51 protein-coding genes and 1 tRNA gene (2 of these 52 running past the window's edge) are annotated in these 57,671 nt (G+C 42.8%); 16 read left to right on the top strand and 36 right to left on the bottom strand.

Going from position 1 to position 57,671, the window contains the following annotated elements; translation table 11 throughout:
* From D2V05_RS11815 to D2V05_RS11890, 16 genes are all read right to left on the bottom strand, one after another.
* Positions 1 to 403 carry the 5' portion of a hypothetical protein gene (locus tag D2V05_RS11815; protein ID WP_220473550.1) on the bottom strand. Its footprint begins 53 nt before the window's first position, so the window shows 403 of its 456 coding nt (coding positions 1-403); the start codon lies at positions 401 to 403; its stop codon lies beyond the left edge, outside the window.
* Between the two features lie 230 nt (positions 404 to 633).
* Entirely contained in the window at positions 634 to 1,920 is a 1,287-nt protein-coding gene (argH, locus tag D2V05_RS11820) for an argininosuccinate lyase (protein WP_119647860.1), read from the bottom strand.
* Between the two features lie 76 nt (positions 1,921 to 1,996).
* Positions 1,997 to 3,067, bottom strand: coding sequence for a M20 family metallo-hydrolase (locus tag D2V05_RS11825; RefSeq protein WP_119647861.1), 1,071 nt, complete (start codon positions 3,065 to 3,067; stop codon positions 1,997 to 1,999).
* Positions 3,064 to 3,843: an acetylglutamate kinase gene (argB, locus tag D2V05_RS11830; protein ID WP_119647862.1), complete on the bottom strand. Its 780-nt coding sequence runs from the start codon at positions 3,841 to 3,843 to the stop codon at positions 3,064 to 3,066. The genes D2V05_RS11825 and argB overlap by 4 nt, the downstream gene beginning before the upstream one ends.
* A gap of 1 nt (position 3,844) precedes the next feature.
* Positions 3,845 to 4,591 (bottom strand): SDR family NAD(P)-dependent oxidoreductase, encoded by a 747-nt coding sequence (locus D2V05_RS11835; protein ID WP_119647863.1) that lies wholly within the window; start codon positions 4,589 to 4,591, stop codon positions 3,845 to 3,847.
* On the bottom strand, positions 4,588 to 5,529 hold the full coding sequence (locus tag D2V05_RS11840) for a Rossmann-fold NAD(P)-binding domain-containing protein (protein WP_119647864.1): 942 nt from the start codon (positions 5,527 to 5,529) through the stop codon (positions 4,588 to 4,590). Before D2V05_RS11840 ends, D2V05_RS11835 begins: the two co-directional genes overlap by 4 nt.
* The gene (locus D2V05_RS11845) at positions 5,526 to 6,653 is read right to left on the bottom strand and encodes an aspartate aminotransferase family protein (RefSeq protein WP_119647999.1); all 1,128 of its coding nucleotides are present in this window, start codon (positions 6,651 to 6,653) and stop codon (positions 5,526 to 5,528) included. Before D2V05_RS11845 ends, D2V05_RS11840 begins: the two co-directional genes overlap by 4 nt.
* Before the next feature lie 2 nt (positions 6,654 to 6,655).
* Positions 6,656 to 7,450, bottom strand: a complete 795-nt coding sequence (gene proC, locus D2V05_RS11850) for a pyrroline-5-carboxylate reductase (protein WP_119648000.1) — start codon at positions 7,448 to 7,450, stop codon at positions 6,656 to 6,658.
* A 106-nt stretch (positions 7,451 to 7,556) separates the two neighbouring features.
* Positions 7,557 to 8,531 carry an N-acetyl-gamma-glutamyl-phosphate reductase gene (gene argC / locus D2V05_RS11855; protein WP_119647865.1) on the bottom strand — a complete coding sequence of 325 codons (975 nt, stop codon included), beginning with the start codon at positions 8,529 to 8,531 and terminating at the stop codon, positions 7,557 to 7,559.
* Entirely contained in the window at positions 8,524 to 9,714 is a 1,191-nt protein-coding gene (locus D2V05_RS11860; protein WP_119647866.1) for an argininosuccinate synthase, read from the bottom strand. Before D2V05_RS11860 ends, argC begins: the two co-directional genes overlap by 8 nt.
* A 52-nt stretch (positions 9,715 to 9,766) precedes the next feature.
* On the bottom strand, positions 9,767 to 10,381 hold the full coding sequence (locus D2V05_RS11865) for a GNAT family N-acetyltransferase (RefSeq protein ID WP_119647867.1): 615 nt from the start codon (positions 10,379 to 10,381) through the stop codon (positions 9,767 to 9,769).
* Between the two features lie 219 nt (positions 10,382 to 10,600).
* Positions 10,601 to 11,953: a polyprenol phosphomannose-dependent alpha 1,6 mannosyltransferase MptB gene (mptB, locus tag D2V05_RS11870; protein WP_119647868.1), complete on the bottom strand. Its 1,353-nt coding sequence runs from the start codon at positions 11,951 to 11,953 to the stop codon at positions 10,601 to 10,603.
* Positions 11,954 to 11,956: 3 nt separating this feature from the next.
* Complete coding sequence (locus tag D2V05_RS11875) at positions 11,957 to 13,441, bottom strand: cellulose synthase family protein (RefSeq protein ID WP_119647869.1); 1,485 nt, start codon at positions 13,439 to 13,441, stop codon at positions 11,957 to 11,959.
* Entirely contained in the window at positions 13,441 to 14,130 is a 690-nt protein-coding gene (locus D2V05_RS11880) for a glycosyltransferase family 2 protein (RefSeq protein WP_119647870.1), read from the bottom strand. The genes D2V05_RS11875 and D2V05_RS11880 overlap by 1 nt, the downstream gene beginning before the upstream one ends.
* A gap of 114 nt (positions 14,131 to 14,244) precedes the next feature.
* Complete coding sequence (locus tag D2V05_RS11885; RefSeq protein ID WP_119647871.1) at positions 14,245 to 15,849, bottom strand: 4Fe-4S binding protein; 1,605 nt, start codon at positions 15,847 to 15,849, stop codon at positions 14,245 to 14,247.
* Between the two features lie 12 nt (positions 15,850 to 15,861).
* Positions 15,862 to 17,211: an NAD(P)/FAD-dependent oxidoreductase gene (locus tag D2V05_RS11890; RefSeq protein WP_119647872.1), complete on the bottom strand. Its 1,350-nt coding sequence runs from the start codon at positions 17,209 to 17,211 to the stop codon at positions 15,862 to 15,864.
* A 130-nt stretch (positions 17,212 to 17,341) separates the two neighbouring features.
* Here D2V05_RS11890 and D2V05_RS11895 point away from each other — a divergent pair, with 130 nt between their 5' ends.
* The 3 genes from D2V05_RS11895 to D2V05_RS11905 all read left to right on the top strand — a co-directional run bounded on the left by D2V05_RS11895 (position 17,342) and on the right by D2V05_RS11905 (position 20,422).
* Positions 17,342 to 18,355, top strand: a complete 1,014-nt coding sequence (locus D2V05_RS11895) for a glycoside hydrolase family 113 (protein WP_119647873.1) — start codon at positions 17,342 to 17,344, stop codon at positions 18,353 to 18,355.
* Between the two features lie 99 nt (positions 18,356 to 18,454).
* A complete protein-coding gene (locus tag D2V05_RS11900; RefSeq protein WP_119647874.1) occupies positions 18,455 to 19,393 on the top strand; it encodes an N-acetylmuramoyl-L-alanine amidase in 939 nt (312 codons plus the stop codon).
* On the top strand, positions 19,394 to 20,422 hold the full coding sequence (locus D2V05_RS11905) for an N-acetylmuramoyl-L-alanine amidase family protein (protein ID WP_119647875.1): 1,029 nt from the start codon (positions 19,394 to 19,396) through the stop codon (positions 20,420 to 20,422). It abuts the gene before it with no gap.
* On the opposite strand, the gene arsM is transcribed toward D2V05_RS11905, so the two are convergent.
* The 4 genes from arsM to D2V05_RS11925 form a co-directional block, all read right to left on the bottom strand.
* Entirely contained in the window at positions 20,423 to 21,388 is a 966-nt protein-coding gene (gene arsM / locus D2V05_RS11910; protein ID WP_119647876.1) for an arsenosugar biosynthesis arsenite methyltransferase ArsM, read from the bottom strand.
* Entirely contained in the window at positions 21,385 to 22,200 is an 816-nt protein-coding gene (locus D2V05_RS11915) for a purine-nucleoside phosphorylase (RefSeq protein WP_119647877.1), read from the bottom strand. The genes arsM and D2V05_RS11915 overlap by 4 nt, the downstream gene beginning before the upstream one ends.
* Complete coding sequence (locus D2V05_RS11920) at positions 22,197 to 22,811, bottom strand: TIGR04282 family arsenosugar biosynthesis glycosyltransferase (RefSeq protein ID WP_119648001.1); 615 nt, start codon at positions 22,809 to 22,811, stop codon at positions 22,197 to 22,199. Before D2V05_RS11920 ends, D2V05_RS11915 begins: the two co-directional genes overlap by 4 nt.
* A gap of 211 nt (positions 22,812 to 23,022) precedes the next feature.
* Positions 23,023 to 25,062 carry a response regulator gene (locus tag D2V05_RS11925; protein WP_183114825.1) on the bottom strand — a complete coding sequence of 680 codons (2,040 nt, stop codon included), beginning with the start codon at positions 25,060 to 25,062 and terminating at the stop codon, positions 23,023 to 23,025.
* Positions 25,063 to 25,383: 321 nt separating this feature from the next.
* Between D2V05_RS11925 and D2V05_RS11930 the strand changes: the two genes are divergently transcribed.
* Together D2V05_RS11930 and D2V05_RS11935 are read left to right on the top strand one after the other, a co-directional pair.
* The gene (locus tag D2V05_RS11930; protein WP_119647879.1) at positions 25,384 to 26,934 is read left to right on the top strand and encodes a glycoside hydrolase family 32 protein; all 1,551 of its coding nucleotides are present in this window, start codon (positions 25,384 to 25,386) and stop codon (positions 26,932 to 26,934) included.
* Positions 26,935 to 27,006: 72 nt separating this feature from the next.
* On the top strand, positions 27,007 to 28,824 hold the full coding sequence (locus tag D2V05_RS11935) for a pyruvate kinase (protein WP_119647880.1): 1,818 nt from the start codon (positions 27,007 to 27,009) through the stop codon (positions 28,822 to 28,824).
* Between the two features lie 455 nt (positions 28,825 to 29,279).
* Here the strand turns inward: D2V05_RS11935 and D2V05_RS11940 are convergent, their stop codons facing one another.
* Positions 29,280 to 29,507: a hypothetical protein gene (locus D2V05_RS11940; protein WP_119647881.1), complete on the bottom strand. Its 228-nt coding sequence runs from the start codon at positions 29,505 to 29,507 to the stop codon at positions 29,280 to 29,282.
* A gap of 278 nt (positions 29,508 to 29,785) precedes the next feature.
* Here D2V05_RS11940 and D2V05_RS11945 point away from each other — a divergent pair, with 278 nt between their 5' ends.
* Positions 29,786 to 31,315 (top strand): GH3 family acyl-acid amido synthetase, encoded by a 1,530-nt coding sequence (locus D2V05_RS11945; RefSeq protein ID WP_119648002.1) that lies wholly within the window; start codon positions 29,786 to 29,788, stop codon positions 31,313 to 31,315.
* On the opposite strand, the gene D2V05_RS11950 is transcribed toward D2V05_RS11945, so the two are convergent.
* The 6 genes from D2V05_RS11950 to D2V05_RS11975 all read right to left on the bottom strand — a co-directional run bounded on the left by D2V05_RS11950 (position 31,312) and on the right by D2V05_RS11975 (position 35,334).
* The gene (locus D2V05_RS11950) at positions 31,312 to 31,878 is read right to left on the bottom strand and encodes a hypothetical protein (RefSeq protein WP_183114832.1); all 567 of its coding nucleotides are present in this window, start codon (positions 31,876 to 31,878) and stop codon (positions 31,312 to 31,314) included. The two genes, D2V05_RS11945 and D2V05_RS11950, sit on opposite strands and share 4 nt — an antisense overlap.
* A 122-nt stretch (positions 31,879 to 32,000) precedes the next feature.
* Positions 32,001 to 32,465, bottom strand: a complete 465-nt coding sequence (locus tag D2V05_RS11955) for a hypothetical protein (RefSeq protein ID WP_119640184.1) — start codon at positions 32,463 to 32,465, stop codon at positions 32,001 to 32,003.
* 93 nt (positions 32,466 to 32,558) lie between these two features.
* Positions 32,559 to 33,980: a cardiolipin synthase gene (gene cls, locus D2V05_RS11960; RefSeq protein ID WP_119647882.1), complete on the bottom strand. Its 1,422-nt coding sequence runs from the start codon at positions 33,978 to 33,980 to the stop codon at positions 32,559 to 32,561.
* A 135-nt stretch (positions 33,981 to 34,115) separates the two neighbouring features.
* Positions 34,116 to 34,325 carry a YtxH domain-containing protein gene (locus D2V05_RS11965; RefSeq protein ID WP_119647883.1) on the bottom strand — a complete coding sequence of 70 codons (210 nt, stop codon included), beginning with the start codon at positions 34,323 to 34,325 and terminating at the stop codon, positions 34,116 to 34,118.
* A 46-nt stretch (positions 34,326 to 34,371) separates the two neighbouring features.
* The gene (locus D2V05_RS11970) at positions 34,372 to 34,533 is read right to left on the bottom strand and encodes a DUF1328 family protein (RefSeq protein WP_119640177.1); all 162 of its coding nucleotides are present in this window, start codon (positions 34,531 to 34,533) and stop codon (positions 34,372 to 34,374) included.
* A gap of 138 nt (positions 34,534 to 34,671) precedes the next feature.
* Entirely contained in the window at positions 34,672 to 35,334 is a 663-nt protein-coding gene (locus D2V05_RS11975) for an SOS response-associated peptidase family protein (protein ID WP_119647884.1), read from the bottom strand.
* A 195-nt stretch (positions 35,335 to 35,529) separates the two neighbouring features.
* On the opposite strand from D2V05_RS11975, the gene D2V05_RS11980 reads away from it, so the two are divergent.
* Both D2V05_RS11980 and D2V05_RS11985 read left to right on the top strand, forming a co-directional pair.
* Complete coding sequence (locus D2V05_RS11980) at positions 35,530 to 36,570, top strand: helix-turn-helix domain-containing protein (protein WP_119647885.1); 1,041 nt, start codon at positions 35,530 to 35,532, stop codon at positions 36,568 to 36,570.
* 117 nt (positions 36,571 to 36,687) lie between these two features.
* Complete coding sequence (locus D2V05_RS11985; protein WP_119647886.1) at positions 36,688 to 36,999, top strand: hypothetical protein; 312 nt, start codon at positions 36,688 to 36,690, stop codon at positions 36,997 to 36,999.
* Positions 37,000 to 37,113: 114 nt separating this feature from the next.
* On the opposite strand, the gene D2V05_RS11990 is transcribed toward D2V05_RS11985, so the two are convergent.
* Positions 37,114 to 37,189 (bottom strand) — tRNA-Phe (locus D2V05_RS11990).
* Between the two features lie 100 nt (positions 37,190 to 37,289).
* Here D2V05_RS11990 and D2V05_RS11995 point away from each other — a divergent pair.
* The 7 genes from D2V05_RS11995 (at position 37,290) to D2V05_RS12025 (ending at position 45,074) form a co-directional block, all read left to right on the top strand.
* The gene (locus D2V05_RS11995) at positions 37,290 to 38,018 is read left to right on the top strand and encodes a type III pantothenate kinase (protein WP_119647887.1); all 729 of its coding nucleotides are present in this window, start codon (positions 37,290 to 37,292) and stop codon (positions 38,016 to 38,018) included.
* Positions 38,019 to 39,284 carry a BamG family beta-barrel-assembly machinery protein gene (locus D2V05_RS12000; protein WP_119647888.1) on the top strand — a complete coding sequence of 422 codons (1,266 nt, stop codon included), beginning with the start codon at positions 38,019 to 38,021 and terminating at the stop codon, positions 39,282 to 39,284.
* 103 nt (positions 39,285 to 39,387) lie between these two features.
* A complete protein-coding gene (locus tag D2V05_RS12005) occupies positions 39,388 to 40,761 on the top strand; it encodes a hypothetical protein (protein ID WP_119647889.1) in 1,374 nt (457 codons plus the stop codon).
* Between the two features lie 2 nt (positions 40,762 to 40,763).
* Positions 40,764 to 41,378 carry an LPS export ABC transporter periplasmic protein LptC gene (gene lptC / locus D2V05_RS12010; RefSeq protein ID WP_119647890.1) on the top strand — a complete coding sequence of 205 codons (615 nt, stop codon included), beginning with the start codon at positions 40,764 to 40,766 and terminating at the stop codon, positions 41,376 to 41,378.
* A complete protein-coding gene (locus tag D2V05_RS12015; protein ID WP_119647891.1) occupies positions 41,375 to 41,575 on the top strand; it encodes a hypothetical protein in 201 nt (66 codons plus the stop codon). The genes lptC and D2V05_RS12015 overlap by 4 nt, the downstream gene beginning before the upstream one ends.
* A 5-nt stretch (positions 41,576 to 41,580) precedes the next feature.
* Entirely contained in the window at positions 41,581 to 42,870 is a 1,290-nt protein-coding gene (locus D2V05_RS12020) for a hemolysin family protein (RefSeq protein WP_119647892.1), read from the top strand.
* Between the two features lie 83 nt (positions 42,871 to 42,953).
* Positions 42,954 to 45,074, top strand: coding sequence for a peptidylprolyl isomerase (locus tag D2V05_RS12025; RefSeq protein WP_119647893.1), 2,121 nt, complete (start codon positions 42,954 to 42,956; stop codon positions 45,072 to 45,074).
* 93 nt (positions 45,075 to 45,167) lie between these two features.
* Here the strand turns inward: D2V05_RS12025 and D2V05_RS12030 are convergent, their stop codons facing one another.
* The 8 genes from D2V05_RS12030 to D2V05_RS12065 all read right to left on the bottom strand — a co-directional run bounded on the left by D2V05_RS12030 (position 45,168) and on the right by D2V05_RS12065 (position 55,458).
* A complete protein-coding gene (locus D2V05_RS12030; RefSeq protein ID WP_119647894.1) occupies positions 45,168 to 45,749 on the bottom strand; it encodes a hypothetical protein in 582 nt (193 codons plus the stop codon).
* A gap of 169 nt (positions 45,750 to 45,918) precedes the next feature.
* Positions 45,919 to 46,695, bottom strand: coding sequence for a hypothetical protein (locus tag D2V05_RS12035; protein ID WP_119647895.1), 777 nt, complete (start codon positions 46,693 to 46,695; stop codon positions 45,919 to 45,921).
* A gap of 9 nt (positions 46,696 to 46,704) precedes the next feature.
* The gene (locus tag D2V05_RS12040) at positions 46,705 to 48,204 is read right to left on the bottom strand and encodes a SusD/RagB family nutrient-binding outer membrane lipoprotein (protein WP_119647896.1); all 1,500 of its coding nucleotides are present in this window, start codon (positions 48,202 to 48,204) and stop codon (positions 46,705 to 46,707) included.
* Positions 48,205 to 48,214: 10 nt separating this feature from the next.
* Entirely contained in the window at positions 48,215 to 51,313 is a 3,099-nt protein-coding gene (locus tag D2V05_RS12045; protein ID WP_119647897.1) for a SusC/RagA family TonB-linked outer membrane protein, read from the bottom strand.
* A gap of 413 nt (positions 51,314 to 51,726) precedes the next feature.
* A complete protein-coding gene (locus tag D2V05_RS12050; RefSeq protein ID WP_119640140.1) occupies positions 51,727 to 52,374 on the bottom strand; it encodes a helix-turn-helix domain-containing protein in 648 nt (215 codons plus the stop codon).
* A 120-nt stretch (positions 52,375 to 52,494) separates the two neighbouring features.
* Positions 52,495 to 53,223 carry a subclass B1 metallo-beta-lactamase gene (bla, locus tag D2V05_RS12055; protein ID WP_119647898.1) on the bottom strand — a complete coding sequence of 243 codons (729 nt, stop codon included), beginning with the start codon at positions 53,221 to 53,223 and terminating at the stop codon, positions 52,495 to 52,497.
* A gap of 10 nt (positions 53,224 to 53,233) precedes the next feature.
* Complete coding sequence (locus D2V05_RS12060; protein ID WP_313786752.1) at positions 53,234 to 54,145, bottom strand: GYDIA family GHMP kinase; 912 nt, start codon at positions 54,143 to 54,145, stop codon at positions 53,234 to 53,236.
* Positions 54,142 to 55,458, bottom strand: a complete 1,317-nt coding sequence (locus tag D2V05_RS12065) for a hydroxymethylglutaryl-CoA reductase, degradative (protein ID WP_119647899.1) — start codon at positions 55,456 to 55,458, stop codon at positions 54,142 to 54,144. Before D2V05_RS12065 ends, D2V05_RS12060 begins: the two co-directional genes overlap by 4 nt.
* Before the next feature lie 177 nt (positions 55,459 to 55,635).
* Here D2V05_RS12065 and D2V05_RS12070 point away from each other — a divergent pair, with 177 nt between their 5' ends.
* Positions 55,636 to 57,671 carry the 5' portion of a S9 family peptidase gene (locus tag D2V05_RS12070; protein ID WP_119647900.1) on the top strand. Its footprint extends 124 nt past the window's final position, so only the first 2,036 of its 2,160 coding nucleotides appear in the window; the start codon lies at positions 55,636 to 55,638; the stop codon falls past the right edge of the window.

Raw genomic sequence — 57,671 nt, forward strand, 5'->3', positions numbered from 1 at the left:
CCAGTTCCGTGTTTATTTTTGCAAAATCCCTTTTGAAGAACAGTTCAATAAATTTTTTTGGTACTTCTTCATTGTCCGATTCTGTCATATAGAGTTTAACTTTCCGATTCGGAATATTTGGATTGTCTGTCTCTAAATGAGTTCCAAGTCCAATAATGAATTGATAGGTGTCGTCCGTATTTGGTGCAATACTAACCGAAAGATATTTTGAGTCATTTTTGCTTAAAACCTCCAAATCGGGCATATTGAAGTCCATTGAGTTAAATTCCTTCTCGTAATTACTTTTCCAGTTCACATTATTAAAGTCCGAAATGTGTTTTTCCAATGAAGTTTTTCCCAAAAGTTGGTATAAGTCAGTTTCTAATTCCGTTGTGTGAATTCTTGAGACAAACTCATTTTTCATATTATGCCCGTTTGTGTTTTCCGATTTATTTTTTTTACAAGAAAAAACGAAAGTTGCAAGAATTAAAATCCAAAATAAGTGTTTTTTCATAATGGGGTACAACGTTCTAAGATATGATTCCTTTTAAGACTTCGACTACACTCAGTGCAGAGTGAATTGTATCGACCGATACTGAACACCATGTCTGCAAAAGGCAGGAGTTCAGCACAGGTAAGTTAAGTTAGCGTTTTTTACGAACCCAGCACCTTCTCCATTTTCTCCTTTATCTGCTCCAAACACAGATTCCCTAAACTGCCTTCATGGGTATGCTCAATGTCCTTTTTGGGTTTAAAATTGCCATTTTCAATGGCCTTGCCCATAGTTTTATAGGCATCTCGGAACGGCATTCCACTTTTTACGAGTTCGTTCAAGGTGTCCACACTGAAGAGATAATCGTATTTAGGGTCGTCCAAAATCTTGGGGTTCACCTTAATTTCCTTCAAACTAAAGGTCATCAGTTCCAAACAGGCCTGCATGTCCTGCAAGGCGGGTACAATCACTTCCTTCACCAATTGAAGGTCACGGTGGTAGCCACTGGGCAAATTATTGGTGATCAAGGTGAGTTGGTTGGGTACTGCTTGAATCTTATTACACTTGGCACGGATCAACTCGAACACATCGGGATTCTTTTTATGCGGCATGATGCTGCTGCCCGTGGTCAATTCATTGGGGAATGAAATAAAATCAAAGTTCTGGCTCATGTACAGACAAATGTCCATCGCCATTTTGGATAGGGTGGCAGCCACGCTGGAAATGCCAAAAGCAGCAGCTTTTTCTACTTTCCCGCGTCCCATTTGGGCGGCTACCACATTGTATTTTAAGGTCTCAAAACCCATTTCCGTAGTAGTGAACGTTCTATCTATAGGGAAGGAACTTCCGTAACCAGCAGCACTTCCCAAGGGATTTTGATCTGCGATTTTATGGGCGGCCTGTACAAAGTACAGGTCATCAATCAAGCTTTCGGCATAGGCAGAAAACCAAAGCCCAAAAGAGGATGGCATGGCAATCTGAAGGTGGGTATAGCCTGGCAAAAGCACGTTCTGGTGTTTTTCGGCAAGCTTCATCAACAGGTCGAACAGCGATTTTACCTGCTCCCTGATTTCGGTAAGTTCTTCTTTCAGGTACAATTGCATGGCCACCAAAACTTGGTCGTTCCTGGATCGTGCCGAGTGGATTTTTTTACCGGTATCGCCCAAATTTTCGGTCAGGATGAATTCGATTTTAGAATGCATGTCCTCAAAATCGTCCTCAATGGTGAAATTACCCTTTTCGATATCCTTACCGATTTCACCTAACGCCTTTACCAAATCCTTGGCTTCTTCTTCGGTGATCAAACCCACCTTGCCCAACATTTTGGCGTGTGCGGTGGATGCGATCACATCGTATTTGGCGAGTACCAAATCTAGTTCGCGGTCGTTGCCCACGGTAAAATGGTCTATTTTTTTATCGGTGCTAAAACCTTTGTCCCAGAGTTTCATACTTTTCAATTGTCATTTAACAATTAACAATGTACAATGGCTGAATGTAAATTGGTAATTGATTATTGTTCATTGTTTATTGTAAAAATCCTGAAAGGATTTTAATATACAGGTCGATGCCTTCCTCAATTTCATCCACAAAAATGAATTCGTTGGCAGAGTGGGAACGCGTGCTGTCGCCAGGTCCCAGTTTCACCGATTGGCAACTCAATGCCGCCTGATCGGACAACGTAGGAGAACCATAGGTTTTTCTACCCAACGCCAGACCGCTTTTTACCAAGGCATGGTTGGGATCAATGCAGGATGAATTCAAGCGTAACGAGCGAGGTGTCATTTTGCAGGGGGCCTCTCGTTGCAACCTATCTGAAATTTCCTGGTTGGTATAACAGTCGTTCACCCGAACATCCACTACCAAATCCACTTGCGCGGGAACCACATTATGTTGTTTTCCAGCGTTGATCTGGGTAACAGTCATTTTAACTTCACCCAAAGCTTCGGAAATCTTTTCAAACCTATAATCCTTGAACCATTGCAACACGGGAATGGTGTTGTAAATGGAATTGTTGTCGTTCGGATGTGCAGCGTGTGAAGGCGTACCTTCTACCACGGCATCAAAGACCACAAGACCTTTTTCGGCAATGGCAAGATCCATCAAAGTGGGTTCGCCAACCACGGCCACGTCAATTTTTGGAAGGATGGGCAATAGGCCGCGCAAGCTTTTATCGCCAGCATCCTCTTCTTCCGCAGTTGCCGCCATGATGATGTTATGGCTCAACCCTTCCTTGTCGTAAAAATGAACAAAGGTGGCCAACAACGAAACCAGGCATCCACCTGCATCGTTGCTGCCCAAACCGTACAACTTACCATCTTCAACATGAGGATAAAAAGGATCTTTGGTGTAGGCGCTGTTCGGTTTTACCGTATCGTGGTGCGAATTGAGCAAAAGGGTAGGCTTGCTTTCATCAAAATACTTATTGAAAGCATAGATGTTGTGATACTGGCGTTCCGTTTTTATGCCAAAACCCTGCAAGAAGGCTTCAATGGCATCCCCTGTTTTGTCCTCTTCACCAGAAAAGGAAGGGATGGAAATGAGCTCTTTCAGTAGTGCTATGGCTTTTTGGGTCAATATGTCTTGGGATATCGTCATAAAGTAAGGGTCGTATATTCCACATTGCTCTGATCGAGCATTTCACTGTTCCCCACACAAACTTTCGCTACATGGTTGCGCAAAGCGTAGAAGCAATTGTGCAATTTGGGGAGCATTCCATCGGCAATGATACCATAGGCCAAAAGCTCATCATAGGTCTTGGAATCGATGTGTTTGATCACCGAATTTTCATCCTCCACATCCTGTAAAACCCCTTTTTTCTCAAAACAGTAATACAGGGTGGTTTCGAATTGTTCGGACATGGCAATCGCCAATTCGGCGGCAATGGTATCAGCATTCGTGTTGAGCAATTGCCCTCTTCCGTCATGGGTCAAGGCACAAAAAATAGGGGTAAATCCGGCTTGTAGCAACTTGAAAATGGCATAGGCATTTACCTTGTCCACATCGCCCACCAAACCAAAATCCACTTTTTTAATGGGTCTTTTGTGTGCTTGGATCGTATTGGCATCGGCACCACTCATACCTATGGCATCGGTTCCTAGAGCCTGTAGTTTGGCTACGATATTTTTGCTCACCAAACCGCCATAGACCATTACGGCAATGTCAAGGGTTTCCGGGTCCGTAATCCTTCTTCCGTTAACCATTTGGCTTTCAATACCCAGTTTGTTGCCTAGTTCGGTTGCTTTTTTGCCACCGCCGTGCACCAAAATTTTATTCCCTTCCATTTTGGAAAATAGGCCCAGCACATGTTCAAACCCTTTAGGGTCTTCTATGAGGTTGCCTCCTATTTTTATTACGGATAGTTTTTGTTTCATTCTATGTGTTTATTATGCCCCCATCAATGGTTATCGCAGTCCCGGTGATCCAGGAACTTTCCTCCGATACCATAAATAGCGCCAGCTTGGCTATATCTTCTGGAGTACCCAATCTTTTCAATAACGTTGCTTTTTCTGCTTTGGCCACAGCCGTTTCCGGGTTTTCAAAGGCCTTGGCCGATTCCCACAGCAGCGGGGTGTCCACTGGTCCAGGACAAATGGCATTCACCCGAATCTTTGGGGCGTACTCCACGGCCAGTTGTTTCATCAATGCAATGGCTCCAGCTTTTGATGCGCAATACGCTGGATGGTTAGGAAAACTCTTGAATGCCGCTATGGAAGCATTGATCAAAATGTGTCCCCCAGCCCCTTCTTTCAAGTGAGGCAATCCATACTTACAAAGATAAAATATGGAACTCAAATTCGTGTCGAGGGTCTTGTGCCAAGTGTCGATTTCCAACGCTTCAACGTATCCTAACCCAAGAATGCCCGCATTCAAAGAAAGGATGTCCAACTGACCAAAGGTTTCCATGGCCAATTGTACCAATTGTTCGTTATAGATAGGATCTGTTACATCGCCAGCCAAAAAAATGGAATTGCCCAATTGCTTTTCCAGGTTTTGGCCCCGTTCCCTATTTTGACCGGATAACACAAGCTTGGCACCTTCCGAAGAAAATGTTTCGGCAATGGCTTTACCCATTCCGCTTGTTGCACCCGTTACAATACAGACCTTATCCTTTAATTTCATTTGTTCTGCTCCAAAATCTTTTTCAATACAATCTGGGCCGAAAAAATCCGGTTTTTGGCCTGTTCGGCCACCAAGGATTGTGTTCCGTCCAACACAGCATCTTCCACCACTATGTTTCTACGAACGGGCAAACAATGCATGAATTTGGCCTTTCCCAATTTTTCCTCTGTCATGGTCCAGTTCAAATCTTTGTTCACCACTTTGCCGTAATCGGCATAATTGCTCCAGTTTTTCACATAGACAAAATCCGCATTTTCAAGGGCCTTTTGTTGGTCATGCTCAATTTGGCAGCCTTCCGTGATTTCCGGATTCAATTCATATCCCTTTGGATGGGTGATGACAAATTCCGCATCTTGCAGTTTCATCATCTGTACAAAGGAATTGGCAACTGCATGGGGCAATGCCTTTGGATGTGGTGCCCAGGACAAAACCACTTTGGGTCTTGCTTTTTTCTTGTTTTCTGCCATGGTGATGGCGTCTGCCAAGGCCTGAAGGGGGTGCCCCACGGAACTTTCCATATTCACCACCGGAATAGAAGCATATTTGGCAAACCCGTTGATCACTTCCTCTGCTTCGTCTTTTGCTTTGTCCACCAAACCAGCAAATGCCCTGAGCGCTACAATGTCGCAATATTGCGAAACCACCTGGGCCGCTTCTTTGATATGTTCCGATGTGCCTTGGTCCATAATAGTACCATCTCCATATTCCAAGGCCCAACCCTCGTTGCCAAAATTCATGACCATGACTTCCATTCCAAGGTTCATGGCCGCTTTTTGGGTGCTTAAACGGGTCCGTAGACTGTTATTGAAAAATAATAGGCACAAGGTTTTGCGTTTGCCCAAATCCTCAAATTGATAGGGGTCTTTTTTTAGGTTGATTGCTTCCTCCACCCAATCGGGGAGGGAGTCGATATCGTTTACTGATAAATAGTGCTTCATTTCAATGCTTTTTTGAGCGCGTCAAAGAATAGATCGATGTGTGCCTTGGTGATGTTCAATGCCGGTAAAAATCGCAGCAACTTTTTGTTGTTGGCGCTACCCGTGAACATATGGTAGTCATAGATCAGTTTTTTGCGCAGTTCGGCTACCTCAAAATCAAATTCTAGCCCGATCATCAGACCTTTACCCTTTACTTTGATGATTTCGGGAACCTCGGTCGCTTTTTCCCTGAAATAGATTCCCAATTCCGAAGCATTCTCAATCAAGTTCTCGGATTCCAATACTTCCAATACGGCCAAACTTGCCGCACAGGCCAAATGGTTACCACCAAAAGTGGTGCCCAAAAGTCCGTAGGAAGGTTTAAAGGATTCATGGATCAACACCCCGCCCACAGGGAAACCGTTGCCCATCCCTTTGGCGATGGAAATAATATCGGGCTGGATGCCGTGATGCTGAAACCCGAAGAATTTTCCACTTCTTCCATAGCCAGATTGTACTTCATCGGCAATCAAAACCACATTGTTTTCCTTGCATTTTTCGGCAATGAATTGGTAAAATGCAGTAGTCGGTTCATCCAAGCCACCCACTCCTTGAATGGCCTCCAAGATCACGGCACAATAGGAATCAGAGGTAATGGCTTTTTCAAAGGCCTCAAAATCGTTCAACGGCAAAAAAGTAACTTCTTGCTGTAAATTGATGGGTGCATTGATCTTTGGGTTGTCCGTAGCGGCCACAGCCGCAGAGGTACGTCCATGAAAACTGTTCTTGAATGCAATTACCTTGGCTTTTCCGGTGTGAAAGGAAGCCATTTTCAAGGCATTTTCATTCGCTTCGGCCCCTGAATTACACATGAAAAGGTCATAATTCTCACAGCCGGACAGTTTGCCCAATTTTTCTGCCAATGCTTGTTGCACAGGATTTTGTACGGAGTTGCTGTAAAAGGCAATTTTCTCCAATTGATCCTCAATGCGCTTAACATAATGTGGGTGCGTATGGCCGATAGAAATTACGGCGTGACCGCCATAGAAATCCAGATATTTTTGTCCTTTGTCATCCCAAACCTCAATACCCTTTGCGGACACTGGGGTTACATCATAAAGTGGGTATACGTCGAATAATTTCATGGTCATCCTTTTCTGATATGGCTGATTTTTTCATAGGAACTCACAATGCCCTTGATCAAAGAGGAACTTAAACCTTGGTGTTCCATTTCGTTCAAGCCTTCAATGGTGCACCCTTTGGGTGTGGTCACTCTATCGATTTCCTCTTCGGGGTGGCTACCTGATTCGATCAAAAGACTAGCGGCCCCATTGCAGGTATGCATGGCCAGTTCTTGGGCTTCCTTGGCATCGAACCCTAATTGAATGGCGCCTTGGGTAGTGGCACGGATCAAGCGCATCCAAAAGGCAATACCACTGGCGCAGATTACCGTGGCGGCCTGCATTTGATCCTCGGGAATTTCCAAAGTATGCCCCATACGGTTAAAGATAGCCTTGGCCAAATCAATACGTTTTTTGCCCAATTCGTTGCTGCAAATACAGGTCATGGACTTGCCCACGGAAATGGCTGTGTTGGGCATACTGCGGATAATGAATTTATCCGTACCGATGCTATTTTCAATCTTTGGGATGCTGTACCCGGTGATGGTGCTGATGATCACATGTTTTTCGGTCAACAGGTCCTTGCTTTGCTCCAGCAAGGTTGTAAAATGACCGGGCTGGACGGCGAAAATCAGAATGTCGGAATTTTTTATGGCCTCCAAATTATCAGAGGTCACGGTCACATTCCCGTATTTTTCCCAATCTTTGATGGATTTGGTGTTCCTTTTGGTGAGGTACATGGTGGTGGCCCCATTGCTATGTAAAATCCCTTTGGCAATGGCCAAGCCCAAGTTCCCTGCTCCTATGATGGCTATTTTCATATTTTTCTTGTTTGTCATTCCCGCACTTCGCTTTGCTCAGCATAAACTCCAGCGGGAATCCATTTATGTGATTGTTTAATCCTTCGACTCCGCTCAGGGTTCGTGTTTAAAATACCCCAGCTTTTAACAACAGGCCTTCGGTTTCTGGAAAGCCGAACATTAGATTCATATTCTGTACCGCCTGTCCAGAGGCGCCTTTCAACAAATTATCGATGGCTGAGGTCACCAACAAAAGATCATCATGCTTATGCAAATGGATATGGCACTGGTTGGTGTTCACCACTTGCTTCAGGTTGATTTCCTCTTCGGACATGTGGGTGAAAACTGCATCTTTATAAAAAGCTGCATATAGTTTTTTGGCATCATCCAACGAACCTTCAAACTGGGTATAGGCTGTGGCCAAAATTCCTCTTGTGAAGTTGCCGCGATTCGGTAAAAACATCAATTTGCCCACTGCATTGCCAAAAGATTTCAAACTTTCCCCAATTTCACCCAAATGTTGATGGGTAAAAGGTTTGTACCATGAAACATTGTTGTTCCTCCAACTGAAATGCGAGGTAGCGGACAATCCTACACCTGCACCAGTGCTACCTGTTACAGCATTCACATGGATCTCATGGTTCAACAAATCTGCTTTGGCCAAAGGCAACAAGGCCAATTGAATAGCTGTGGCAAAACAACCGGGATTGGCTATCGCTTCTGCAGATTGAATGGCAGACTTGTTCAGTTCCGGAAGCCCATAGATAAAACGCTTACCATTAAAAATGGAATCGGCCTGCAACCTGAAATCGTTGCTCAAGTCGATGATCTTGGTGCTTGCCGAGAAAGGATTTTCATTCAAAAATGCCGTGGAATTTCCATGGCCCAAACAAAGGAATACTACATCCACATTCGGATTTACTTCACCGGAAAAATTCAAATTGGTCATCCCCAAAAGGTCTGGGTGTGCTGAGGAAATTGGTTTTCCGGCCCTTGTGGTGCTATATACAAAGTCGATTTCGGCATGGGGATGGTTGAGCAGAATTCGAATCAACTCTCCCCCCGTGTATCCTGAACCGCCAATGATTCCCGTTTTAATCATAATCTTGATTTACGTGGTTTGCAATTTTTCCCGAGTTGGACAAAATCTTGATGAAGCCCTTGGCGTCATCAGCGGTCCAACCTTTGTTCATTTCCCCATAACTTCCGAAGGAAGCGTTCATCAAATCGTGTTCGGATGAAATCCCGTTCAATTCGAAACGGTATGGGTAAAGGGTCACAAAAGCATCGCCTGAAACGTGTTTTTGGGAGTCGGCCAAAAAGGCCTCGATGTTGCGCATTACTTCATCCAAATAATGGCCCTCGTGTAACAACATGCCATAAAAACTGGACAATTGCTCTTTTTGGAACTGTTGCCATTTACTCAAGGTGTGTTTTTCCAACAAGTGATGTGCCTTGATGATGATCAATGGAGCAGCGGCTTCAAAACCGACCCTACCTTTGATCCCGATGATGGTATCACCCACGTGGATATCCCTGCCGATGGCATATTTGGAAGCGATTTCCGATAGCTTTTCAATATTGGCCACTGGATGGTTCTCTTCGCCATCAATAGCCACCAATTCCCCTTTTTTGAAGGTGAGTTTCACCTCTTTTGGAAGTTCCTTTTCCAACTGGCTCGGATAGGCACTGTCAGGCAAGGATAGATGAGAGGTCAAGGTTTCAGAACCACCAACAGATGTTCCCCAAAGTCCCCTATTGACAGAATACTTGGCTTTCTCCCAAGGATAATCGATGCCGTTTTCCTTTAGGTATTCGATTTCTACTTCCCTGGCCAATTTTTTGTCTCGGATAGGGGTGATGATCTCAATTTCTGGGGCCAATATCTGAAAGATCATATCGAACCTTACTTGATCGTTACCCGCTCCGGTACTGCCATGTGCAATATATTTGGCGCCGATTTTTTTGGCGTGTTTTACAATTTCCAACGCCTGTACAATCCGTTCCGCACTTACAGAAAGGGGATAGGTATTGTTACGAAGTACGTTTCCGAAGATGAGGTATTTTACCACAGTATCGTAAAAAGTGGAAACCGCATCGATGGAGGTATAGGTGGTAGCTCCCAAGGCAAGGGCCTTTTTCTCGATTTCTTTGATTTCCTCTTTGCTGAAGCCTCCCGTATTCACACTTACTGCATGCACTTCAAACCCTTCGTCCTGTGAAAGGGATTTGGCACAGTATGAGGTATCCAATCCGCCGCTATAGGCTAAAACTAATTTTTTCATTTTATAATTCTTTAAATTCAGTGTCAGTTCTCGAATGGGTTTGGACTGATACTTATTTTTGTTTCTTTTTAAGGAAAAGGTTCTCTTTTATCCGTTTTAATCTTTGAAAAACCTTTGAATCTATTTTTCTAGGGTCCGTTTTTTTGGCATTGGGGTCGTACAACATGCCGGTACAAAGGCACATTTTTCTGTCTGTACGGGTCAGGATATCGAAATTTTTACAGGTTTGGCAACCTTTCCAAAATTCGGGATCGTCCGTTAATTCAGAAAACGTAACGGGTTTGTAGCCCAGTTCATAGTTCATCTTCATCACGGCCAGGCCTGTGGTAATTCCGAAAATTTTGGCATCGGGGAATTTTTTTCTGGATAGGTCGAACACGGCCTTTTTGATCTGTTTGGCCAATCCTTGGTTTCGGTAATCGGGGTGTACGATCAATCCGGAGTTGGCAACAAAATCCTTGTTGCCCCAAACTTCGATATAACAAAACCCGGCGAACTTATCTCCATCCAAAGCAATAATGGCGTTGCCATTCTGCAACCTTTTCATGATATACTCAGGGGTACGTTTGGCAATACCGGTTCCGCGGACCTTGGCAGATTCGGCTATGGTGTCACAGATGATCTGTGCGTATTTAAAATGTGATTCGTTAGCAACTACAATATCCATTGCAAGCGTTTAAACTGTAATAAAATAATAAATTGTTGATTGTATTTTGCGGAAATGGACTCACCTATTTCCAATAGAAGAATTGCACCCTTACGGGCGGCGACGGGGGCTAAATGGACTGATGGGAGCGGGTACGCTCAACGTAAATGCTATGTATTCTTGTCCTTTCATTAGGGCGATAAAAGTACAAATTAATTCCAATAAGCCTAGGAATGGGTGCTATTTTTTGAAGAAATATAACTTTTTTGACCCTCTACCTATCATTTCATAAATAAAATAGCCGATCACCAAAATGTATTCAATGGCCAATAACCAAAGATGCTCCTTGTAATCCACATTTGCATAGGCTTGATAGCTCAAAATGACCATCAGCGACCAAACCAGTGGAAACCGGAGGGATGAAAAGATGGAAATTCCCATGAGGAATACCACATACCATGGGTGCACAGTACTGGTCAAAATGTAATAACAGGAGAGCGCCAAAACCATGGAAGTGATGGTAGTGGGAAAATTTTGGTTCTTTCGGAAGAAGGTAATCAATAGAGTGATTACGATTACAATTTTTGTGATGAGGGCTCCATAGGTATCGATGAGTTCCCAAGGTTTGGCCTCATAATAGGTCACTGCAATTTTCTTGACTATGTTATAGATTCCTGCATTGAATTCAAAGTTGGAAAACCAGAGTTTTAGGGTCTCTGCATAATTATCGATGAATACTGGGGAATAAAACGGAAGGAGCAATGCCAAGCAGCCCACTATGGTGAGTGCATAAAATCCGATACTTTTTTTGAAGCCAAGGTATTTTAGTAGAATAGGCAACAATGACAAGGGCACCAGTTTTACCATGATGGAAACAGCATAGATCGGTGCTGCCCAAACCCATTGCTGTTTGGCGAGCAGATAAAGCGACCAAACAAAGAAAAACAACATGACCCCTTCAAAATGAAGGTTGCCCGTAAGTTCTATGATGACCAAGGGATTTAAAAAGTACCAAAAAACCATGTGGTTGGCTTGGTTAAGTTGTTGGAGCAACTTCCTTCCGAAGTAAACCACCCCAAGGTCCGCCAAAATGATGATCAATCGCATGGCGATCATGGATCCCAAAACACTCCCCCCGCCCAAAAGGGCCGAAAGGGTAAAAAGGATTTGATTCACCGGAGGGTAGTTGCTAAAATGGCGGGCATTGAGTTCGCTCATGCCCGCATGTAGTTCCTGCATGTTAGCAATGACGACCTTGCCTTGTTCCATCAACTGGTCCGGGGTGTACAGGTAGGGGTTGATACCGTTCTTGATCAATTCCCCATCCCAAATAAAGCGGTAAAAGTCTTGGGAAAGATTCGGTTCCGCAATCAAAAAAACCAATCGGAAAAGGATACCTATCACCAAAAGGAACTTAAAGTTCCACTTTTCAAACTGCATGATCTTGTAGTACAGAAAAAACAATGCACCAAAAAGCATGAACAGTTTTACAGTATCCGTTCGGACGAGGTCATAGGCAAAAGAGGCGTAGAACAGGATACTGGCGATAGCAAAAAGTATCGGGTATCTGTGCAGTCGCCAATAAGATTGCATGATTTATGCCTTGGAGGTCAATGATTTAAAGAAAACGAACCCGAAACCAAGGAACAACATCAAATGGAAAGGGAACAATCCATAGTCGTTCAAAGGCACGGCACTGTACATTCCAAATAGGAAATAGATCATCAAGGCGAATTCCAAGATCATATTCGGGGAAAGCTTTTTCGCCAAATATTTGTTGCCCTTCCAAGTATCTTTAATGCTGTTGATGTTGAATTTTGGAGTACGTACAAATTCACTTCTTTTGCCCAAATGTCCTTCCAAAACGGCAACGGTATTGTGCAAAGAGAAGCCCAATGCTACGGAGAAGAAGGTAAAGAAGAGTTTGATGTAATCCACGAAATTGTCGAAACTGCTTCCCTGAATACTCTTATAGGTGAACCAGTAACAGATGAACAGGATAATGGTGCTGATAATGAAGAAGCTGGTCACTTCAAAAATCCATCCCAAATGGCCATAAGTATTTTTGATATAGAGCATTGGGATGCTCAACAAAGCCACGATGAATACACAAAGGAACATAGAGCTGTTCAATAGGTGCATTACACCATGGAACTTGGTCTTGAACGAAATGTTCTTGGAAGTGATCACACTCCAGAAGGATTTTCTAAAGTTTTCAGCTCCACCTTTGTTCCAACGGAATTGCTGTGAACGAGCGGCACTGATCACTACAGGAAGCTCTGCTGGGGTTTCCACGTCTTCCAAATATTTGAATTTCCAGTTTTTCAATTGGGCGCGGTAGCTCAAATCCAAATCCTCGGTCAAGGTATCGCCTTCCCAGTTACCTGCATCCAAGATACATTCCTTTCTCCAGATACCAGCGGTACCGTTGAAGTTAATGAAGTGTCCTTTGGAGTTTCTTCCAACCTGCTCTAGTGTAAAGTGGGCATCCAAAGCAAAGGCTTGAATACGGGTCAAAGTGGAATAGTCGCGGTTGATGTGTCCCCAACGGGTCTGTACTACACCGATTTCTTCATCCTTGAAATAGGGAACGGTCTTTTTCAACCAATCGCTTTCGGGAAGAAAGTCGGCATCAAAAATAGCGATGAACTCCCCTTTTGCAATGGCCAAACCTTCCTTGAGGGCACCGGCCTTGTATCCTTTTCTGTTTTCCCTGCGGATATGTTGAATGTCCAATCCAGTTTTCTGAAGTTCCTCGATTCTTCTGGCGGTCTCCAAAACGGACTCGTCCGTGGAATCATCCAGAACTTGGATCTCCAATTTACTTTTTGGGTATTCGATCTTGGCAATATTGTCCAACAAACGCTCCACCACATACTCTTCGTTATAGATGGGCAATTGGATGGTCACAAAAGGGATTTCCTTGGGATCTAATAGGTTGAACTTGGGAGCCTCCTCGTTTCGCTTTTTATAGCCCAAGTAGTTGATCAAAAGATTCAACTGAGAAAGGCTGTACATAAAAATCAAGATTAAGGCTGTACTGTAAATGCCGATGATGATGTAAGCGATAGTAAGTCCCATTATTTTAAACTGTATTTAAAGATCCAACCCAAGATTTTTATGCCCGCAAATATAGTACCTTTTACCGTACCTGATACTTTTGATACGCCAATTCTTCGTTTGTAACGTACTGGTATTTCGGCATATGACATTTTTTTTCTTAATATTTTTAACTGCATTTCCACAGTCCACCCATAAGTTGTGTCCTGCATCTCCAATTCTTTGAGCTTTTCATATTTTATGGCCCTAAAAGGTCCTAAATCCGTAAATCTTGACCTAAAGAGCACCCGCATTAAAAAAGTGGCCAATTGGTTCCCAAAAACTTGTTGTGGAGTCATGGATCCCGGTTCTCTGAGCGACTTTTTTCGCGCTCCTACCACAAAATCCACATCATTTTCCAATATTGGGGCGACCACCTTATCCAACTCTTCGGGATAATCTGAATAATCTCCGTCGATAAATACGATGATATCGGGTACTTTGGATTGTTTGGAAATATATTCCAATCCTTTTAGGCAAGCGTAGCCATATCCCTTGCGGGTTTCGGTGACTACGGTTGCCCCGGCTTTACGGGCATTTTCTGCCGTATCGTCCTGGGAACCATTGTCTGCTACAATAATTTCGGTAACATGTTCGGGCAATTCGGAAACGACCTTTCCTATGGAATCTCCTTCGTTGATTGCGGGAATAATGACTCTGATATCCGCCATGCGAGGGGGTTCAATTTTGGTTTGTGTTTGAGTGACCAAAACTAACCTTTTCTTTGGATTTTGGGCTGAATTAAGCAGGAAATGAAAGTTGGCAACTACAGATTTACGGGATGTTTATTTTTGATTCACCAAACTCATCAAATCCACATCGTTACCCAAAAGAATTTGGTTACTATCGATTCTGCCCTCCAATGGTCCATTTTCCAGTTTGAGCACGCCTCTGGGGCAAACCGCGGAACAAATGCCGCAACCTACACAGCTGGCTCGGACAATATTTTCGCCTTTTTGGGCATAGGCGCGTACATCGATGCCCATTTCGCAATAGGTGGAACAATTGCCGCACGAAATGCACTGACCGCCATTGGTGGTGATCCTGAAACGCGAGAACAATCGCTGCTGGAAACCTAAAATGGCAGCCATGGGACACCCAAATCGACACCAAACCCTGCTTCCAAAAATGGGATAGAAACCCGTACCGATCACTCCGGAAAAAATACTTCCGATCAAAAAGGAATAGGTCTTCCGAAGGGTTTCTGATTTGAAAAGGAACACATGGCCCCCATCACTAAAAAAATGAAACCCAATCAAGGCCATAATGATTACAAAGTATCCGATGGCCCCATATTGGGCATCTTTTTGAAGCTGGTCCCTTTTAAAAAGCATCACCCAACCAAAAACGAAGGTGAGCAGTACGGCTACCCCGATCAAAAAAGTGCTTTTGGTAAGCCAATATTTGCTGGTGTCGGTTCCCAAATAGGAATAGACTACTGCAGTGGTCATCAACGTAACAAAAACAACCACGCTGTGAACTACCCAACGTTCTATTTTCCAGGCACTCACCGATTTATCACTCAATTGCCGGAAGGCATCCCCGGCAGTTTCGGCCAATCCTCCACAACCGCAGACCCAGGAGCAGTACCACCTTTTTCCATATTTATAAGTAAGGATTGGAGTAATCACAAAAATGGACAAGATGCCAAAAATCAACAATGCAAAACCGATATCGCCTGAACTCAAAAAACCTTTGATGCGATACCCTTCAAAATTGTAATAGTTCAGCGGCCAGACACTTTTTAGGTCGTAATAAGGAAGGCTCCCTCCATTGAGGATTTTATGTCCGTTCAAACGGGCCATTACTTCGGGAATAATGAAGGCAAAGGCCAATTGAAAGAACATCACACTGAACGTCCGTAATCTTTCGTAGCGGTTATGGCGGTATTTCCAAAGGAATTTCACCCCAAAAATTAAAATGGCCACCGTGTACAAAGTGCCATAAACAAACCATTGGCTAGCGGGATTACCGCTCAATAATTTGCTCAAAGGATCAAAAAGTGCAATGACACCTTTATTTTCCCCACCATTCACCTGGCCCAAATACTCGGGATAGAAATAGAGGATGATATAGAACCCGGTCAAGGCCAGTCCGGCCATCCATCCCCATAAACCCCTGCTGGAAATGGATTTGAACCATACCCCGTCATTTTTGATACCTGGGAGCTTTTTGGAATAGGCATCCCATGAAAACCAAATCGTTCCCAAAGAAATGGCCAATAAGGAAACCGTTAACCATAATGTTTTGTTCGGAAAAGAAACATTCAGGGAGGCCAATAACAAAATCCCCATGCCTATCATGCCCAAAACGGTCGCAAACTTTTGGTTAAGGCTTAAACTTTTGGGTGGTTGCCCGGTCAGGGCCATACTTTTATCGTAATTGCTCATGGTCAGTGATTATCATCCCAATTGGAAGATTCTTTTTAAGCTTTTCTTTTTCAGTTTGATGGATTTTCCAAAATCGGTGTTGAATTTGAAAATAACCTCAGGTTCGTATGTCCTGTAAAATTCTGGGTCAAAGTTGGCATCTGCTAGATGTGCTATCACAAAATCGATGTCCCTTTTCTCCTTGAGCCATTGGTCAATGACCTGATGACGCAAACGGATACCAAAGGTATTGATGCCCAACAACTGCTTTGACTCTTGATCAAAAGCTATGGTGATGCATTTTTTTTCCTTGGCATGTCGCCAGTGAAAATGGACTTCGTTCTCTTTTTTCTTCTTTTCTGGAAAAATCCATCCGTAAGTTTGGTATTCAATGTCCAAGAACTTGGCCGAATTGAACCAATGACCAGGTCTGTACTCCATTTTGTTGCCACAAATAGTCTGGGCCAGGGTCTCGCCCATCATGCGGCCCGTGTACCAAACGGCTTCCACGGGTCTGCGGTTGCCAATGGCTTCGTGTTGTTCCGCGCAATCGCCAATGGCATACACATCTGCAATATTGGTTTCCAAGAATCGGTTCACCTTGACGCCACGGCCCAATTCAATTCCCGAATCTTTCAAGAAATCGATATTTGGTGTTACGCCTGCCGTCAACCCCACCAAATTACAGGGGATTTCTTCACCGGTTTCGGCCACAACCACCGATTTTACCCTCCCATTTTCATCGGCCAGAATTTCCTTTAAAGAGGCATTCAACCGAAGGTCGATATGGTGTTCCAGGATATGTTCATTGATCATTTGGGATTCCCCACTGGGCAGTACACCGTTCCAAAAACTGTTTTCACGGACCAAAAAGGTTACGGGAATGTCTCGAGTCCGAAGCATTTCCGCCAATTCAATACCGATCAATCCACCCCCAACGATCACGGCCCGTTGGCAAACGGTATTGTTTGGGGCATTTTTTTCTAAAAGATCAAGATCTTGTTTGGAATACAGTCCTTGTACACCATCCAAATCCTGGCCTGGCCAACCAAATTTGTTGGGTTTGGATCCCGTGGCAATGATGAGTCTGTCATAAGGGATGGCTTGGCCGTCTTCTAGTAAAACCTTTTTATCGCCAGTGCTCACTTGGGTTACAAAACCTTGAATCAAATCGATGCGGTTCTTTTTCCAAAAATGGTTTTCGTAGGGTTGGGTGTGCTCAAATTTCATGTGGCCCATGTACACATACATCAAAGCGGTCCTCGAAAAAAAGTATTGGGTTTCTGAAGAGATAATAGTAATTTTTTTATCGGAAAGTTTGCGGATATGCCTGGCTGCGGTTACGCCGGCAATTCCATTTCCGATAATGACGATGTGCTCCATGGGTTTGGTTTGTGTGGTAACTTGAGTCGTACTAAAATTATGGAACTTAACACAATCTAGATAAATTAGTAAGATTTTAAGAAGCTACACTTTCCATAAAAATGTATTTTAGAGGGGTATTTTATTGGCTATGAAGAAATTGATAGTGCTTGTTTTGCTCATTTCCCTCTCCTGTAAAAAGAAAGTGGAGGACAAGGTGAATGGGGTAAGTTTTGTAAGCTCAGGGGAGGAAGTGGCACAGATCCATGTAAACCCCATTCTAGATATCCATGCCAATTATGCGGCCATAATGCCCTTCGGATTTATTCCACAGACAGACTCTTCCGAGTTGATTTTTAACTCTGACCGCCAATGGTTTGGCGAAACCAAGGAAGGTGCAAAACAATACATTGGGATGTTGCACAAAAACGGGGTGCGAGTAATGTTGAAACCCCAAGTTTGGATTAGACGGGGGGAATTCACCGGTAACCTGACCATGCAGAACGAAGCCGATTGGAAAAAACTCGAAGATTCCTATTCCAAGTTCATTTTGTTATATGCCGATTTGGCCCAAGAGACCCAAACGGATATTTTTTGTATCGGTACCGAACTCGCTTCCTTTGTAAAAAACCGCCCTGAATATTGGAGCTATCTTATAGAAGAGGTCAGAAAGGTGTACAAGGGCAAAATTACCTACGCCGCCAATTGGGACGAATACGCTAAAACGCCTTTCTGGAACGAACTAGATTATATAGGGGTGAACGCTTATTTTCCTATTTGTGATCGTCAAAACCCTACCATGCAGACCATGCGGGAAGGATGGCAACCATGGAAGACAAAACTTAAAGAACTTGCCCTGGAAGTCAAAAAGCCGATGTTGTTCACAGAGTTCGGATACAGAAGTATGGACTATACGGGCAAGAAACCTTGGTTGGTAGACCGGAACCAAGAAAAGGTAAACCTGCAGGCGCAAGCAGATGCCACTCAAGTGATCTTTGAAGAGTTTTGGGATGAGGATTGGTTCGCAGGCGGATTTGTATGGAAATGGTTCATGCACCATGATAAGGTCGGTGGGTTGGCCGACAATCGATTTACTCCCCAGAACAAACCTGCGGAATCCGTGATACGGAGACAGTATGCCAAAATAAAGAAGTATGGTTTGTAACCCTTTAAAAATTGTGGGAATTTTTTTGTGATTCCATCCTGTAGTTGTCTGTTTTTTCGCCATATTTGTAGTACACCCCTTCCCCTAAAAATTACAGTAATGAAATTAGTATCAACCCTAATCATTTGGGCTTGGGCGTGCTTTGCAATTTTCGCCCAAGAGGAACCCTATTACAAAGTAGTGGCCGAGCAAGGGGACGGGATTTTTTCCATCCTTCGAAAGCAGGGGCTCGATCCCGTGAAACATTATGAGGAGTTCGTTACATTGAATTCGGACCAGATCAAGGACGGTAGTTTTCTTCAGGTCGGGGTCGAATACAAAATACCCAAAGCGGCGGATTCCTTCAAAAAAACAGGTGTACTGGTCAAATCCGCCAAAGGTACCGAAGCTCCAATTTTTGATAAGGAACTGGCCCAAATGAACCTGAAGAGTGAAAGACTTAAGGATGCGGTATACTATCTTATTGTGGATTCAGGCAAGGACGGGGACAATGGTTTTGTACAGGACGTGGCCCAAAGTCTGGCGGCCGATCTCATGGTGCACGGAGCGAAAGTCTATATCCTCGGCGACGAAATTCCTGAACCTGCCCTTAACGATACTGTTATGGTTACCGAAAACCAGCGTATGGGCCATTATATTGAAGTGATCAATAAACGATACCTTCAAAACAGTGGTAAATACCAGCGTGCTCTGATCATACGTGCCAATGGTGTTTCGGAGAAAGCCGACATGGATGTTGCCATTTATCATTATAATAAAAGTGATCAGGGACAACGATTTGCGGAGAACATCAGGAACATTTTCAAAAAGAACAGCATTTCCAATAAGACCTATAAAGACGTCAATATGATCTTTGAAGACCAGAACAGCTTATATTTGGCAAAAAATATCCTGCCAGCCATTAGTTTGCTGACACTGGAGAACGCGTCCAAGGAATCAAATGATAAAATTGCTGTCCGTCCCGATAAGAGGAAATTTGCAGGTTGGATCAGTAGTGGTATCATAAACGACTATGTGGACCTGGAAATTGAAAATTGAATGAAAGATCAGAAAAACCTCATTTCTTTTTTACTGATACCTTTGTTATTGATCCCTATGGTAGTCGGGGCACAAAAATCCTTATCGAGCGTTGTGGCGGAAAAGGGTGACGGTATCTATTCTTTGCTTCGCCGATATAATGTGAGCCCCACAAAATATTACAACAGGTTTGTGGAGCTGAACTCCGAACGATTGGGTGAGAGTGAATCCTTATACGTGGGGCATTACTATGTGCTGCCGGATACCTTGGCCTTAAAGAAGATTGAAGAAACGGACACAAGGACTTCATATCCCATTTTTGGTAACGATTTTGCCAAGATCGATTCTGTCAGTAACCGTTTGGAGGATACCGTTTATTACCTTATTTCCGGCCATGGGGGTCCCGATCCTGGTGCCGTTGAAAAGTATGAGGGTAAATTGATCGCCGAGGATGAATATGCCTACGACGTAACGCTACGCTTGGCACGTGAACTTTTGTCCCATGGGGCAGAGGTACACATCATCGTTCAGGATGAAAACGATGGCATCCGTGATGAAAGGGTATTGGAACTGGATACGGATGAGACCGTTCTTTCCAATGCCATTCCGCTAGGGCAATTGGCACGGCTGAAACAGCGGACCGAAGCGGTCAACGACTTGTACATGAAGAACAAGGGCAAATACCAACGCCTTTTGGTGACCCATGTGGATAGTCGTAGCAAAGGGACCAATATCGATGTGTTCTTTTACCATCACGAGAACAGCAAAAACGGTCAACGATTGGCAGAAAGCATTCACCAGACATTTTTGGCGAAATACAAAAAATTTCAACCCAACCGAGTCTATAGTGGCACCTTTATGGAACGCAGCAGTCTTTATCTAGTCAAAAATACGCTGCCGGCCATGGCCTATATTGAAATAGGGAACATCCGAAGCAAACTGGATCAACGCCGGATTTTGGATCCGGATAACAGACAGGCCTTGGCCAAATGGATATCTGAAGGAATCCTATTGGATTATGAATCCTCTAAAGATTTTACTGCCAAATAATTAGCAACAACCTCCGCCATTATAATGCCAGGTACTTTCGCTCACATGGATTTCATCTGAAGCCTTGGCCAAAGCGGCAGCCGTTTTGTCACAAACCGCCAAGGGTTGGTTCTGTAAGAGTACATGTCCTTTTTTATCGTCAAAATATTCCTCGTTCCCATAATAGATGGCTGTTTTGCCCGTGAACATGCAAGGGCCATCAGTTGGCATGGGGTCCTTGATGGCGGCAATCTCTATGGATTCAATATGAATAAGTTCATCCGTAGGGTAATGGTTGGGTGATAACACGCGGTAAGACCTTCTTCCCCGGATTTCGATGGTACCGAAACCAGCATCGGTAAGTACCTTTACATAATCTTTCAACGGAATACTACCGCTCAGGCATTGAGCGCGTAACCTGTCATCATTACGCAGCGCGTCATTCATCGGCTGTTCGCAGATGGGGTCACTCATCACCAAACGGCCATGGGGTTTCAACACACGGTACATTTCACCAACGGCTTTTTTAAGATCTTCCATTTTAAAGATGTTGAAGAGGCAGTTCTGTGCGGCCACATCAATACTTTCATCTGCAACGGGAAGATGCAGTGCATCACCCTTCACTAAGTTCACAAAATCACTTTGGAACCAATCGTTTTCCTGTTCTGCTATTTTGAAGTTCTTTTTTGAAGCTTCCAACATTTCATCCACGGTATCCACTCCGGTCACTCCTCCTTTTTGTCTGGAGAAATAGGCAAATTGGAGCAATTCCATCCCTCCACCAACACCTACATAAAGGATTTGGGGGTTATTGACCAGGTCTTGGGCCGAAACGGTACTGCCGCAACCATAGTTCATTTCCTGCATGATCTTGGGAATGGACAATCCCGGGAATTGCCAAACAGGGGTGGTGGTACAACAAAGCCCAACATCTGGGGTCAGGGCTGCTTCTTTGTAAAGGTCTTGGGTAGCATCTAAATAGCTCATATTTCCTTGATTAGTTCTCTGAATAATTTGATCATTTTGGGTTCTGCCTTGGCGGCAATATCCAGAATCTCCTGAATATTAACAGGTTCCAGGTTGTCCGGATCACATTCATCCGTCATAACAGATACCGCTACAACAGGTAGTCGTAAATGATTGGCAACAATTACTTCAGGTACGGTACTCATTCCTACTGCGTCTGCTCCCAAAATTTTCAGCATCCTATATTCCGCTTTGGTTTCCAGTTGAGGTCCGACCACAGAGGCATACACCCCTTTTTGGATGGAAACGCCCTCCTTTGTGGCAATGGCGTGAATTTTTTTGCACATATCCACATCATAGGGTTCACTCATATCCACAAACCGATTGCCAAACTCGGAAACGTTCCGGAACGCCAAGGGTGACCCGCCTTGAAGGTTGATGTGGTCCTCGATCAGCATAATGTCCCCCTTTTTAAAGTTGAGGTTAATGGCACCAGCCGCATTGGAGATGAACAGTTTTTTGATGCCCAACAAATGCATGACCCGGATGGGGTAGGTAATGTCCACAAAATCGTAACCTTCGTACAAATGGAAACGGCCCTGCATCACCACGGTTTTTTTGCCCTCGATGGTGCCAAAGATCAATTTACCGGTATGGAACTCCACCGTGGCCAACGGAAAATGGGGGATATGATTGTAGTGGGCCTCAATTGGATTTTCGATATGATCGATCAATTGGCCGAGCCCTGTGCCCAATACTATGCCTATTTCAGGGGTTTCGAATCCCCTTTTTTTCAAATATTCAACAGATTCTTCTAATTGTTCCTGCGTCATGTTTTTATATGTTTTAAAAAGGGCTGAAACGCCCCAATATCTTTGATGTCTTCGTAATAATCCACATCGTTGCGTTCGTTCAAAAGAGCAATTTTTGCCCCATTCATATCTTGTAAGGTGGAGGCAAGTACCGTGTCGGTTCCCCAAGTTTTGTTTTGAAACAATTTTTCGTTCAAATGCTTCATTCCCAGTAGGTAATAGCCGCCATCTTCTGCTGGGCCTACTACATAATCATGGTCGTTCAACTTGCAGAAAGCTTCCTCCAATTCTGTTTGGGAAAGATGGTACATATCGCTTCCAATTATGATTATTCGCTCAAATCCTGCCCGAAAGCCTTCCCTGAACGCATTCAACATCCGTTCGCCCAAATCCCTGCCTATTTGCAATTTTTTCCTATAAACAGTATTGTCCCAGATATCTTCTTTCCAAATTTCTTCGGAGTAATAGACCCATTTTTCAACTTGAAGGTCGTGGGTAAACCCTACCGTACAATCCAATAGAAATTTATAGATTTCCAAGGCGATTTTGTCGCCAACTGCGGCTGCCAATCGGGTCTTGCACTTTCCAATCTCAGGGTTTCTGGTCAGTATCAGGAGTAGGTCGTTCTTCAATGTTTGCAATTTTGCAGGGTACCTTTCTGCTTTGGGTGGATGGATTTTTAGGGAGATGCTGTTCAATCATTTTTATTGATCGACATCAACTCAACAATCTTTTATCCTAACCCAAAGATACCGCCATAAATGTAGAAGAAACCGATTTCTTGGACAAATCCTTCCTGTGGAATACCCTTCCAATATTTGGGAAGGGGAACTTTGTTGGATTTCAGGACACTTTGGCCAAGAAAACCGGGAGGTAGCTGCGTAACTTGGAAAATGAAATGGGTTTGGTGAGGTAGTCGTTCATTCCCGCTCCTTTTGCTTCGTCAATGGCCTCTTTGGTCACATCTGCCGAAAGCCCTATTATGGCAATTTCCTTATTGAACTTTCTAATTTTCTTGGTAGCTTTAAAGCCATCCATATCGGGCATGTGTACATCCATGAACACAAGATCATAGAAGTTTTTGCGTACAGCTTGCACTGCTTCCCGCCCGTTGGTCACCGAATCTGAATACACCCCTAATTTTTCGAGGGTGTTTTTTAGGACGATGACATTCACACGGTTATCGTCTACTATGAGCACTTTGTAACCCTCCAAAAGGAGGGGTTCGGAGTTTTTGTTTCCTCTTTCAGGTTTTGTATCGGATAATGGAAACAACAAAGAAATATGAAACTCCGTTCCCGTGCCTTCCTCACTTTCTACGGTAATTTTTCCACCTAGCATTTCCACTAATTTACAAGTGATGTACAACCCAAGGCCACTTCCTTCGTGCCGTTTGGATTTGCCGGTATCTATTTGCGTGAACCGGTCAAAAATGGTTTTCAATTTGTTTTTTGGGATGCCTATTCCAGAATCTTTTATTGTTATGTTCAAAGCCATGGAATTATTTTCGACACTTTCATTACAGGCTATTTCAATCCCGCCATGTTCCGTAAATTTTAGGGAGTTCCTAAGAATGTTGGTGATGATCTGACCAAACTTTCCAACATCACCGATTACTTCATGATTGCATTTGGAAGAGGCATCCAGTACAATGGAAAGCCCTTTTTCATCTGCAGTGGGCCTATAAATGCTAATGATATTTTTCAACTCTTGATGCGGGGAAAAAACATCTTTCCTGAAAGTGGATTTGCCAGATTCTATCTTGTCAATTTCGAGAATATCGTTTACCAGAAGGAGCAATTTTCTGGACGAAATGTCCATGAGGGAAAGATATTCCTGGATGTCACATTGTATATCGGATAACCTTAGTACTTCGATAAAACCGATGATGGCATTCAACGGTGTTCTGATCTCATGGCTCATGTTGGAAATAAACTCAGTTTTTGCCAATGAAGATTTTTCAGCTTTTCGCCTTTCCTTTTCCAGGGTTTTGTTCAACTCTTTGAGTTTATTGTTGGCATGGCTCAATCGGCGGTTCTTTTTTCTAGAGGATTGATAAAAGTAGATAAGCGAACTGGTCAACACGGATACCAATATCCCAAAAACAAAAAAGGTAAGGGTACTTTCTTTTCTCTCGGCCATAAAATCCAAATCGGCAGGCATAAGGGAGAAGGTCCATTTTTGATGGTCCAAGTTATCTACCTCAAAAGAAGATGTGAAAATAAACTCATCTGCTATTGCCTTGGATTGCGGATTGTTTTTGGAGTAAAAAACAGTTCCGTTCTCATCTTTCATTTCAATGGCATAGGTGTCCAGACTGGCCGCCAGTTCATTGAAGGGGTTGGTGAAATCCATGCCAGCGGTAATGGTTCCATGAAATTTCCCTTCAAAAAAAACAGGTACATCCACAAGAAATGCACTTCCACCTTGGTAAAGGGCTGTCCATGAGGAAACATTCGTTGAAAAATCCTTCACATGTCTTCTCCACTCAATATTTCTTGGATGTTGGGAAAGATCTAGGCCAATAGCGGCTTCATTCCCTTCTAGAGGGGTCACCACCCTAATGATCATCAGGCTGTCCACCCATTCAACAAACTTGAAGGAGGGATGTTGCTCCAGAATAAGTTTGGCATCTCTTTCCCAATATTGGAAATATGACCCATTGGTCATTTCAATCCTTTGCTTTAGGTTTTCCAAGGATTTTATGTTGTGTTCCACGGAGGAGAAAAATTCTTGTGCTCTAAGCTTTCCAGTCGTTCGGATCTCATTTGCAAAGGTGGCCTTTTGGGTTTCCAAGGAGTTGTTGCCCAAAATGAATATCATCAATATAAATACTCCAAAAACCGCAATTGGAAGTACAAATTCTTTTTGTGAAGGTTTCAACAGCATATCAGTTTTCCAGATAGGGGACAAATTATTAGAGGGTAATCCCGGTAAATAAATGATTTGAAAGGATTACTGTAGGAAAATACGCCTATACAATAATTTCTATATTAACACTTTCTTTGTGAAAATATTGTATGTGAATTCTATTTATAAAGAAATCGCGGAATGTTGGATTGATGAAAGGCAAGATACTATTGAGTTTTATCAAGAGAGAAATATAAGATTAAATAGATTGTGGTTTGCAATCAGGTAATCCATAAATTGATCCTCAAGACGTTTGTTTTATGAATATCTTCAACGTTTAAACCACAGAGACCAATGCGAACAAATTTTTTTTTCGGGGTGATGCTCATTTTGTTAGTGGGTTGTAAGGAAAATAAAAAAGAGAATACGATAGAACGAAACATGGAACAAGGCTACTACTCCGAACAATACCGTCCACAATTTCACTTTTCACCAGGGGCAAATTGGATGAACGACCCCAATGGATTGGTCTACCATGATGGTGTGTATCACTTGTTTTATCAATATTATCCCGAAGATACCGTTTGGGGCCCGATGCACTGGGGGCATGCAGTGAGCAAAGATTTGGTCCATTGGGAACACAAACCCATAGCTCTATATCCTGATGGGCATGGATTGATTTTTTCCGGCAGTGCCGTGGTCGATAAACATAACACTTCAGGATTTGCTACAAACGGGGAAACACCTTTGGTGGCCATTTTTACCTACCATGATATGGATGGGGAAAAAGCGGGCAGAACGGATTTTCAAACACAAGGGATTGCCTATAGCTTGGACAATGGTGAAACGTGGACCAAATATGAGGGCAACCCGGTTATTGGCAATGAGGGGATCAAGGATTTTAGGGACCCCAAGGTGTTCTGGCATGAAGCGTCGCAAAAATGGATCTTGACCTTGGTGGCGGGAGACCATGCACAATTTTATACGTCTCCCAACTTGAAGGATTGGGCTTTGTTGGGTGAATTTGGTCAAGGACAAGGAGCCCACGGAGGTGTATGGGAATGTCCGGATCTGTTCCCTTTGACAGTGGAAGGTTCTGATGAAACAAAATGGGTCTTGATCATCAGTATAAATCCGGGAGCCCCGAATGGCGGTAGTGGCACCCAGTATTTTGTGGGCAATTTTGATGGAAAAACCTTCACCACGGAACAAACGGAACCCAAGTGGCTCGATTACGGCACCGATAATTATGCCGGGGTCACCTACAATAACATACCCAATGGAGATCGGATTTTTATTGGTTGGATGAGCAATTGGGATTATGCAAGGGACACTCCAACGGAAAAATGGAGAAGCTCCATGACCGTCCCCAGAAAATTGGCTCTTAAAAAAATCGGTTCGGATTATTTCCTGACCAATTTCCCCATTGATGGAATTGATGGGCTGGCATCTTCCGGGCTTTCCAAAGCATGGGAGGTCGGGCCAAAAGAGACAACATCAAGGACCATTGAGGGCCTGAACCAATCTATGGTCCAATTGAGAACGGCATCGAAGGATTTTAGCGCCACTTTTCAGAATGCCTTGGGAGAAACCTTGGTTCTTACCATGGATTCCGAAAACAATCAGTTTTTGGTGGATCGTAGAAAATCCGGAAAGGTCGATTTCCAAAAGGGATTTGGGAACAAAATACATTGGGCTCCCACTGAAATGTTAGAGGGAGAGACCTTCGACATGAAAATTCTTTTGGATCGATCTTCTGTGGAGATTTTCATTAATGGCGGTCTCTTGGTCATGACCGAGCAAATTTTCCCTAATGAACCGTTCAATACGTTGACCGTGGAAAACCGAGATTCCAAATCCAGTCTCACCATCGATAGTGTTAAAAAAATGGAATCCGTTTGGTGATTTGGACACGGTCTGACCATTGTCAGTTTTTTTCAGATACTTCCTGTCGAACTTTAGGGCAAAATTTGGTCCATGCCTGCAACTGGGGAACAGCTTGAACACTTAGCCGTCCAATTGGACGAGGTCATTCATTTGATTCTGGAACAAGACAATGAAAAGGCTTCCATGATCGATACGGTATGTCCCATTTATTTGGAGAGCGCCAAGAACCTGATGCACTATGCCACTTTTAGAAGTCTTGATGTGCGAGGCTTGCAGAAATCGTTGAAACAATTAGGCTTGACACGCTTGGCCAATGCCGAGGGCAATATTTTGGGGAGCTTGGTCAATTTAAAGATGATGGTGGATAGCCTAAGGGCCAAAAACATGAATCATGAAAACCTTCCCTTTTTATCCATTGGTGAAGGCAAAAAACTATTGTACAAGCATACCGATCAGATTTTTGGGGAACATACCAAGGACAGAAGGGGGCGGATCATGGTTACCCAACCTTCCGAAGCGGCAACGGACTATGATTTGGTTTTGGGTATGGTGAAAAACGGAATGGATTGCGCTCGGATCAACTGCGCGCATGACGGTCCAAAAGTCTGGGAATCCATAATTGATAATATTCGAAAAGCGGAGAAAGAGTGTTCCACGACCGTAAAAATAGCCATGGATTTAGCAGGGCCCAAAATTCGTACGGGGGACATTGGGGAAGGACCAAAGATCAAAAAGTTCAAGCCTCCGAAAAATGCCCATGGTGAGAAGGATATGGTATTCATTAAATTGGTGGCCGAAGGTGGGCATGAACTGAAATCCAATGAAATTCCTGTGGATAAGCGTTGGATGGAAAAGCTTCACGTTGGTGATGACATCAAGGTAAAGGACATTAGGGGAAGGTCGAGAAAGATCAAGGTGGTTCAAAAGGATAAAGATTTCGTTTTGCTCCTAAGTCCAAAGTCACTTACCCTAGAATCTGGTGCCATTTTAAAACCATTAAGGAAGAAATTGAGGAATGGAATGGTTGGAGAGCTTCCGGGAAAGGAGCAGTTTTTGTTGTTGAGGGAAGGTGATCATTTATTTATTGGTTCAGAAGAGGAGAAGGCCACTTTGCCCATTTTTGATACGGAAGGGAATTTGGTTCAGGCTGGCAAGGTGAGTTGCAGTCCTCCGGAAATTGTCCATAAAATGAAAGTAGGTGTGCCCATACTTTTTGATGATGGAAAGATTGAAGGCATTGTGGTGGAAACCGCATCGGAATGGTTTAAGGTAAAGATTGTAAGGGCGGGGGAAAAAGGAGCGAAACTGAAATCGGAAAAGGGAATAAACGTACCGAACCTTGATTTAGGAATTTCCGGCCTGACCGAAAAGGATAGGGAGGACTTAAAGTTTGTGGCAAAGCATGCCGACATTGTTAACTTTTCCTATGTGAACAACGAAGAGGATGTACAGGAGCTTTTAGATGAACTGGAGCAACTTGGGGTAAAGAACACTATGGGGGTCATTTTAAAAATTGAGACCCAGATGGCCTACAAAAATTTGATAGGAATCCTTGTCTCAGCCATGCAGGCTAAAAAATTGGGAGTCATGATCGCAAGGGGGGATCTTGCTTTGGAAGTAGGTTGGAAGAACATGGCCATGGTACAAGAAGGTATCCTATCGTTCTGCAGTGCCGCGCATATCCCTGTGGTTTGGGCCACCCAGGTTCTGGAAAGTTTGGCCAAAAAGGGTATGCCGTCGCGATCTGAAATTACCGATATCACATCATCGGTACAGGCAGAATGTGTTATGTTGAACAAGGGGCCACATATTCAGGAAGCCATTGCTTTTTTGGACGAGGTCTTGGTCAATATAGAAGCTTCCCATGATAAAAAGGAAGTGATGCTACCCAAAATGGAATGGGGATGAAAAAGAAAAGGCACCAAAACGGTGCCTTTGAAAGAGACATTATTAAACTACAGGAATTTTTTGATGGGTAGTGTTTAGTATAGCTCAAAAAATATAATTGTAGAGACTGCTAATAAGGGAATAAACGGATAGTGCAATTACAAAATACCAAAACAGGTATCCTAATTTTACTTCAATAGTGTTCATTTTTCTGAGTGTTTGCTTATAAGATTGAGGTTATCTGCTCTCCGAAATTAGTCAAAACACTTCGCCCACAATCCACATTTTTATTCGTTGCAGGAATTCGGACATAACTGGTCAAAAATGCTATGTAAATGGAAAAACCGCCCAAAGAGCGGTTAATGACAATGAAATACTTTTAAAGTATTGTATTTCAAATATTTATACGATAACATTCAAGGCTTTTAGAGCCTGTAATGTTATGGGATGGGTTTGGAATTCCCCATCTAGCATAGCTATACCAAAGGCGTGCCGTTAAGCCGCTTTTCTATTTTGCGCTTCTTTTCGGTAAGACTTTTCATGACATCCATTAATTTGGAGTCCTTGGTCTTTTTATAGATTTCGTTAATGGAAAGTATGAGTTTTTTGGCCTCTCTGGAGGCTTCAACCCTATCGCTGGTGGACATGTGGCTCATGGGTCTGTTTTCAAACTCCTCGGCCTGTGTTAGTAACTCTTGGGTCATTTTTGTTTAAAGTTATGCTGCGTCCGTTAAATATAAGTGTTGTTGTCATATTTTCTTGTTATGGAACCATTTGATTTTCATATTTATGAAAACATTAAGAGTTTAAAATTCAATACTTTATAAAATGTTAAAATCCGCTCCCAATTTGGCTTATTGGACTATGATTTCCGTCAAATCTATCCATCCAAACGGATTCAAGTCAATCTTAAAATGAATTGAGGAAACCCATCAAAAGGCCAATCGATAGTTTTGAGATGAACACTTCAAAAACTTTCGATATGGCAATTATTGGAAACATTATAAAAGGCTTCATTGAAGCAAGGGACACCCTCAGTAGCGAGAGTAACCCCACTGAAGAACAACAAAAAGTTTTACAGGAACTTTTGGAAAAGGCCAAGGATACACGATTCGGGGAGCATTATGGTTTTGATGTCATCTTGGCATCGGAGAATATCCAAAAAACATTTGCAGAAAACGTTCCCTATTTTGATTACAACAAAATATCCAACGAATGGTGGACGCATACCTTAAATGGTGAAGCAGATATTACGTGGCCAGGAAGCCCTGATTTTTTTGCATTGAGTTCCGGGACCACTGGGAAAAAGTCTAAAAGGATTCCGGTCACCGAAGATATGATATCTTCCATTAAAAGAGCTGGCATCAAGCAAGTATATGCCCTGAGCAATTTTGATATGCCCGGTGATTTTTTTGAAAAGGAAATCATGATGCTGGGGAGTTCCACCGATCTTCGGGAGCGGAAAGGCCATAAAGAAGGGGAAATAAGCGGTATCAGTGCCAGCAACATACCCTTCTGGTTCAAAAAATATTATAAGCCAGGGGAAGAGATTGCCAAGATAGATGATTGGGACGAGCGGGTGCTCACCATTGCCAAGGAGGCCAAAAACTGGGACATTGGCGCCCTGAGCGGTATCCCTTCGTGGATGGAGCTTATGCTGAAAAAAGTGATCGAACACCACAACGTGGACCATATCCATGAAGTTTGGCCCAATCTGCAGGTGTATACCTCCGGAGGGGTGGCCTTTGACCCTTATGAGAAAAGCTTCAATGCCCTGTTGGGAAAACCTATCCAGATCATTGATACCTATTTGGCCTCGGAAGGCTTTATGGCGTTTCAAAGTAGGCCGGATACCAACGCCATGAAATTGATTACAGATAACGGTATCTATTTCGAGTTTGTGCCTTTTAAACCGGAATACATCAATCCGGATGGCTCGTTGGTTGCCAATGCTCCTTCCTTGACTTTGGAAGAAGTAGAGGAAGATGAGGACTATGTATTGATCATTTCCACTGTTTCGGGCGCATGGAGGTATGTCATTGGCGATACGATTTCCTTTACGGATGTGGAGAGGGCCGAAATCAAGATTACGGGAAGGACCAAATTTTTCCTGAACACTGTGGGGTCGCAATTGTCCGTGAACAAGTTGAACGATGCCGTTAAGCATCTGGAAGAGGAACTCGATATCAAGATTCCGGAATATACGCTTTGCGCCAAACGGTTTGATGATGGATTTTACCACTCCTGGTATTTGGGATCGGACCAATCCTTGGACAGCTCCAAAACCGCAGAAATCCTCGATACGTATTTAAAACAGGCCAACAAAAATTACAAAGTGGCCCGCTCCAAGGCACTGGAAGGCGTAAAGGTGGCTTTTGTTCCCCAAAACGTATTTGCTGAATGGAGTGGTGCCAATAAGAAAAAAGGTGGGCAGGTAAAGATGGAACGTGTTATGGGTGAGGAAAAATTCCGGGAGTGGGAAGCGTTTGTGGCACAAGAATTACAATCTTAACCATTATCGGCCGAATCCTGTTGTTTCACCATTTCCATGATTTCATCCGGGGAAAGGTAATACTGCTTGATCCTGTCTTTATAGGTGGGATGAATGGCTGAATTGTCCAAGATGAATCGTTTGGTCTTCAAAATGTATTGAGACATGCCATGGGAAACCGCAAACGAATCTGCAGCTCGCTCTGCCTTTTTCACATATTCCTTCAAAAAAACGTATCGGAACCCAAATCCGATGAGGTTGAACCCGCTCCTGTTTTGGTAATCCATAATGTGACCCAGTTCGTGGCCCAACCATCCGACCAGAACATCGGAGGGGACATCCACAGTTTTGAATTCCTCCCCGGTAATCTTGAACTTTTCACTGATCAAGATGGTATAATTCCTTTCTTCTTTAGATTTGAATAGGGCACCAAAGGTGGGCTGTGCCTGCATCACCGATTTTTTAATATTCCTTTTGAACTTGAACGTTATGGGGATGTCCCGCAGTTCAGGGTAATGCATCAAGGCAATTTTCACCTCTTTTTGGATACTCTTCGGGATTTTTTTATTGGTATGGGGAAACATCTGTAAAATCAACACTAGGCATAGAATGAATAGAAATAATTGTTTTAATCTTTTTCTCAAAACCAATGAGGTAAAAAAAGGGGAAACCAACGGCTGCCCCCTTAATGGTTATAGTGTTTATCTTAAAACTGATATCTCAGTCCCAAGGCAATATCAAGGTCCAGGTCATCGGAGTAATTATCGTTAAAACCGAGCTCAGGCCTCATATCCAGAGAGATAAGTAGTGGTATGTCAAAATCGTATTCGATACCAAGGTCACCTGCTACTAGGGCGAAGGCACCATCATTGTCGCCGGCATCAAAGGAACCGACACCCCCACCGGCACCCACATACCAATGGAACCCGCCATCAATGGGCATGACCCATTGGTACAGACCGACCAATTTAAAGGCATCTACGTTATGGGAATCCCTCCAACCGAGGTCAAATTCCAATCTGTTGTTCTCTTTCAGGTAACGTTGATAGGAGATTTCCCCACCAAATCCGTCGTTATCGCCAACCCGGATACCCAAGGCGTTCTTCGAAATACTTTGAGCACTCAAAGTAGTGGCTCCCATTAAAAAAAGAATAATTAAGATATTTTTCATGATGTGTTTATTTTGACACAAAACTAGGATGGGACACCTGCCGTACTTGTCTCATTTCAATCAAAGATTGATGCAATACCGATTAAAGAATTGTTAAAGCAGGGGTTTTAGGAATTTGAAGAGCCCTTCCAAGAATTTTCGCCAGAAGGGTCTGTTGCGAAAGCGTTCCAAGGTCATGATGTCGGCCTTTTTGCATACGGTAAAAAACTCTTCCTTGAGTTCGTCGGTTATTTCCTGATCATAGATCAAGATATTCGCCTCATAGTTCAGCTCAAAGCTTCTGATGTCAAAATTTCCCGATCCGATGGAGACCAGGTCATCATCCACGACCAAGATCTTACTGTGTGAAAAATCTTCCCTCAGATAAATATTGACACCAACATTGAGCAATTCCTCAAATTGTGAGAACATGGCGAACATGGCCGCTATGGAGTCCGATTTCTTGGGAATGAGCAGGGTAATGTCCACCCCTTCCATGGCTACGATCTTTAAGGTCTGTAAAAAGGCTTCTCCCGGTAAAAAATAAGGGTTGGCGATGAAAATGGATCGTTGGGCTTGGTTCATCATGCTGATGTATTGTTGCATAATGGCTGGATGGTCGGAATCCGGGCCACCGACCACTACTTGTGCACAGGCAGTTCCGACTTCATCCTGCTCAAAAAGATAGTCCTGGATCCGAAAATCCCCATTCTTGCTGGCAAAGTAATAATCCTTCAAAAAAACGAGATGGATGTCGTTCACAATGGGCCCTTCCAATTTTAAATGCGTGTCCTTCCACTTGCCAAGCTCGCTCTCTCGTCTGATGTATTTGTCGGAAACATTCACCCCTCCCGTAAACGCCACTTTGTTGTCTATGACCACAATTTTTCTGTGGTTCCGAAAGTTAAGGGAGAACAATAGGTTGTTCAGCCTAATGGGCATAATGGGATGGATCTCCACCCCGATATCCTGAAAGTGCTTTTTGGGTCTTCCCCGCAGATGATAGCTTCCCAACGAATCATACAGAATCCTGACCTGGACCCCTTCCTTGATTTTTCTTTGGAAGAGCTCCAACATCTTGTCCAAAAGCCCCCCTTGCTCCAAAATATAATATTGTAGATGAATGAAATGCTCGGCTTCTTCCATGGCTTTGAAAAGCGCATTGAAAGTTTCGCCCCCATCCTGTAGCACCTTGATTTGGTTACCACATGTGGCCTTGGTGTTGGCATTGGATTGGATCAGGGTACTAAGTCTTTTTTTACGGATATCAGCATCAAAATTGACTTGAAACTTCTCCAAGGTGGAGTCTCCCGGAAACCGATAATGTCTTCTCCTGTCAAAATCCTTGCCGTTGAAGAATTTGAACTTTCTCCGGTTCATCCCAAAAAGATAGTACAGGACCACCCCGATGATGGGCAGCGCAATAATGGCCAATACCCAACTGATGGATCGGGAAGGCCGCCTACCATGATAGATGATGGCACCGATGGCCCAAATGGAAAGTATAAGATATAGTATGGTGAATACGGTCTTCACGGCACGGGAATAGGTGTTTAACTAAGCTAATACGGAAAATTTAAAAGGCAATCTCCATGGAGTCAAATATTTTCGTCTTAAACAAAAAACTCTGGCAAAACATTGCCAGAGTTGGGTTTTCTGAAGAACAGTTTCTTAGATGGAATCTTTTTCAACTACTTCCTCGATTTTGTCCCCGACATCGTCGGCGGCATCCTCAATTTCATCACCGGCTTTCTCTACACCGTCTTTAACATCTTCTATGGCTTCTTCAGCCTTGTCTTCTTTTGTTTCCCTGCAGCTGTTCATACTCATGGTAAATGCCATGGCCATGAACAATACTAGCAGACTTATCGATTTTCTCATGGTTCTCTGTTTTTAAGTTAATGATTCTTAGTGTTTATGCTTGATTCTAAATCTTTTTTCTACCGGTTATCAGCGAAATGATAAACAATACAATAAAGATGAAGAATAGGATTTTGGCAATACTGGCCGCACCAGCGGCAATTCCGCCAAAACCGAAAATTCCGGCCACTATGGCCAAGATTATAAAGGTGACTGTCCAACGTAACATATTTTCAGGTTTTAGGATTATTGTCCGACTAACTCTTAATCAGTACATTACAAATTTCGGAATCATCAAGGAGAGGTCTTGTCGCTATCGGTTTTTATCTTGACTCATTAGCTATATCATTTGACCAGTCTATTGCCTTTATAGGTCATAGGTAATGTTGTTCAGGAAGAATTCGTTGGACATGAGGTTGGCCTTGAGTTTTACCTCGGGAGGATTTTGTATGAAATCCTTCAGGTCTTCCATTTTAGAAGCATTGGATAGCCAGAATGATGTCGAATCTTCTGGAACGATGATAGGTGCAAGATTGCTGATGTTGTGGTAGCTGGACACAAAGGAATTGGTCTTGCCCGTGATCAATGCGGAACAAAGGAACCCATCTTCCAGCTTATTGTATACGCCGGCCAAAAAAAAAGGCTCTTCGGAAGGTTTGCATAAATAATAACTACAGGTATTGCCGTTGTTGATCATGTGGGTGTAAAAACCTGTGACCACGATCAAACATCTTCTTTGGCTGAACGATTCCTTCATCCATTCCACCTGTTCCAGGTCCTGCAATTGCACATTAAGGGTATTGGCGTTATTTTGAAAAATGTACCAATCTTCCCTAAAATTTTGTGGCATGAGTCCCCATATGGCAAAGGTGATCTCGCTTTGGTTGTCCATGGTGACTACGGAGAGGTTGGTTTCGTGAAAACCATGGATCAGGGGGTTTTGGGTATAGAGGTTGGGATATTTGAAAGGAATACCAAACGCTTTTTCAATTTCATTCTTTTCAGCCGCATTGGAAAGTTTGTAGATCATAGCTCTTCTCAATTTTTGGTACAATTAAATTGTTTTGTTGAAAAAAGGTTGACTCAAAAGGATTTAATGATAATGCTTTTGCCCCAAAATTTGAAAAATAAAAATAAATGAGCATTGCGATTGTGCAGGTTGAAACAAAGGTTATCTTTATAAATTGGCGAAATATGTGTTAACCTTGATCAGCCCGGAACACCTATGATAAAAATTTATATAGAGGCCCAGAAAACTGCCGATACGGTGGAGCAGGTGCGAAAGGTTATAGGTGGTGCCATTACGGAACGTTGGGGTCAGTATACCCTCAATGTTGACAATGATAAGGCACGTGGCCGTATGAGCTACATAGAATTTGAATGGGGCGTGAGCTTGGTGGAGTATGACTTGACTTTTTTTGATGAGGTAATGATCATGGTGGATACCTCAAAATTCAATCCCATCAATTTTTACTATTGTTTGGAAGGGTATAGTGGACACAAATTCGGTCATGAGTCTGCGGACGAGATCAAGTTCATTGAACAATTTCAGTCCGTTATCCTGACCAATAGGAGTGGAGGTGTGAGCGACCGTTATTTTCCGAAGGACATCAAAATTTCCCTGAGTGTGATCCAAGTCCGCAGAAAGCCCTTTTTAAAGCGGAGGTTGAACCAAGGTGATTCGCTCAACAAGCAATTGTACGAAGTGTTTTTGGACACGGACCACGAAAAGGTGTTCGCCTATTTTGGATCCTACAACCTAAAAATGGCCGATGTGATGACAGCCCTGCGGAATGTAAAGGGAGAGGGCATGATCCGCATTATGCAAATGGAAGGTTTGGTCTATCAGATCTTGTCCATGCACATGATGCAACACAATAAGGAAGTTAAGAACAAGCACTTATCCACATCCCTGCTGAAACGGGAATTGAAGCAGATCAGGGAATATGCCAAGAAGATCGAAAAGAACATAGCAAAGGATTTTTCCTTAGAAGAGATTTCTGCCGAAACCGGACTTACCCAGGCCAAATTGCAGGAAGGATTTAAGTTGTTGTACAATAAAACGGTAACGGAATACATCCGAAATGCCAGACTTGAGGTAGCTAGGGACCTGATTGCCAATTCCGAGATGAACATTTCTGAAGTGGTCTACTCCATAGGCTTTACGAGCAGAAGCTATTTCTCCAAAATTTTCAAGGAAAAATTCGGGGTGAGCCCAAGCGACTTTATGAACAGCAAACGAAAGCTGGGAACCTCCGAAAAATAGCTCCCAAATTCCTGTAGGGGCAGGTTTTAGACGAAGGGAGGATTTACAATGTTAATTTAATGTTTTGTAATTGTAAATTTATTTACAGTTTGTCTTATTTTTGTAAAAAATTTAGACTTGGAAATCCTCTGGAAACATCTATCGGAACCCAATGGACTTGGTCATGTGCAGCGCATCAACTTGGAGTATGCCGTGCAATTGCAGGTAATACGAATCTTGATCAACGAAGCCGAACACCTGATGGATTATCTTTCCCTGATCGTTCTAGAAATTGATTCCCGCAATGGGATGGTCTCCGTGCATGATGATACCCCAGAGCCACTGTACTCCATGGTGGAACGTAATTTTGTTCAGGTCAACACAATTCAAGGGGAGACAGCCTCAGAAGTGTATTCGGACTTGCAGACTTCCTTGATGGCGATATCGTAGCGCATCTTATCTTTTTTTCTTTCAATCAATAAAGCTTGCTTTGTTTGGCTGCACATCTTGTAGGCTAAACTAAAAAAACAAAACCCCCGCAATCCTTGTGGATGCGAGGGTTTGTGGTGGTACCTCCAGGAATCGAACCAGGGACACACGGATTTTCAGTCCGTTGCTCTACCAACTGAGCTAAGGTACCATGCCCTAAAGCGGGTGCAAATATAATTTCAAAATTAGGATATACAAACAAAAACAAGAAAAAAGGCATCGAATTTTTTCCAATTCTCGATCTTTGTATCATGAACCTCGTCATTGACATCGGCAACACCTTGATAAAATATGCGGTTTTTGAAAACGGCAAGATTATTTACGACCAAGCTTCCGAGTCGGGGCTGTTCCTGTCCAAGGTCAAGGAACTCTTTGAACGATACCCCAAGATCGGTCATGCCATTATCTCCTCTGTGGGGAAATTGGACCATAAGGAACGTGATATTGTGGCCCTGTTCTGCAAGGTTCATGTACTTTCCAGTACCACCAAAGTGCCGTTTAAGAATAGTTATGCCACACCACAGACTTTAGGTGTGGATCGCTTGGCGCTGGCCACCGCGGCGTTTTACCAAAATCCAAAGGGCAATACCTTGGTCATCGATGCCGGTACCTGTATTACGTACGATTTAGTGAACAATATCGGCGAATATGTAGGAGGAGCCATTTCGCCGGGGGTTCGTATGCGATACAGGGCCATGCACGATCAAACTGTGGGACTTCCAATGCTGGAACCCGAGGAGATCTTGGACTTTATCGGAAACTCTACACATGCCTGCATGCACAGTGGCGTGATCAATGGGATAGCCCTCGAAGTGGATGGGGTCGTTGACCAGTATCGTTCACGCTTTCAACATTTAACAGTTATTTTAACAGGCGGCGACTCCCATTTTTTTGCCAAAAGGCTAAAAAACACCATATTTGCGAACTCCAAATTTCTCTTGGAGGGGCTTAATGGCCTGCTGGAATACAACAAAGACTAAATGGTTAAAAAAATTCTGATTGCATTTTTTTGCGTGATGGCCCATGGCCTGTTCGCGCAAAACGGGACCATTTCACCATACTCTTATTTTGGTATTGGGGATCATAGGGACCAAGGGACTGTGGACAATCAAATGATGGGGGGGATTTCCGTATATGGCGATAGTATCCACATCAACCTGACCAACCCGGCGGCCTATTCAAAATTAAGGTTAACGGCCTATACTGCCGGAATTTCCCGTAGGGAATATAGATTGAAGGATTGGAACGAACAGCAGAACACCTCGGTGACCACCTTGGATTATTTGGCGATAGGGTTTCCGCTATCGAACAAAATGGGTATGGGTTTTGGTGTGATGCCGTTTACATCCGTAGGGTATAGTCTTAACGATATAAGGACCAACGGGGAGGGCGCAGAAGTTACCAATATCTATACAGGAGATGGTGGCTTGAACCGCATATTTGCTTCCATTGGTTTTGAACCTATCAAGAACTTGAGCTTGGGGGTCACGGCAAATTTTAATTTCGGTTCGCTAAAATATCAAAGGGTCCAGAGTGTGGAAGGGGTCCAGTTCGGAACTTTGGACGACCGTGAGTCAAAAATCAATGGGTATGACTTCAACTATGCTCTGAACTATACGCCCAAGATCAAGGATAAGTACACCTTGTTCGCTTCCGTTTTGGTCAATACCCAAGGGAATTTAGTGTCAAAAAATACACAGACCTTGGGGTCTTTTTCCTTATCCAATGGGAATAATGTGGAGGTGGTCGACGTAAATCTGGATGCTACCAATCTAAGGAACACCGAACTGAAGATACCCACCCGCACAACCCTGGGGCTTGGTTTTGGGGAGGATAAAAAGTGGTTCATGGGGGCCGAGTACAGTTTTCAGCAATACAGCGATTTTGATAACAGCTTTTTGGGACTGCAAAATGTGACCTACAACGATGCCAGCACCTATGCCTTTGGGGGGTATTGGGTTCCTGATTATCGTGCCCTATCCGGCTATTTTAAAAGGGTCACCTACCGTGCAGGATTGCGTTATGATGTAAGCGGTTTAGAGGTCAATGGAAAGGAGATAAACAATTTTGGCATAACTTTTGGTCTAGGTATGCCGTTGGGTGGTTCTTTCTCCAACCTGAACCTGGGTTTTGAGTTGGGAAGAAGGGGAACCACGGATGCGAACCTCATAGAGGAAAGTTATTTGAAGATCAACATAGGGTTATCCTTAAATGACATATGGTTTCAGAAAAGAAAAATAAATTGATGGGGCCATTTTTTTAAAAATTGATAAATAACCACCCATTGGGAATCCTTTAGGAGGATTTTTTAATGAAAATTTGTACTTTAACCACTTTAAAATTAGTAAGATGAAAAAGAGACACTACTTAACAATGATAACGGTCGTTATGTTGACGGGATTAAGTATGGCCCAAGCACAAAACCCTGAGTGCATGACCAATCTTTCCATTTACGCGGAACATGCCAAGGTGAAAAATTACGATGCAGCCTATGAGCCATGGAAAATGGTATATGAAAGCTGCCCCGATATCAACAAAGCCAACTTTTCCTATGGGGAAAAGATTTTGGAACATAAAATTGACAAATCATCAGGGGCCGAAAAGGATGGGTATATCCAAGATCTGTTGTCTTTGTATGACAATAGTTTGAAATATTTCCCAACTAAATATACCAAGGCAGGAGTAGCGATTGATAAAGCATTGTTGTTGTATGAAAATAAAATGGCTTCAGATGAGCAATTGTTCGATATGTTGGACAAAGCTTTTAAGGAAGACCGTGAGAACTTTAAAAACCCAAAAGCACTATACCTTTATTTTTCAAGTTTGGTAGATTTGCATGGTGCCGGTAAAAAAGATCTTCAAGATGTTTTTGATACCTATGATGATGTAACTGAAAAATTGGATGAAGAAAACCAAAAGGTGACCGATGCGCTTCAAAAATTATTGGAAAAGGAGGATGCCGGAACTGCTCTAACTGCAAAGGAGAAGAAATTAAAAAGTGCTTATGAAACCAACTCTGAATCTTTCGGTAAAGTGGCCAGTAGTGTAGATTCCAAATTGGGAGCCCTTGCTGATTGTGACAACTTGATTCCACTTTACGAAAAGAACTACGAAGAGAAAAAAGGAGACGTGAAATGGGTAAAGAGTGCCGTAGGAAGAATGTTCTCCAAAGATTGTACCGACGACCCTATGTTCAGGAAATTGTTCGAGGCTCAATTGGCCCTAGATCCATCAGCCGATGCCTATGTGTACGGTGGTGCTTTGAAGCAAAAATCTGGCGATATGAAAGGTGCTATAGCTGACTATAACAAAGCAGCAGAATTGGAAACGGATTCTTATAAAAAATCCAACATCTTATATAAAATTGCCACTAGCTTACGTAGAAGTAGCCCATCACAAGCGAGGAACTATGCCCTCAAGGCTATCGATGCCAATGCATCCAATGGAAAAGCGTATTTGTTGATTGCCAACTTGTATGCCGGCAGTGCCAATGATTGTGGTAGCACTCCTTTTGAAAAAAGGGCCATCTACTGGAAGGCTGCTGAAATGGCCAGAAAAGCAGGTAGGGTTGATCCTGCCATAAGCGGTCATGCCGGCCAAACTGCAGCTAGCTACGACGCCAAAGCCCCTACCAAGGAAATGATTTTCAGCTCTGGTATGGCAGGAAAGACCATTACCTTTAGCTGTTGGGTCGGTGGTAGCGTTAAGGTACCTAGTCTATAAGAGTGAAACGAACATCACAAAATATTTTAAAGTGTTTTGCCACGGTCTTTACCGTGGCAATCCTTTTTATGTCCTGTGAGGATCAGTATAAACGGGTAGGCGAGGAAGCCGTTAAACCCATTTTTCCGCAGGGAGTGGCACAAAACTTCACGCTTACCTACACGGAAACTGTTGAGGCCATGAGCTCCCAGGATTCTGCAAATTCTAGGGTCATCGCCGTGCTTACAAGTCCCATCTCTGAGGATTTCGACAATCTAAGCTTTAAATTCCGTACCTTTCCCAAAGGACTCAAGGTCGATTTCTTTGATGAAAAGAACCAAAAAAGCGTAATCTCGGCAGACTATGGTATTGTCTATTCACAGACGGATTTGATAGATTTGCGCGGGAACGTGGTCATCGAAAGTTATGATGGCAAAAAATTGGAGACCGACCAATTGTATTTTGATAGGAAGAATAACTGGATCTTTACGGAAGCGGCCTTTACCTATACCAACCCGGATGATGGCACGGTCATGGACGGTGAGGGGATGGATTTCAACAAAGATTTTAGTTTCTTTAAAGCGAACAAGACCTTTGGTCTTATGACCATAAAAGAAGAAGAAGGAGAACAACAATGATCAAGATTTTAAGATACACAGAATACCTTTACTTGGCCGTAGCTGCCATTTCCATTTACAAGATTGCCACTCTTTGGAGCATTAACCCCAAGGATACTTACATTTTTATCTTTTTTGCTGTGGTGTCCATAGCCATGTTCGTGTTTAGAAGAAGATACCGGAAGCGTTTTGAACAGCGACAGAAGGAAAATCAATAACCATCTTGGACTCCTCGATCATCATCATACTTCTTTGCCTGTTGTTCTCGGCCTTTTTCTCGGGAATGGAAATTGCTTTTATTTCTGCCAACAGAATCCATATCGAGATTGAAAAAAAACAAGAGGGGTTTTTGGCCAAGGTGTTAGGCTTGCTTACCGAAAAACCTTCCAAGTTCATCGCTACCATGCTCATAGGCAATAACATTGCCTTGGTCATCTATGGCTTGTTCATGGGAGAGGTGCTGATGGATTGGTTTCAAGGTATGTTGCCCACCAACTATGATTTTTTAAATTCATTGTTGACCGATTTTAGCCTGCTGACCCAAACGATCATATCAACCCTTATCATTTTGTTGACAGCGGAATTTTTGCCCAAGGTGCTTTTCCAGATCTATGCCAATACACTGCTGAAATTGTTTGCCATACCGGCCTATATCTTTTATGTATTGTTCTCGTTCATCTCATGGTTCGTGATCAAGGTTTCCGATTTTATCCTACGGGTCTTCTTCAAGACCAAAGGCGATGAGGTACAACTTTCCTTTACCAAATTGGAGCTTGGGGATTACATCAACGAGCAAATGGAAACGGTAGAAGAAGAAGATGAAGTAGACTCCGAAATACAGATTTTTCAGAATGCCCTTGAGTTTTCCACGGTCAAGGCCAGGGAAGTGATGGTGCCACGGACAGAAATTACCGCTGTGGAACTCAATGAGACCCCAAAGAATCTGACCAAATTGTTTACCGAAACCGGTTATTCCAAGATTTTGGTCTTCAAGGAAAATATTGATGAGATCATTGGCTATGTGCATTCCTACGAACTTTTTAAAAAGCCAAAGACCATTAAAAGTATTTTGTTGCCAGTGGAATTTGTGCCGGAAACCATGCTGATACAGGACATCCTGAACGTGCTCACCAAGAAACGCAAAAGTATGGCCGTGGTATTGGACGAATATGGGGGTACGGCAGGTATTTTGACCGTAGAGGATATCATTGAGGAACTTTTTGGTGAAATAGAAGACGAACACGATACCACGGATTTACTGGAAGAGCAGATAAGTGAGAATGAATTTAGGTTCTCTGCGCGTTTGGAGGTGGACTACATCAACGAGAACTATAAACTGGAACTTCCGGAAGGCGAGGAATATGAAACACTGGGTGGTTTGATCGTAAATAGAACGGGCGAAATACCCGAGCAGGACTCCGAGGTGGTCGTAGATCGCTTTACCTTTAAAATCCTTGAGGTGTCCAATACCAAAATCGATTTGGTGAGCGTGCGTATCAATACTGAGGATTAACAATTTCCGCAGCTTTTTAAGCTTTCCTATTTGAAAAGAAAGTGGTATTTTCGCCCACTGAATTTAAAGAAACAAGCAGTAAAATGGCAATATTAGAGAGTATTAGAAAACGGACAACGGTTTTGATCCTGATCATAGGTTTGGCCTTGTTCGCATTTGTAATATCCGGGGTCTTCAAAAGTAATGGCTTTGGGGGTGGAAAAGTAGGCTCTTCTGTGGCAGAGATCAATGGGGAGGATGTTTCCATTGAAGACTTCAGGGCCAAGGTAGAAACAGCTTCCAGGAGCTATCCTCCAAGTTTCACTTCCATGCAACTGGTGAACATGGTGTACGACCAAGAAGTGAGAAAGACCATTTTGAACCAACAGTTCGAGGATTTGGGTATCGATGTGGAAAGCGATCAGATCATTGAGTTTGTAAAAACTTCCGGTTATGCCCAGATTCCAGATTTTCAAGATGAGAATGGGGTCTTCAACGAAGAGGTATTCAAAAGTGCCATTGCCGATTGGAGAGCCAATGATCCATTAAGATATGATGCTTGGCTTCAAGACGAAAAAGCCATTATAGAAGCAGCCAAGGAACGTTTGTACTTTAACTTGGTCAAAGGAGGCGTTGGAGCTACCTTGGCCGAAGGAAAATTCGATTACAAATTGGCCAATGATAAAGTGGATATGCAATTTGTTCGTATTCCTTATACTTCTATTCCCGACAGTACAATACAAGTTTCCAAAACGCAGATCCAGGCCTACATCAATGATCATAAAGATCAATTTGAGCAGAACAAGGCGCGTGATATCCGTTTTGTATATTTTGAGGAGAAACCTTCCACAGAGGATGAGAACAATGTAAAGGCTGAGATTTCCGCTTTGTTGGACGATACTGTGGAATACTCCGAAAGTACCGACACTTATGATACCATTCCGGGATTCAGGAACACCAAAGATATGGTGGTCTTCTTGGATAGGCATTCCGATACCAAGTTCGATACCATCTACAAGGCCAAAAAAGATTTACCTTCCGTAGCTGCCGATACTTTGATGGCCATGGCAGTTGGACAAATTTATGGGCCTTATAAAGATGGGGACCTATATAAGATTTCCAAGATAATGGACAAGAAAGCCAACGGTTCCGTTAAGGCAAGTCATATCCTTATTTCTTGGGCAGGTGCCGAACGTGTGAGCCCTACGGTAACAAGGACCAAGGAAGAAGCTGAGGCTAAGGCTAAGGAGCTTTTGGCAGATGCCAAGAAGGAAGATGCTGTGTTCACGGCTTTGGCAAGGGATAACTCAGACGGACCTTCTGCTCCGCGCGGAGGGGATTTGGGATACTTCCAAGAAGGTGTGATGGCGGATGCCTTCAATGATTTCTGTTTTAACAATCCTGTGGGGACCATTGGTTTGGTAGAGACCCAGTTCGGATACCATATCATTAAGATTGACGATAAGCAAGATGTAATACAGGTTGCCACTTTGGCGAGGGAGATACAACCTTCCGAAGCTACCATCAATACCATCTTCACCAATGCTACCAAGTTTGAAATGGCTAGCTTGGATTCCGAGCCTGAAAATTTTGGGGACATTGCCAGGGAAAGCTCTTATACGGTTAGGCCAGTAAATAAAATTGGTGAAATGGATGAAAACCTTCCCGGTCTTGGCGCACAAAGAAGCATAGTTCAATGGGCTTTCAACGAAGAGACTAGCGTAGGCGATATCAGACGCTTTAATGTGACCAATGGATATGCTGTGGTACAGTTGACGAAAAAGTACAAAAAAGGGCTGATGTCCCCGGAAGATGCTTCCGCCATTGCATTGCCTGAAATTAGAAAAGAACTGAAGGCTGAACAGATTATAGCGGCCAACAAAGGAAAGGCTATGGATGCCATTGCCTCCGACAACAATGTGAGTTTGAGCACTGCATCTGCGGTAACGGTGAAATCCCCAACGTTGCCTGGTTCGGGTCGTGAGCCTTTAGTGGTAGGAACTGCCTTTGCATTGGAGAAGGACCAGACCTCTAATTTGATCAAAGGGGAAACAGGGGTCTTTATGGTCAAAGTAACCAAAAAAGAAGCTGCCCCCGATGTGGACAACTTCAGTACTTATGCCAATAGTTTGAGAAGTAGTGCAGCCGCTAGGGTAAATGGTGCCGTGTACAATGCCTTGAAGGATAAAGCCGAGATTGAGGACAATCGGGCTACCTTTTATTAGGATGAAAATTGGAATAACATATAAAACCTCCCATTTTGGGAGGTTTTTTTGTTTTCGGCAATCCTCTAAATAGATTGGGAAGAGAATTTTAAGTCAAGACTGTTCATATTCGTCCCACTTCATTTTATAGGATATAGAAGTTATTTTTCCATCTGTATCGATAGAAATTTCAAAACCTTGCTTACTCCTAAAATAGGCATCACGGAGAAAGTACCACTTACCGTTCTTAAAAAAATATTCTCTCTTGTCGGGCTTCCATGCAGCAATGGGATAAATGAAGTCCAGGATGGTTTGAAAAAGGGGAGCAGTCTGCGGGTTGAGTATAAAGTCGCCCCGAATGTAGCTTTGTAGTTTTGGTAAAGCTGTATTTGTGCCAATTTGTTCAAAGTTTTGTACTTGTTCCCCATCATCGATCACAATAAACATATTGGAGCTTTTTTTCTTTTGACCATATAGGTTTTTGGTTTCCTGGGTGATGCAGTACACTTTGTATTTGAGTACTTCGGAAATGCGTACGGAATCAATTTCTTCGTAGGTGGTTTTGCAACTTTCACTGATGAATTTGTCCAGTCTCTTGGAAACTTGCTCTTTGACTTGTGAAAGGCAGTTGAAGGAACAGATGAAGGAGCATCCTATGACCAGAACACGGGAAAATTTTGGAAGAACTTGAAACATATGGCCCTAAAATTGGTGACTGACTCCAAACATAGGGGCAAAGGCTGGGATTTTTTGATGAGAATTGATGAACACCCCATTTGGATTTATACAGGATGGATTTGAGCAAAATAATAAGGGAGGTCAAGTTTGACTTGAAGCCTCCCCTAAAATTGTATGGTGAATAAGTTTATTGTTTTATCAATATCATTTCTCGATCAGCAAAATAACCATCTACTGTATAGTACAGGGTAATGGTACCTGTGTCTGGATCAACACTTCCAGCACCTGAAGTTGCAATTCCAAAATTGTCCATAATGTAACTTCCGGGTATGGTTAAGGTATTGCATACATCAGAAATATACAGGGGGTATGGATTTGAAAAAGCATTGTCCCTGCTAACTTCATAAGTTCCCGTGCCAGTACTTGTGATTGTCACTGCACTTTCATTCCCATTTATATACATATAATTACCTTCCAAATTGGATGGGCAAATGGCCTGTAAGGTGATGGCAGTTGTATTTTTGTCGGATACCGTTTGTGATGAGTTTAAAATCTCCAGAATAACGGTTTTTGGATTTAATGCGTCCAAGCTTTCAGAATTCACTTGGATTACCACATTGGCAGATTTTTGTCCTGCAGGAATTACAAACTCAGTTTGGCTCAAACTAAATTCAACATCCTCATTTGCCGTGGACTCACTGTTTATGCCAATGGTTACCGTAACATCTTCTCCTAAAGGATTACCATCTGCGCCTTGATATTCAATAGGGATTTCAAAATCATAAACTGCTCCACTACCGTCTTGTAAAAAGTTGTTTGTTATTGATTTTTGTTGAAATTGAACAACAATTGGACCTTTTCCAAAATCGGTTTCTTCCTGGTCTAATAGTGCGTCACACGCAACTAAGCTTAACATCAATAGGGATGCAGCAGAATAAATTAAGGTATTAATACTTTTTTTCATGGTTCAGTCTTATTGTTTCCAAAAAGGATATTTAGTAAAAGCATCATTAATTGAACTTGGAGGAACATTATCTCCGTTGGTAGAATACTCTGATGTGGGATAAAGCAACCTTACTGGGCGAACCCCGTCGGAATCATCAGGTGTTGGAAGATTATTGGGAAACCCGGTACGAACCCATTCCATCCATGATTCAATGGAGGACGTTCCATTTAAAGCAATCCATTTTTGAACAATTATTGCTTGTATTTTATCGGTGGATGCATTCCAGCTTACATTAGGTATATCTTGGTTATAGTAATCACTAGGGTTTTCGACTACGCCTAAATAATCAAATGAAGCCGTAATTGCTTTTTCGTAAAGGTCTTGTGCTTCACCTGATCCACCGGGGAGGTAACCTCTTACAATGGCTTCAGCCTGCAAGAATAGAGCTTCGCTCAGCAACATGATGGGCTGGTCTTGATCGAAGCTTTTCAATAGACCTACACCAATTTTGGAAAGGTCTCCTGAAGTAAATCCTTCTCCAGGCAATGCAGTAGATTGCCATACACCTTTAAATTCTCCCCCATTCTCAGATGCTGAATATAGATATCCGATTCTTGGATCGTTGGTCGTGGTCAAATAGTCAATTGTGTAATCTGATGCAACCGTATAGTCGTGTCTATCTTGCTCAGCATCCGAAGTATTGTAACCAGCGTAGTTCCAAAATGGACTTTGCTTGTTGGTGTCTTTGGAGTAGCCAGGGTTGGCAACGACATCTTCTGTTATGAAACCTGCCCCGTTGTTGTTGATTAGATCTAATTGTTGTTTAATGTAAGCATCTTGCCCTGTATTACTGAGTCTAACCAGCATTCTTAGTTTTATGGTATTGGCAAATTGCACCCATTGTTCCATATTACCGCCAAAAATGATGTCACTGCCTTCAGGATTTTCTGCAATTTCTGATAGGTTCAAAGCTTTTTCCGAATAAATGGTCAATGAGTCTATTACACTTTTATATATGGTTTCGGAGTCATCATACTTTGGTGTTGTATTCTCAGCTCTTTTGTTTGCTTCGGTAAAGGGAACGTCACCATATAGGTCAACCAGATACTGGTATTGAAATCCTTTAATTACCTGTGCAATTACCTTATAAGCAGTATAGTCAACCGCACCAGTGGGATCTTCATATCCTTGGATATAGGTAAGGTCCTTAAAAATTGAACCATAAGGCGTGGTAAACACAGAATTGTTAAAGGAGTTTGTAAACTGATACCTGAACAACTGCCCATTGGCAGACCAGTTGGAAGGTGTTGCCCAATTATACATTACCATGTTGCCTAAGTAGGTCATGGTTGTACCATTAAGGGAAGCAAATGTGTTCTGTGCGACGGGTAGTGTAAGGCCAGGTGTTGACACTGGCGGATCATTTGGATTTTCGTTCACATCAAAAAAACTATCACTACAACTTGTGCCCGTTATTGCCACTAGCAAGATGAAGCCATTTCTTATTGAATTATATATATTTTTCATGATGATTTTTTTAAAATTTAGCGGTTAAGGTCATACCAAACTGTCTTACAGGAGCGGTTTGGTTTTGCGTTCCAAAACCTACAGCATTGCCACTGTTGTAGTTGAATTCTGGATCGGTATATACGTTGTCGGCAGGTCTCCACATATAAAGGTTCCTCCCGTATATCCCGACATTTAAATCCTGAATGCCCAACTTGTTGGCCAATTTGTTATCGAAAGCATAGGAAAGGGATACTTCCCGAAGTTTTAATACAGTGGCATCAGTTACATAATTGGATTTAATGTTGTTATAGGTGCTCCAGAAAGCGTTTCCTCCTCCCGATGTTAATCGATTGGTATTTTCTATGTATCCATCATTTCCATCAGAATAAACGGAATTAGGAAAAACAAATGGCTGTCTTCCAGAGGTTACACTATGCTTGGTCAAACCTGTGAATTCTAAGGCATCGACCAAGTTGTTATAGAAAACATGCCCAGTGCGATAATCGGCAACGGCATACAGTGTAAACCCTTTATAATTTATGGTGTTATTAAGACCAACGATGTAGTCTGGAGTAGTTTTACCCTGTACTACCAGATTACTACTGGGTGTGGGGTCTCCATCCTCATCTACAATGACTCTTCCAAGGTCATCCCTTTCGTAATCCGTTGTTTTAATTAGAGGATATGGTTGTCCCTTTTGTGCGACGATAACAGCGCCGTAGGCGATATTGTCGGAATAAGGACCACCAACAACCACCTCATCAACACCTTCCGTAAGTGAAAGTACTTCCGATTTCATCAAGGAATAATTTACACCTAAGTTCCAACTGAAATCTTCGCTCTTTAGGATAGTTCCCTTTAAATCGATTTCAACTCCTTGGTTTTGCAATTCGCCTAGGTTGGTATACAGTCTGGAGGCCCCAGAAGTAGTTGAAACGTCAATAGGGACAATTTGATCTGTGGTATTGGTCTGATACACAGAAAAACTACCTGATAGTCTATCATCTTTAAAAATGCCAAATTCAATACCCGCTTCCATTGATTTTGTAAACTCTGGTTTTAAGTTGGGGTCCCTATCGGTGCCGGAAAGAGTAAGGCCAGCGGTTGATCCAAATGGAAACCCGGCAGGAGCACTAAAGGTGGTGCTGTTAGAGTATGGCCCAGGATCATTTCCAGTCTTTGAAATACTAAAGCTTGCCTTTAAATATTGAAGGGTGCCTTTTAATCCTTTAAAGGCATCTGTGGGTACGAAGGAAATACCACCACCTGGGTAAAAGAAGGATCTATTCTCTTTGGAAAGAGATGAAGACCAGTCATTTCTCCCCTGTCCGTTCAAAAATAAAAAATCGCCAATGCTTAACGTTATGTCTCCATAAACACCAACTTTTCTATAGTTTTGGGATGTTTCACTTCCTTGTAGCTCACCTGTACGTGTGGAGACATTATAAAAACCAGGAATAATCAGATTATTTCCTGTTATATCAATGACTTTGTAGTCTGTCATTCTGATATTATGACCAAGGTTCGCCTTTACATTTAGTAAATCCGAAAGGTCTTTGTTCGCTGTCACAATAAAATCGCTGTTGAAGCGAGAGCTATTATAAATGTAATCCCTGGTAGAGGGAGAAAACTCATCAATCCGTGAGTAGGTTACGGGTAACTCGAATGAGTATGATAACCCTCCATGATATTCTTTTAAATCATATGTGTATTTGGTATAGCCGACTCTTACTAAAGCTGAAAGCCAGTCGGTAAATTTGTAATTGGCATCACTGATGAAAATCATCTCAGTATTATTATACTTATTCCTTTGGGTATCTATAATGAACCAAGGATTTTCATAAAATGCATAATACGATACTTCATTCCTGGTAAATTCTCCAGTCCTCCAGTTTTTCATTTGATTAATGGGTATGTGGAGAGGAGTGTTTAAAAGATACCAGTATAATGGTCTAGCTTGATGGCCACCAACTCCAACAGTATTTGAATGCGACCGATAAAAAGATATGTTTGAACTTACCTGCAAATTGCCAAAATCATACATTCCTTTTGCCCTTGCATTGGTTCGGTTGAACTTATCTTGCGGAACTGTACCCTCAATATTGGAGTGGTCAATGGAAAATAGAAAATTTGATTTTTCATTACCTCCTGAAAATTCAAAACCATTCCTGATAAGACTACCCGTTTGGAAAAAGGATTTATGATTGCCTGGAATTGGACTATAAGGAACCTTCCAAACCCTACCATCTTCATATTGTTCGCTTGCATCTACAAGACTTCCATCATAGCGTGGTCCCCAAGCAACATTTTCCAATGGTCTTATGGTGCCATCAGGGAACCCACCAACACCAAATTCATCCTGCAGTTCAGGTAAAAATGAAATGTTATCCAATTGAGCGGTTGATGTGAAAGTTATGGATGCTTTTCCAGTTCCAGATTTAGTGGTAATGATTACAACACCATTAGCGGCATCCGATCCATATAGAGCGGAGGCATTACCGCCTTTAAGTATTGAAATTTCTTTGATGTCATCGGAATTCAATCGGTCTAGTGCATTTCTGTCAGCAGGGAAACCATCAATTACAATTAATGCTTGGTTGTTCCCCAAAAGGGATCTATTGCCCCTAAGCACAATTCTCGTAGATGGGTTCACGCCGTTGCTGATGGTATTTATCTGCATGCCCGAAACCTTTCCTGCCAAAGCGGTCACAGTGTTTACAGCCCTAGTTTTCGTTAAGGCAGAATTGTCAACAGATGCAACCGAATAGGATAATTCACGTGGTTTGCGTTTAATGCCAAGGGCGGTTACCACCACTTCCTCCAAAGCCTGCGCATCCTCTTCCATGGACACATTGATGACGGCGGAAGCCCCAACTTTTCTTTCCACTGTCTTCTGTCCGATATAACTAAAGCGCAAGGTGTTACCAACGCTTGCCATGATGGAGTAATTACCATCAAAGTCGGTTTGGGTTCCGACAGAGGTTCCGACAACTAAGATGGAAACCCCGGGAAGCGGTAGGCCATCCTGGTCGGTCACTGTACCTGAAACATTCTTTTCTTGAGCAAGTGCCGTTTCAAAAACAAAGAGAAACAGCGCAAGCACCATCCAATAATTTTTCGTTCTCATAAAAATTGATTAAAAGTTAGTTAGTGCAATCAGACAAGGCGGGAGATAAAATCTTATTTGTAGGCTAATTCAAATAATCTTCCGAACAATGAAAACTAAAATTTGGGAAGAAGTAAGTTTTAGAGCCCCCACCTTGTGGATTGCCGAGCAAAAAAACTAAAAGAATGGACTGACCTTGTTAAGGCTTAAAAACCTTTACAAGATTCCCGAACGAGATTAACATTAACATATAGATTGTGGGTTCAGTATGGATTTGTGACCGATCGGGGATATTCCAGGCATTGGATTTATGGGAAACCTCAGTGGCTTATATGTTACTGGAAGTAATGGAGATGTCCTGTTGATTAGATTAAATAGGAAAGTGTTCATCCAATCGTGTTCTCGAGATGCCGGAAATCTAATTCAAGGAATTACTACGCAGCTCTCATCATGAATTCGGTAGGGGTGGTATGGGTAATCTTTTTAAATGCCTTGTAAAATGAAACTCGGTTGTTGAAACCGCACTGGTATGCGATGTCCGAAATGGATTCCGACGAATTTTCAAAACCCGCACATAATTTGGCTTTGGCTTCTTCAATCCTGTAGGCATTTACAAAATCGTAGAAATTCAGATTAAAGTTCTCATTGATAACCTGTGATGCATGATGTCTGGAAATGTCAAGCAACTCGGCAATATCATCCAATCTAAGTTCATGTCTCAGGTAGAGCTTTTCTGAGTCCATCAAATGCGCCAATTTATTTTTCAGCTCTAAAGAAAATGACTCGGAGAGGCCAGTCTTCTCATACTTTTGATGAGTTTTGGATAACGGGAAAATACCATAAGCTTTTATTGATAGCATGTGTATACGTGCCACAAAGGTGTAGATTAGAATGGCATACAATAAAAAGGAGCCTAGTTGAACAATTTCAAAAACCTTTAAAAATTCATCATCCCTAATGAACCAAATGAACAAAAGGATAATGGTATTGGAGATAAAGGCCATTGCCAGTAATAATGCCAATTTGTTGGACAGGGGCCTCACTTTTTTGTTGATAAACGGTAGATTGTTCCAAATCGTCATACTTTATAATTTACATCTTCAAGTAGAAAAGTGTAAAAAAGAAGCCTTACATCTGGACCTTAATTGATGAACATCTCCTTTGGGTTTACGGATGATGGATGTCAATTGGTTTTATTTTTCCTATTCTCGAAACAATTCAAGGGTATAATCAAGTAATCCCTTATCCCCATATTGTCCATGGCCGGGCACAATTAGGGAGACATTTGGATATTTTGCTTGGATTCGGGCCACGGTCTGCGACCACTCTGAGGTATTGGCATCTTCCAGGTTACCTTTACCGGCCCCGACGGATTTTATCAAGCATCCACCGAACATGGTCTGATCTTTTGGGAAATAACCTATAATGTTATCCACGGTATGTCCCTCCCCCATAAAATCGAGGATGACGGTTTCATGGCCAACTTGCAACTCCAAAGTTTTTGAAAATTTATTGGTGGGAATTGCCAACTCCTTATCCTGAACTAATTCTATGGTCTTTTGGTTGGCATAAGAAGGAATATTTCTATCGTGAAAGGATTGAAGACCTCCCAAGCAATCATCATGGAAATGGGTGGCTACCACAGCTTTTACATGCAAGTCTTTCGATTTTAACCAATTTAAAAGTTCTTCGGAAACTTCATTATTAACTGGGGTGTCGAACACAATGGCTTCGCCATCTTGTACCACAATCATCCCATTACAGGCCACTTTGCCAAAGCTTTCGGTTTCCAAATAAGAAACATGCAAGAAGGCATGTTCCGTGAGAGGTTCAATTTTTAAAGTGGCAGATTCATAGCCATCAATGGGGTTACGAGTTTTGCAGCCAATTACCCAAACCAATACCAAAAGAAGAAGGTTGACCTGTTTCATTAAATGAGCGTTACAGTATCATTTTCGAATAGGGCAGTATCGTAGGGAATCCTTTGTCATGAAAGTATGCCATGGTATTGTCATCGCCGGTAACCATTACAAAATCACCGCCCCATGCCCCCAAACTTTTTATCATTCCGGGATAATCCAAAAACAGTGAGCGCTTTACGGGTGGTATGCCAAGGGCTTCGGATAAAACGGTTTCATGTTCCTCCATCAAAATTTCAAATTCCGACAAGTTGGGGCTAGCAATCATTTTTTGGGTCAAGGTAGAAATGCGTTTGACCAATGCTTCCTTGTCAAAAGAGCGGTTTCTATAGGCCTCTATGGCGTCCTTACTGCTTTGCTTTTGGTTCAGGTGGGCAAAGAACAAGGAATCCTTAAAATAAGGGTCGAATTGGACTTCTTTCACTTGGGGTACACCTTTTTTCAATTGATAGGTAAGGGGCGAATTGTGTTGTGCGCAGGCAATATCATAACCACTTCCGCCAAAGGCTTTCCGAAGAAGTTCATAGGCATCTACCCGGGCCCATTGGGCCAAATTGTTGATCAAAGTGGATGAGGTGCCCAAGCCCCATGACCTTGGAAAACTGAGGTGGGTTTCTACCAAAAACCCATCATGGTCCGACAGAAATAGGGGATTGTCCAATTTAGCCTGTTGGAGCAAAACCGCTAGGGTTTCGGCAATTTTAGGGTCAGATGTTGAATTGATTTTTAAGTCTTCGATATCGAATTCCGCATGGAACCACTCTTGATCCGATTCATCATAACTTACCCATTTTAGTTGGGCAGAGGATGTAGGGGTTGCCTTAAGCGATTGACCATAACTAGTAGGAATGGCAAGTGCCAGTGCCCCATCCAACACGGCGTATTCTCCCGAGAGCAACAATTTTCCGTTGCTGTAGAATTCTTTTTGCATCATGATCTTTGCAGCTTTTCCAAGGCTTCTTTTACCGAAGCATTGGTTACAGTTTCATGCTTGAAATAATGGACAAGCTGTGCTTTTTCGCTTTCGGTGGCCCCCATTTGGTTGAGCATGTTGAGCAGGTGCATTTTCATGTGGCCTTTTTGGATTCCCGTGGTCACCAAACTTTTTACAGCGGCAAAATTCTGTGCCAATCCCGCAACAGCTACAATTTGCATCAATTCCTTGGCTGATGGGTTTTGAAGGATTTCCAGTGCCAACTTCACCAACGGATGCAAAGAAGTAAGGCCTCCTACAGTACCCAAGGCCAGTGGAATCTCTATCCAAAATTTGAACATGCCATTTTCAATTGAAGCATGCGTCAAACTGGAATAACTCCCATTTTTAGCGGCATAGGCATGCACCCCGGCTTCCACGGCCCTAAAATCATTTCCAGTGGCGAGCACCACGGCATCGATGCCGTTCATGATGCCTTTATTATGGGTTACGGCGCGATAGGGTTCCACGTTGGCAATGTTCACCGCCTGCACAAATTTTTGGGCAAATTCCTCTGGGGAAATGTCTTTAATGACCAACTTTTCAATTGGGCATTCCACTTCCGCCCTCACCAAGCAATTGGGAACATAATTGGAAAGGATGCTCATGACCACCTCTATGTTTTTCTCCTCTTCAGAGAAATCAGGATAGCCTTTGGCCTGTTCTTTCAAAGTTTTGGCAAATTGCTCCAAGCACGAATTGATAAAATTGGCACCCATGGCATCCAAGGTCTCGAAAGTGCAGTGCAATTGGTAATATCCAGAAATCTTGTCGGTGCAATCCCTTAATTCAATACCATTGATTCCGCCTCCCCGTTTTTCCATGTTCTGTGTGATGGGGGCAACACTACTCAGCAAATTCGAGTGAATTTTATTGAAAAAATCCTTCAGTTTTTTAGGATTACCTTTGTACATAAAATGCACTTGTCCCACTTTTTCGGTTCCCAAAATGGTGGTCTTGAATCCACCTTTGTCCAACCAAAATTTAGCAGCTTTACTGGCGGCGGCCACTACCGAACTTTCTTCAATGGCCATGGGTACGGCGTAAAACTCTCCATTGATCAAAAAGTTGGGCGCTACCGCAAATGGCAAGTAATAGTTAGTGAGGGTATTCTCAATAAACTCATCATGCAATTTTTGTACTTGGGGATCAGGGTTCCAATAGCGTTCCAACAGTTTTTTGGTGGCTTCGGGATTCGTAGTGCATTGATTGGCAATCCAATCTATCTTTTCAGCTTTGGAAAGTTTTGAAAATCCTTCAACTGGCGTCTTCATAGTGTTTGGTAAAAGGACTCAAATATAAGGATATTGCCACTTTGGGCGATTGCCATCAAAATTTTGAACCGATTTTGAGAAATTTAACTCCATGCTTCTTGTTGCAAATGCAACATCAAAGTTTATTTTTCGGATAAATATTAGTAAACTTGGAGGTTTTTAAACCATTTTGACCGCATGAACAAGCAGTTTTTCCTATTGCTCTCCCTCTTTGGCTTTTTGACTTTTTCTACAGCACAGAAGAAAAAAATATCCCTCGAAGAAATTTGGGGCGGAGCGTTCAGTACAGAATATATGGATGTTTTGCGATCCATGAACAACGGTAAGCAATACACCATCCTCAATTTTAACCGTTCCCCACGATCCAGCAGTCTGGACAAGTATGATTATGAAACTTTGGAAAAGGTGGAGACCATTGTGGCTTCCTCGGAATCCGTCCCCTATTTTTCTTCCTATTCCTTTAGTGATGACGAATCAAAAGTCTTGCTGGCCACCGAAGTGGAACCCATTTTTAGAAGATCTAGATTAGGCATTTATTATGTGTACGATATTGCCACCAAAGGTTTGGTGAAGATTTCCGAAACCAAAATCCAAGAGCCTACCCTTTCCCCTGATGGTTCAAAAGTGGCCTATGTTTCCGACAACAATATTTATATTATGGATCTATCATCCAAAGAAGTTCAACAGGTGACCAAGGATGGTAGTAAAGGAACCATCATCAACGGGGTGACCGATTGGGTGTATGAAGAAGAATTTGGTTTTGTCCGTGCCTTTGAATGGAACAGTAACGGAACTAAGATCGCATTCCTTCGCTTTGACGAAACAGACGTTCCCAGTTTTTCCATGGATATGTATGGGACCAATCTGTATCCCTATCAATATGAGTTCAAATATCCAAAGGCAGGGGAAAACAATTCCGTGGTTACCCTGCATATGTTCGATGTGGCTTCAGGGGCCATTTCCCATGTGGATTTGAACGATCCCTATTACATTCCGAGGATCAAATGGATGAACAGTCCCGATCATTTAAGTGTACAAACGTTGAACAGACATCAGGATGATTTGAAATTATTCGATATAAAGGCAACTGATAATTCCGTTTCTCTTCTGTTGGAAGAAAAGGACAATGCCTATGTCGATATTGATGACGACCTTACTTTTTTGGCCGATGATAGTTTTATCTGGACCAGCGAAGGGGATGGCTACAACCATTTGTATTTATATGGTAAGGATGGCAAATTGAAGAACCAGATTACTCAGGGTCCGTGGGAAGTGACCCGCTACTATGGCTATGACAAAAAGAACAATAGGATTTTTTATCAGTCTGTGGAGAATGGTTCCATCAATCGGGATGTGTACAGCATTTCTACCAATGGAAAGAAAAAGAAACGACTTTCCACCAAAGTGGGCACCAATTCGGCTGCCTTCAGTACCAATTATACCTATTACATCAATACCTTTTCCAACGCCACCACGCCCTATGAGTTTACCTTGCACAAAGCTTCGGATGGCAAGTTGGTGAAAGCGATCAAGGACAATTCGGCCTTATTGGAAAAACTGGATGGGTACGAAATGTCGCCCAAGGAGTTTTCCACCATCAACATTAATGGATACGATTTGAATATGTGGATGATCAAGCCTGCCGATTTTGACCCCAATAAAAAATATCCCCTTTTCATGTTCCAATATAGTGGTCCTGGATCACAATCGGTATCCAATAGTTGGATCAGTAGTAATGATTACTGGCACGAAATGTTGGCTTCCGAAGGCTACATTGTGGCCTGCGTGGATGGTAGGGGAACCGGATTAAAGGGTAGGGACTTTAAAAAACTGACCCAAAAGGAATTGGGTAAATACGAAGTGGAAGATCAAATTGCCGCTGCCAAAAAATTGAGTGAGCTCCCTTATATCGATGAGAACCGAACAGGAATTTGGGGGTGGAGCTATGGAGGTTTCATGTCCACCAACTGTATTTTAAAAGGCAACGATGTATTTGAAATGGCCATTGCGGTGGCGCCGGTTACTTCATGGCGGTTTTACGACACGATTTACACGGAACGTTATATGCAGACCCCACAGGAAAATGCCAGCGGTTATGATGATAATTCCCCGTTCAATTATCCTGAAATGTTAAAGGGCAAATATTTATTGGTCCATGGCTCTGGTGATGACAACGTGCATGTGCAGAACACCATGCGCATGATCGAGGCTTT

This window comes from Flagellimonas pelagia (genome assembly GCF_003584135.1).
Taxonomy (GTDB): domain Bacteria; phylum Bacteroidota; class Bacteroidia; order Flavobacteriales; family Flavobacteriaceae; genus Flagellimonas; species Flagellimonas pelagia.

Bases quoted from the DNA above. Each gene is read 5' to 3' on its own strand.
- argH (WP_119647860.1), bottom strand. From the start codon at position 1,920: ATGAAACTCTGGGACAAAGGTTTTAGCACCGATAAAAAAATAGACCAT.
- D2V05_RS11825 (WP_119647861.1), bottom strand. From the start codon at position 3,067: ATGACGATATCCCAAGACATATTGACCCAAAAAGCCATAGCACTACTG.
- argB (WP_119647862.1), bottom strand. From the start codon at position 3,843: ATGAAACAAAAACTATCCGTAATAAAAATAGGAGGCAACCTCATAGAA.
- D2V05_RS11835 (WP_119647863.1), bottom strand. From the start codon at position 4,591: ATGAAATTAAAGGATAAGGTCTGTATTGTAACGGGTGCAACAAGCGGA.
- D2V05_RS11840 (WP_119647864.1), bottom strand. From the start codon at position 5,529: ATGAAGCACTATTTATCAGTAAACGATATCGACTCCCTCCCCGATTGG.
- D2V05_RS11845 (WP_119647999.1), bottom strand. From the start codon at position 6,653: ATGAAATTATTCGACGTATACCCACTTTATGATGTAACCCCAGTGTCC.
- proC (WP_119648000.1), bottom strand. From the start codon at position 7,450: ATGAAAATAGCCATCATAGGAGCAGGGAACTTGGGCTTGGCCATTGCC.
- argC (WP_119647865.1), bottom strand. From the start codon at position 8,531: ATGATTAAAACGGGAATCATTGGCGGTTCAGGATACACGGGGGGAGAG.
- D2V05_RS11860 (WP_119647866.1), bottom strand. From the start codon at position 9,714: ATGAAAAAATTAGTTTTAGCCTATAGCGGCGGATTGGATACCTCATAC.
- D2V05_RS11865 (WP_119647867.1), bottom strand. From the start codon at position 10,381: ATGGATATTGTAGTTGCTAACGAATCACATTTTAAATACGCACAGATC.
- mptB (WP_119647868.1), bottom strand. From the start codon at position 11,953: ATGCAATCTTATTGGCGACTGCACAGATACCCGATACTTTTTGCTATC.
- D2V05_RS11875 (WP_119647869.1), bottom strand. From the start codon at position 13,441: ATGGGACTTACTATCGCTTACATCATCATCGGCATTTACAGTACAGCC.
- D2V05_RS11880 (WP_119647870.1), bottom strand. From the start codon at position 14,130: ATGGCGGATATCAGAGTCATTATTCCCGCAATCAACGAAGGAGATTCC.
- D2V05_RS11885 (WP_119647871.1), bottom strand. From the start codon at position 15,849: ATGAGCAATTACGATAAAAGTATGGCCCTGACCGGGCAACCACCCAAA.
- D2V05_RS11890 (WP_119647872.1), bottom strand. From the start codon at position 17,211: ATGGAGCACATCGTCATTATCGGAAATGGAATTGCCGGCGTAACCGCA.
- D2V05_RS11895 (WP_119647873.1), top strand. From the start codon at position 17,342: ATGAAGAAATTGATAGTGCTTGTTTTGCTCATTTCCCTCTCCTGTAAA.
- D2V05_RS11900 (WP_119647874.1), top strand. From the start codon at position 18,455: ATGAAATTAGTATCAACCCTAATCATTTGGGCTTGGGCGTGCTTTGCA.
- D2V05_RS11905 (WP_119647875.1), top strand. From the start codon at position 19,394: ATGAAAGATCAGAAAAACCTCATTTCTTTTTTACTGATACCTTTGTTA.
- arsM (WP_119647876.1), bottom strand. From the start codon at position 21,388: ATGAGCTATTTAGATGCTACCCAAGACCTTTACAAAGAAGCAGCCCTG.
- D2V05_RS11915 (WP_119647877.1), bottom strand. From the start codon at position 22,200: ATGACGCAGGAACAATTAGAAGAATCTGTTGAATATTTGAAAAAAAGG.
- D2V05_RS11930 (WP_119647879.1), top strand. From the start codon at position 25,384: ATGCGAACAAATTTTTTTTTCGGGGTGATGCTCATTTTGTTAGTGGGT.
- D2V05_RS11935 (WP_119647880.1), top strand. From the start codon at position 27,007: ATGCCTGCAACTGGGGAACAGCTTGAACACTTAGCCGTCCAATTGGAC.
- D2V05_RS11940 (WP_119647881.1), bottom strand. From the start codon at position 29,507: ATGACCCAAGAGTTACTAACACAGGCCGAGGAGTTTGAAAACAGACCC.
- D2V05_RS11945 (WP_119648002.1), top strand. From the start codon at position 29,786: ATGGCAATTATTGGAAACATTATAAAAGGCTTCATTGAAGCAAGGGAC.
- D2V05_RS11950 (WP_183114832.1), bottom strand. From the start codon at position 31,878: ATGTTTCCCCATACCAATAAAAAAATCCCGAAGAGTATCCAAAAAGAG.
- D2V05_RS11955 (WP_119640184.1), bottom strand. From the start codon at position 32,465: ATGAAAAATATCTTAATTATTCTTTTTTTAATGGGAGCCACTACTTTG.
- D2V05_RS11965 (WP_119647883.1), bottom strand. From the start codon at position 34,325: ATGAGAAAATCGATAAGTCTGCTAGTATTGTTCATGGCCATGGCATTT.
- D2V05_RS11970 (WP_119640177.1), bottom strand. From the start codon at position 34,533: ATGTTACGTTGGACAGTCACCTTTATAATCTTGGCCATAGTGGCCGGA.
- D2V05_RS11975 (WP_119647884.1), bottom strand. From the start codon at position 35,334: ATGATCTACAAACTTTCCAATGCGGCTGAAAAGAATGAAATTGAAAAA.
- D2V05_RS11980 (WP_119647885.1), top strand. From the start codon at position 35,530: ATGATAAAAATTTATATAGAGGCCCAGAAAACTGCCGATACGGTGGAG.
- D2V05_RS11995 (WP_119647887.1), top strand. From the start codon at position 37,290: ATGAACCTCGTCATTGACATCGGCAACACCTTGATAAAATATGCGGTT.
- D2V05_RS12000 (WP_119647888.1), top strand. From the start codon at position 38,019: ATGGTTAAAAAAATTCTGATTGCATTTTTTTGCGTGATGGCCCATGGC.
- D2V05_RS12005 (WP_119647889.1), top strand. From the start codon at position 39,388: ATGAAAAAGAGACACTACTTAACAATGATAACGGTCGTTATGTTGACG.
- D2V05_RS12015 (WP_119647891.1), top strand. From the start codon at position 41,375: ATGATCAAGATTTTAAGATACACAGAATACCTTTACTTGGCCGTAGCT.
- D2V05_RS12025 (WP_119647893.1), top strand. From the start codon at position 42,954: ATGGCAATATTAGAGAGTATTAGAAAACGGACAACGGTTTTGATCCTG.
- D2V05_RS12030 (WP_119647894.1), bottom strand. From the start codon at position 45,749: ATGTTTCAAGTTCTTCCAAAATTTTCCCGTGTTCTGGTCATAGGATGC.
- D2V05_RS12035 (WP_119647895.1), bottom strand. From the start codon at position 46,695: ATGAAAAAAAGTATTAATACCTTAATTTATTCTGCTGCATCCCTATTG.
- D2V05_RS12040 (WP_119647896.1), bottom strand. From the start codon at position 48,204: ATGAAAAATATATATAATTCAATAAGAAATGGCTTCATCTTGCTAGTG.
- D2V05_RS12045 (WP_119647897.1), bottom strand. From the start codon at position 51,313: ATGAGAACGAAAAATTATTGGATGGTGCTTGCGCTGTTTCTCTTTGTT.
- D2V05_RS12050 (WP_119640140.1), bottom strand. From the start codon at position 52,374: ATGACGATTTGGAACAATCTACCGTTTATCAACAAAAAAGTGAGGCCC.
- bla (WP_119647898.1), bottom strand. From the start codon at position 53,223: ATGAAACAGGTCAACCTTCTTCTTTTGGTATTGGTTTGGGTAATTGGC.
- D2V05_RS12060 (WP_313786752.1), bottom strand. From the start codon at position 54,145: ATGATGCAAAAAGAATTCTACAGCAACGGAAAATTGTTGCTCTCGGGA.
- D2V05_RS12065 (WP_119647899.1), bottom strand. From the start codon at position 55,458: ATGAAGACGCCAGTTGAAGGATTTTCAAAACTTTCCAAAGCTGAAAAG.